Annotated in this window: 57 protein-coding genes, 1 pseudogene and 2 other annotated features (1 of these 60 running past the window's edge); of the genes and pseudogenes, 47 read left to right on the forward strand and 11 right to left on the reverse strand. The window is 34.3% G+C overall.

The genetic code is table 11. From position 1 onward, the window contains the following. The first annotated feature begins 260 nt into the window (after positions 1–260). Complete coding sequence (locus ILS93_RS17670; protein ID WP_098102313.1) at positions 261–1,910, forward strand: copper resistance CopC/CopD family protein; 1,650 nt, start codon at positions 261–263, stop codon at positions 1,908–1,910. Between the two features lie 34 nt (positions 1,911–1,944). Beyond that, positions 1,945–2,565, forward strand: coding sequence for a YcnI family copper-binding membrane protein (locus ILS93_RS17675; RefSeq protein ID WP_064476378.1), 621 nt, complete (start codon positions 1,945–1,947; stop codon positions 2,563–2,565). A gap of 123 nt (positions 2,566–2,688) precedes the next feature. On the opposite strand, the gene ILS93_RS17680 is transcribed toward ILS93_RS17675, so the two are convergent. Together ILS93_RS17680 and ILS93_RS17685 are read right to left on the reverse strand one after the other, a co-directional pair. Beyond that, complete coding sequence (locus ILS93_RS17680; RefSeq protein WP_222661015.1) at positions 2,689–3,465, reverse strand: alpha/beta fold hydrolase; 777 nt, start codon at positions 3,463–3,465, stop codon at positions 2,689–2,691. Positions 3,466–3,587: 122 nt separating this feature from the next. Next, positions 3,588–4,493 (reverse strand): DMT family transporter, encoded by a 906-nt coding sequence (locus ILS93_RS17685; protein ID WP_064476376.1) that lies wholly within the window; start codon positions 4,491–4,493, stop codon positions 3,588–3,590. A gap of 97 nt (positions 4,494–4,590) precedes the next feature. Here ILS93_RS17685 and ILS93_RS17690 point away from each other — a divergent pair, with 97 nt between their 5' ends. The 4 genes from ILS93_RS17690 to ILS93_RS17705 all read left to right on the forward strand — a co-directional run bounded on the left by ILS93_RS17690 (position 4,591) and on the right by ILS93_RS17705 (position 7,393). Continuing rightward, on the forward strand, positions 4,591–5,460 hold the full coding sequence (locus ILS93_RS17690; RefSeq protein WP_222661017.1) for a LysR family transcriptional regulator: 870 nt from the start codon (positions 4,591–4,593) through the stop codon (positions 5,458–5,460). Positions 5,461–5,580: 120 nt separating this feature from the next. Further along, on the forward strand, positions 5,581–6,012 hold the full coding sequence (locus ILS93_RS17695) for an Rrf2 family transcriptional regulator (RefSeq protein WP_064476374.1): 432 nt from the start codon (positions 5,581–5,583) through the stop codon (positions 6,010–6,012). Between the two features lie 70 nt (positions 6,013–6,082). After that, positions 6,083–6,733 carry a DsbA family oxidoreductase gene (locus ILS93_RS17700; RefSeq protein WP_000216675.1) on the forward strand — a complete coding sequence of 217 codons (651 nt, stop codon included), beginning with the start codon at positions 6,083–6,085 and terminating at the stop codon, positions 6,731–6,733. Between the two features lie 57 nt (positions 6,734–6,790). Continuing rightward, the gene (locus ILS93_RS17705; protein WP_064476373.1) at positions 6,791–7,393 is read left to right on the forward strand and encodes a nitroreductase family protein; all 603 of its coding nucleotides are present in this window, start codon (positions 6,791–6,793) and stop codon (positions 7,391–7,393) included. 151 nt (positions 7,394–7,544) lie between these two features. On the opposite strand, the gene ILS93_RS17710 is transcribed toward ILS93_RS17705, so the two are convergent. Then, positions 7,545–7,964: a GNAT family N-acetyltransferase gene (locus ILS93_RS17710; RefSeq protein WP_064476372.1), complete on the reverse strand. Its 420-nt coding sequence runs from the start codon at positions 7,962–7,964 to the stop codon at positions 7,545–7,547. A 184-nt stretch (positions 7,965–8,148) separates the two neighbouring features. On the opposite strand from ILS93_RS17710, the gene ILS93_RS28730 reads away from it, so the two are divergent. The 3 genes from ILS93_RS28730 to ILS93_RS17720 all read left to right on the forward strand — a co-directional run bounded on the left by ILS93_RS28730 (position 8,149) and on the right by ILS93_RS17720 (position 11,191). After that, the gene (locus ILS93_RS28730) at positions 8,149–8,283 is read left to right on the forward strand and encodes a hypothetical protein (RefSeq protein WP_064476371.1); all 135 of its coding nucleotides are present in this window, start codon (positions 8,149–8,151) and stop codon (positions 8,281–8,283) included. Positions 8,284–8,388: 105 nt separating this feature from the next. Beyond that, on the forward strand, positions 8,389–9,999 hold the full coding sequence (locus ILS93_RS17715) for an amidase family protein (RefSeq protein WP_098102317.1): 1,611 nt from the start codon (positions 8,389–8,391) through the stop codon (positions 9,997–9,999). Positions 10,000–10,177: 178 nt separating this feature from the next. Further along, the gene (locus ILS93_RS17720; protein ID WP_222661019.1) at positions 10,178–11,191 is read left to right on the forward strand and encodes an AI-2E family transporter; all 1,014 of its coding nucleotides are present in this window, start codon (positions 10,178–10,180) and stop codon (positions 11,189–11,191) included. A gap of 86 nt (positions 11,192–11,277) precedes the next feature. On the opposite strand, the gene ILS93_RS17725 is transcribed toward ILS93_RS17720, so the two are convergent. Continuing rightward, positions 11,278–12,222, reverse strand: a complete 945-nt coding sequence (locus ILS93_RS17725; protein ID WP_064476369.1) for an L-lactate dehydrogenase — start codon at positions 12,220–12,222, stop codon at positions 11,278–11,280. A gap of 201 nt (positions 12,223–12,423) precedes the next feature. Between ILS93_RS17725 and ILS93_RS17730 the strand changes: the two genes are divergently transcribed. Further along, on the forward strand, positions 12,424–13,860 hold the full coding sequence (locus ILS93_RS17730; protein WP_222661021.1) for a flavin monoamine oxidase family protein: 1,437 nt from the start codon (positions 12,424–12,426) through the stop codon (positions 13,858–13,860). 103 nt (positions 13,861–13,963) lie between these two features. Further along, positions 13,964–14,887, forward strand: coding sequence for a CobW family GTP-binding protein (locus ILS93_RS17735; RefSeq protein WP_064476367.1), 924 nt, complete (start codon positions 13,964–13,966; stop codon positions 14,885–14,887). A gap of 100 nt (positions 14,888–14,987) precedes the next feature. Here the strand turns inward: ILS93_RS17735 and ILS93_RS17740 are convergent, their stop codons facing one another. Then, the gene (locus tag ILS93_RS17740) at positions 14,988–15,983 is read right to left on the reverse strand and encodes an S-layer homology domain-containing protein (protein WP_222661023.1); all 996 of its coding nucleotides are present in this window, start codon (positions 15,981–15,983) and stop codon (positions 14,988–14,990) included. A 233-nt stretch (positions 15,984–16,216) separates the two neighbouring features. On the opposite strand from ILS93_RS17740, the pseudogene ILS93_RS17745 reads away from it, so the two are divergent. From ILS93_RS17745 to ILS93_RS17770, 6 genes and pseudogenes are all read left to right on the forward strand, one after another. Beyond that, a pseudogene (locus tag ILS93_RS17745) lies at positions 16,217–16,666 on the forward strand (3-oxoacyl-[acyl-carrier-protein] synthase III C-terminal domain-containing protein); the annotation flags it as partial. Positions 16,667–16,847: 181 nt separating this feature from the next. After that, positions 16,848–18,065 carry a substrate-binding domain-containing protein gene (locus ILS93_RS17750; protein ID WP_222661025.1) on the forward strand — a complete coding sequence of 406 codons (1,218 nt, stop codon included), beginning with the start codon at positions 16,848–16,850 and terminating at the stop codon, positions 18,063–18,065. Between the two features lie 90 nt (positions 18,066–18,155). After that, on the forward strand, positions 18,156–18,929 hold the full coding sequence (locus ILS93_RS17755; protein ID WP_222661028.1) for an ABC transporter ATP-binding protein: 774 nt from the start codon (positions 18,156–18,158) through the stop codon (positions 18,927–18,929). Next, positions 18,907–19,608 (forward strand): branched-chain amino acid ABC transporter ATP-binding protein, encoded by a 702-nt coding sequence (locus ILS93_RS17760; RefSeq protein WP_064476363.1) that lies wholly within the window; start codon positions 18,907–18,909, stop codon positions 19,606–19,608. Before ILS93_RS17755 ends, ILS93_RS17760 begins: the two co-directional genes overlap by 23 nt. A gap of 21 nt (positions 19,609–19,629) precedes the next feature. Further along, on the forward strand, positions 19,630–20,490 hold the full coding sequence (locus tag ILS93_RS17765) for a branched-chain amino acid ABC transporter permease (protein ID WP_149174105.1): 861 nt from the start codon (positions 19,630–19,632) through the stop codon (positions 20,488–20,490). A gap of 49 nt (positions 20,491–20,539) precedes the next feature. Continuing rightward, positions 20,540–21,493 (forward strand): branched-chain amino acid ABC transporter permease, encoded by a 954-nt coding sequence (locus tag ILS93_RS17770; protein ID WP_064476679.1) that lies wholly within the window; start codon positions 20,540–20,542, stop codon positions 21,491–21,493. Positions 21,494–21,585: 92 nt separating this feature from the next. On the opposite strand, the gene ILS93_RS17775 is transcribed toward ILS93_RS17770, so the two are convergent. Then, a complete protein-coding gene (locus ILS93_RS17775) occupies positions 21,586–22,374 on the reverse strand; it encodes a LysR family transcriptional regulator (protein ID WP_222661030.1) in 789 nt (262 codons plus the stop codon). Positions 22,375–22,494: 120 nt separating this feature from the next. On the opposite strand from ILS93_RS17775, the gene ILS93_RS17780 reads away from it, so the two are divergent. The 13 genes from ILS93_RS17780 (at position 22,495) to ILS93_RS17840 (ending at position 35,986) form a co-directional block, all read left to right on the forward strand. Further along, on the forward strand, positions 22,495–23,043 hold the full coding sequence (locus tag ILS93_RS17780; RefSeq protein ID WP_064476360.1) for a DUF4865 family protein: 549 nt from the start codon (positions 22,495–22,497) through the stop codon (positions 23,041–23,043). Positions 23,044–23,084: 41 nt separating this feature from the next. Beyond that, entirely contained in the window at positions 23,085–23,492 is a 408-nt protein-coding gene (locus tag ILS93_RS17785; protein ID WP_064476359.1) for a tautomerase family protein, read from the forward strand. Positions 23,493–23,500: 8 nt separating this feature from the next. Continuing rightward, positions 23,501–23,830: a carboxymuconolactone decarboxylase family protein gene (locus ILS93_RS17790; RefSeq protein WP_222661032.1), complete on the forward strand. Its 330-nt coding sequence runs from the start codon at positions 23,501–23,503 to the stop codon at positions 23,828–23,830. Positions 23,831–23,984: 154 nt separating this feature from the next. Next, a complete protein-coding gene (locus ILS93_RS17795; RefSeq protein ID WP_001205523.1) occupies positions 23,985–24,428 on the forward strand; it encodes a MarR family winged helix-turn-helix transcriptional regulator in 444 nt (147 codons plus the stop codon). 83 nt (positions 24,429–24,511) lie between these two features. After that, a complete protein-coding gene (locus tag ILS93_RS17800; protein WP_064476357.1) occupies positions 24,512–25,567 on the forward strand; it encodes an LLM class flavin-dependent oxidoreductase in 1,056 nt (351 codons plus the stop codon). 616 nt (positions 25,568–26,183) lie between these two features. After that, positions 26,184–27,587: a cytochrome ubiquinol oxidase subunit I gene (gene cydA, locus ILS93_RS17805; RefSeq protein WP_064476356.1), complete on the forward strand. Its 1,404-nt coding sequence runs from the start codon at positions 26,184–26,186 to the stop codon at positions 27,585–27,587. After that, positions 27,574–28,590, forward strand: coding sequence for a cytochrome d ubiquinol oxidase subunit II (gene cydB / locus ILS93_RS17810; protein ID WP_222661035.1), 1,017 nt, complete (start codon positions 27,574–27,576; stop codon positions 28,588–28,590). The genes cydA and cydB overlap by 14 nt, the downstream gene beginning before the upstream one ends. After that, positions 28,590–30,305, forward strand: coding sequence for a thiol reductant ABC exporter subunit CydD (gene cydD / locus ILS93_RS17815; protein WP_064476354.1), 1,716 nt, complete (start codon positions 28,590–28,592; stop codon positions 30,303–30,305). Before cydB ends, cydD begins: the two co-directional genes overlap by 1 nt. A gap of 2 nt (positions 30,306–30,307) precedes the next feature. Further along, positions 30,308–32,032, forward strand: coding sequence for a thiol reductant ABC exporter subunit CydC (cydC, locus tag ILS93_RS17820; RefSeq protein WP_064476353.1), 1,725 nt, complete (start codon positions 30,308–30,310; stop codon positions 32,030–32,032). Positions 32,033–32,085: 53 nt separating this feature from the next. Then, on the forward strand, positions 32,086–32,244 hold the full coding sequence (locus ILS93_RS17825) for a hypothetical protein (RefSeq protein ID WP_179958496.1): 159 nt from the start codon (positions 32,086–32,088) through the stop codon (positions 32,242–32,244). A 217-nt stretch (positions 32,245–32,461) separates the two neighbouring features. Continuing rightward, entirely contained in the window at positions 32,462–35,023 is a 2,562-nt protein-coding gene (locus tag ILS93_RS17830) for a glycosyltransferase (protein WP_222661037.1), read from the forward strand. A 205-nt stretch (positions 35,024–35,228) separates the two neighbouring features. Continuing rightward, on the forward strand, positions 35,229–35,450 hold the full coding sequence (locus tag ILS93_RS17835; RefSeq protein WP_048543215.1) for a hypothetical protein: 222 nt from the start codon (positions 35,229–35,231) through the stop codon (positions 35,448–35,450). An 89-nt stretch (positions 35,451–35,539) separates the two neighbouring features. Further along, a complete protein-coding gene (locus tag ILS93_RS17840) occupies positions 35,540–35,986 on the forward strand; it encodes a DUF6376 family protein (RefSeq protein ID WP_048543214.1) in 447 nt (148 codons plus the stop codon). 89 nt (positions 35,987–36,075) lie between these two features. Here ILS93_RS17840 and ILS93_RS17845 read toward each other — a convergent pair whose 3' ends face one another. Then, positions 36,076–37,077 (reverse strand): S66 family peptidase, encoded by a 1,002-nt coding sequence (locus ILS93_RS17845; protein WP_064476351.1) that lies wholly within the window; start codon positions 37,075–37,077, stop codon positions 36,076–36,078. A 188-nt stretch (positions 37,078–37,265) separates the two neighbouring features. On the opposite strand from ILS93_RS17845, the gene ILS93_RS17850 reads away from it, so the two are divergent. Together ILS93_RS17850 and ILS93_RS17855 are read left to right on the forward strand one after the other, a co-directional pair. Continuing rightward, positions 37,266–38,219: a D-alanyl-D-alanine carboxypeptidase family protein gene (locus ILS93_RS17850; RefSeq protein WP_064476350.1), complete on the forward strand. Its 954-nt coding sequence runs from the start codon at positions 37,266–37,268 to the stop codon at positions 38,217–38,219. A 236-nt stretch (positions 38,220–38,455) separates the two neighbouring features. Then, complete coding sequence (locus ILS93_RS17855; RefSeq protein WP_176713072.1) at positions 38,456–39,058, forward strand: nitroreductase family protein; 603 nt, start codon at positions 38,456–38,458, stop codon at positions 39,056–39,058. A 45-nt stretch (positions 39,059–39,103) separates the two neighbouring features. Here the strand turns inward: ILS93_RS17855 and ILS93_RS17860 are convergent, their stop codons facing one another. Continuing rightward, entirely contained in the window at positions 39,104–39,325 is a 222-nt protein-coding gene (locus ILS93_RS17860; protein ID WP_088048544.1) for a hypothetical protein, read from the reverse strand. 648 nt (positions 39,326–39,973) lie between these two features. On the opposite strand from ILS93_RS17860, the gene entFM reads away from it, so the two are divergent. Further along, positions 39,974–41,272, forward strand: a complete 1,299-nt coding sequence (entFM, locus tag ILS93_RS17865; protein WP_098155255.1) for an enterotoxin EntFM — start codon at positions 39,974–39,976, stop codon at positions 41,270–41,272. A gap of 99 nt (positions 41,273–41,371) precedes the next feature. Here entFM and ILS93_RS17870 read toward each other — a convergent pair whose 3' ends face one another. Further along, positions 41,372–42,136, reverse strand: coding sequence for an alpha/beta fold hydrolase (locus ILS93_RS17870; protein ID WP_064476347.1), 765 nt, complete (start codon positions 42,134–42,136; stop codon positions 41,372–41,374). Positions 42,137–42,376: 240 nt separating this feature from the next. On the opposite strand from ILS93_RS17870, the gene ILS93_RS17875 reads away from it, so the two are divergent. From ILS93_RS17875 to hitS, 3 genes are all read left to right on the forward strand, one after another. Further along, a complete protein-coding gene (locus ILS93_RS17875) occupies positions 42,377–44,137 on the forward strand; it encodes an ABC transporter ATP-binding protein (protein ID WP_064476346.1) in 1,761 nt (586 codons plus the stop codon). Positions 44,138–44,225: 88 nt separating this feature from the next. Next, a complete protein-coding gene (hitR, locus tag ILS93_RS17880; RefSeq protein WP_064476345.1) occupies positions 44,226–44,903 on the forward strand; it encodes an envelope stress response regulator transcription factor HitR in 678 nt (225 codons plus the stop codon). Then, the gene (gene hitS / locus ILS93_RS17885) at positions 44,900–45,973 is read left to right on the forward strand and encodes an envelope stress sensor histidine kinase HitS (protein WP_222661038.1); all 1,074 of its coding nucleotides are present in this window, start codon (positions 44,900–44,902) and stop codon (positions 45,971–45,973) included. The genes hitR and hitS overlap by 4 nt, the downstream gene beginning before the upstream one ends. 23 nt (positions 45,974–45,996) lie before the next feature. On the opposite strand, the gene ILS93_RS17890 is transcribed toward hitS, so the two are convergent. Further along, positions 45,997–46,590, reverse strand: coding sequence for a DUF3139 domain-containing protein (locus ILS93_RS17890; protein ID WP_098275056.1), 594 nt, complete (start codon positions 46,588–46,590; stop codon positions 45,997–45,999). A 190-nt stretch (positions 46,591–46,780) separates the two neighbouring features. Between ILS93_RS17890 and ILS93_RS17895 the strand changes: the two genes are divergently transcribed. From ILS93_RS17895 to ILS93_RS17915, 5 genes are all read left to right on the forward strand, one after another. Continuing rightward, a complete protein-coding gene (locus ILS93_RS17895; RefSeq protein WP_000818985.1) occupies positions 46,781–47,500 on the forward strand; it encodes a 3-ketoacyl-ACP reductase in 720 nt (239 codons plus the stop codon). Between the two features lie 140 nt (positions 47,501–47,640). After that, entirely contained in the window at positions 47,641–48,312 is a 672-nt protein-coding gene (locus tag ILS93_RS17900; protein WP_064476343.1) for an O-methyltransferase, read from the forward strand. A gap of 53 nt (positions 48,313–48,365) precedes the next feature. Continuing rightward, positions 48,366–48,806: an ASCH domain-containing protein gene (locus ILS93_RS17905; RefSeq protein WP_064476342.1), complete on the forward strand. Its 441-nt coding sequence runs from the start codon at positions 48,366–48,368 to the stop codon at positions 48,804–48,806. A 125-nt stretch (positions 48,807–48,931) separates the two neighbouring features. Beyond that, entirely contained in the window at positions 48,932–49,804 is an 873-nt protein-coding gene (locus ILS93_RS17910; RefSeq protein ID WP_222661040.1) for an aminoglycoside 6-adenylyltransferase, read from the forward strand. Positions 49,805–49,921: 117 nt separating this feature from the next. Then, complete coding sequence (locus ILS93_RS17915) at positions 49,922–50,749, forward strand: peptidoglycan-N-acetylglucosamine deacetylase (protein WP_098102684.1); 828 nt, start codon at positions 49,922–49,924, stop codon at positions 50,747–50,749. A gap of 184 nt (positions 50,750–50,933) precedes the next feature. Here ILS93_RS17915 and ILS93_RS17920 read toward each other — a convergent pair whose 3' ends face one another. After that, positions 50,934–51,542 (reverse strand): NUDIX hydrolase, encoded by a 609-nt coding sequence (locus ILS93_RS17920; RefSeq protein ID WP_064476339.1) that lies wholly within the window; start codon positions 51,540–51,542, stop codon positions 50,934–50,936. A gap of 81 nt (positions 51,543–51,623) precedes the next feature. Between ILS93_RS17920 and ILS93_RS17925 the strand changes: the two genes are divergently transcribed. From ILS93_RS17925 to ILS93_RS17950, 6 genes are all read left to right on the forward strand, one after another. Then, positions 51,624–52,262 carry a pyridoxamine 5'-phosphate oxidase family protein gene (locus tag ILS93_RS17925; protein WP_222661042.1) on the forward strand — a complete coding sequence of 213 codons (639 nt, stop codon included), beginning with the start codon at positions 51,624–51,626 and terminating at the stop codon, positions 52,260–52,262. A gap of 234 nt (positions 52,263–52,496) precedes the next feature. Further along, positions 52,497–52,728: a binding site (T-box leader), on the forward strand. 115 nt (positions 52,729–52,843) lie between these two features. Continuing rightward, positions 52,844–53,075 (forward strand) — a binding site (T-box leader). Between the two features lie 154 nt (positions 53,076–53,229). Next, the gene (locus tag ILS93_RS17930; protein WP_222661044.1) at positions 53,230–54,525 is read left to right on the forward strand and encodes a homoserine dehydrogenase; all 1,296 of its coding nucleotides are present in this window, start codon (positions 53,230–53,232) and stop codon (positions 54,523–54,525) included. Further along, positions 54,518–55,576: a threonine synthase gene (gene thrC / locus ILS93_RS17935; RefSeq protein WP_222661046.1), complete on the forward strand. Its 1,059-nt coding sequence runs from the start codon at positions 54,518–54,520 to the stop codon at positions 55,574–55,576. Before ILS93_RS17930 ends, thrC begins: the two co-directional genes overlap by 8 nt. Further along, positions 55,573–56,466: a homoserine kinase gene (gene thrB, locus ILS93_RS17940; protein ID WP_222661048.1), complete on the forward strand. Its 894-nt coding sequence runs from the start codon at positions 55,573–55,575 to the stop codon at positions 56,464–56,466. The genes thrC and thrB overlap by 4 nt, the downstream gene beginning before the upstream one ends. A gap of 112 nt (positions 56,467–56,578) precedes the next feature. Then, positions 56,579–56,788, forward strand: a complete 210-nt coding sequence (locus ILS93_RS17945; protein ID WP_064474235.1) for a DUF6366 family protein — start codon at positions 56,579–56,581, stop codon at positions 56,786–56,788. Between the two features lie 213 nt (positions 56,789–57,001). Next, positions 57,002–57,671 carry the 5' portion of a glycoside hydrolase gene (locus tag ILS93_RS17950; protein WP_064474234.1) on the forward strand. It continues 1,637 nt past the right edge of the window, so 670 of the gene's 2,307 nt are visible here — the first part of the coding sequence; the start codon lies at positions 57,002–57,004; its stop codon lies off the right edge, out of view.

Here is a 57,671-nt window from a genome sequence, read left to right on the forward strand (position 1 = left end):
TCTTCACAAATGATTCACGATAACTTTTCTTCTTCAGGAACTTACATAAATATATTTTATGATATAATAACAATCGACTTTAAAAATGTAAGTTGTATCTATGAAGATAGTTACTATTTTATTAGAAGTTTAGAGGTGAGAGAGAAATAAAGAGTTCTACTGTATAGAAGTTTATATTTAATCAGGTTAATATTTCTTCAAGTAATCGACTTGGGAAGTAGATGTAATGAAAATAGAGCGATGAGGAAGAAAGAAGTGAAATGATTGTGAAAGTAATGAGAAGGTTAGGGGCATGGTTATTAATTGCATGCGTGCTTATCATAGCAATACCGAAAAGTGCATCTGCTCATGCGTACATTGTGAAATCAAACCCTGCTGAAAATGAAACGTTGAAGAAAGCACCAGCTGTTGTGAAAATTGAATTCGATGAGGATATACAAGTTTCACATTTTAATACATTGTTTGTAAGAGATACCTCAGGTACAAGAGTAGATCTAAAAGATGCTTATATCGATAAGAAAAATAAAAAAATATTAGAAGCAGGGTTAAAAGAAAATTTGAAAAACGGACTCTACTCTATTCAGTGGAAAGTGATTTCTGCTGACGGGCATCCTATTCAAGGGGTTATTCCGTTCCGAATTGGATCAGCAGAAGCGGGAGCAGACGATATACAAGTAGAAGAGATGGGGTATGTCCCGCAAATAGATATGATTATGGAACGTGGAATTCTATATACAAGTTTCTCACTATTTATAGGCGTGCTATTCTTTAATCTTATTATGTATAAAGGGAATGCAACCTCGGTTCGGTCAAGAAGTAAAAAAATAATATGGATCTCATTAATTGGCATATTCATTAGCTTACTATTCACTCTACCACTGCAAGCGAAAATAAATGCTGATGTTTCATGGTTAGAAGCATTCCATCCTTTACTATTAAAAGAAACGTTACAACTTTCTGTTTTTAGTTACGTATGGCTCACTCAAATGGCTCTTATTAGTTTGCTTATAATCGTTACGTATTTTGCGATGAAGCGCGAGAAGCTGTCATCGTTTAAAGTATGGAGCATTCCAATAGTATTGTTTATCGGGATACTTGTTATGAAAGCCTTTAATAGCCATGCATATGGTTTGAGGTTTAAAGATATTGCTGTCGTTATGGATTTTTTACATTTATTCGCAGCTTCATTATGGATTGGTGGTCTATCATCCATTATTCTTCTTTTACGTAAAGAGGATGATAAGTGGAATATGTATTGGGATATGATTAAGCGTTTTTCACCGTGGGCAACAGGTGCTGTCATCGTGATTTTAATAACAGGTCTTTTTAACAGTACATTCTTTATTCCAACAATCCATTCGTTATTTGATACGAAGTATGGATTAGCTTTATTAGCAAAGATACTTTTATTCATTTTCATGGGGATATTGGGAATTGTTCATTATGTGAAAGGGAAAATGAGAGCGGAGCAACGATTAGGCGCTACGGTGAAAGTAGAGTTTATCATTGGAATTATCATTTTCGTCATCGTAGCTTTTATGACAAACGTACAAACACCACCGATGCCTCCTACGGGACCTTTTACAGAGAGTAAGCAATTAGATAATGGGTATGAACTTACTTTACATGTAAGTCCTAATAAAGTAGGACAAAATACATTCCATATTACTTTAAAGGATGAGAACGGACAACCTGTTACCGATATGGAGCAACTTATTTTAACTACGCAATCATTGGATATGAACATGGGAAAAGGTTCATTTAAAGTTTCGGCCGTTTCACCAGGAGAATATGAAGCGGAAGGTATGTATATTAATATGATAGGAAACTGGAATATAAAAGTGCACGGATTAACAAAATCTCTTGATAGCTTTGATGCGGATTATAAATTTATAGTAGGCGGCAGGTAAAGAGAAGGTATAGATAAAAAGGAGCGAATAGAAAATGAAACGTATAAAAAAATTTGGCACAACAATGATCGCAACAATAATTGCAATGGGGATTTTTTCGTTACCTGTTAGTGCGCACGTCACTGTGAAACCAGAAGCTTCGGACGTTAATTCTTGGGAGACTTACACGATAAAAGTACCAGTTGAGAAGAATGTAGCAACGACAAAAGTTACATTAAAAATACCGTCTGGAGTAGAGTTCCAACAGTATGAACCAGTGCCAGGATGGAAAGTGGAAGAGCAGAAAGATAATGCCGGAAAAGTTAAAACTGTAGTATGGGAAGCAACAGGAGAAGGGATTTTACCTGGTCAGTTCCAGCGATTTACTTTCGTCGCTAAAAACCCTGATAAAGAACAAAAAATAGCTTGGGATGCATATCAACAATATAAAGATGGAGAAATTGTTGAATGGACAGGCGATGAAAAAGCTGAAAAACCACATTCACTTACTACAATTGCAAAAGGTACGTCATTAACAGGAGAACATGGTGAAGTGTCTAGTGTAGAAAAGAATGAAGGCACTAGTAATATGCAAGTAATAGCGATTGTCTTATCTATTTTGGCGATTGTATCGTCGGTTGGTGCGTGTGTTTTTGTAGTACGTCGTAAAAGGTAAGTAAGATTGAAAGGTCTCATCGTAAATAATGAGACCTTTTTTATTAGGTCTATGGATTAGAAGGAATGAGGATATCGGCACTATTATAGCCACTCTATAATGAAGTTTATCGATGTCTGGAATTTAATTGACGATTATGAAGTCTTCCGGCAGGATATCATGTTCGAGCCAGTTTTCAATTATAGTATTAAATAGTATGGGATTTGCTAAAGAGATTACATGACCAATTTCAGGAATGATAATACCTGTGCAATTCGTATTATTTTCAAGGATTTCAGTCATTGAGTCCTTCATAATTCTTTTTTCTTTGTCTCCAACAGTTACTAATATATTACTATTAGCATCTTTGAAACTTTTTTGTATTGTAAACGACATATTTTCTTCTAATATCCTTACAAATGTATTTTTGTTTATTTGACAACTGTCATGATAATAGTTATCAAGCTGTGTTTCATCTATGTACATTGATTTTGCTTGTATTTTGGAAAATCTCTTACTCTTTATTAAGAAGTAGGTTAAGCTAAGAGAGCTTATTAATGTTTTAGCGAAAGGAATTGGTTTAACTAATGCGCTATTGACCATAGCATATTGAATTAAGTTTGGTTTCATGCTTAGCATAGCAATTAATACTTGAGCGCCTAATGAAAACCCAATTACTATAACAGTCTTCCCTTGTCCTTTTTCTTCAATTAGTTCTATGATTTTTTCAGCACTAAAGTTTATTGAGAAATGATCTTTACTTCTGTTTTTTCCTTGCTCAGGTAAATCAGGAACAAGGCAGTGAAAGTTAGTAAAATGTTTAATTTGCTTGTCCCACATCCATCCACTGACTCCGCCCCCATGAATAAAAACCATAAGTGAAGAGCTTGAATCTCCAAATTCTTTATACTGTAAAACCATATAATTCCCCCTTATGATTAGAATTGTTAGTTCATCCATGTATAGTAGAAGTAATATTTTTATTACTTAAGTATTATCATACAATAAGAAAGAGCCTACAAATAGTAGGCTCTTTCTTATATTTATTTCACTTCAACTTGCTGCCCTACAGTAAGCGTTTTTGGCTTTATATTTACGAAACAAATACTTACCACAATAAATAATAGTCCGATGAATAAGCTAATAGTAATGGCCTCATGTAAGAAAATTGAACTTACAATAATAGCGATTAATGGAATAAGAAATGTATAAGCCCCAACTTTACTTGCTTCACCAGCTCCAACAAGAGTAAAGTATGCAAGCCATCCCATTGCAATAACAAAGAATGAAATAAAGAGTAGTACGCTAACAAATGGTATACTCCAAGCGATACTAGACCAGCTTTCAAACTCTGAACCAAATCCAATTAAGCAAAGCCCGCCAATAATGAGCTGAAGTGTTACCATCCAAATGGAATTAACGCGGTGCCCAGTCTTCTTAATAAATACTGTTCCAAGTGCCCAGCCAATCGCGCATCCTATCGCGAGAAGGATTCCGATAATAGAAATATGTCCAGTTAAACTACTAGAGCTAATGACACCCACGCCAATAAATCCAAGAACAAGCCCAAAAATTTTTAAGCCGTACATAGATTCTTCAAGCCAAATCCATGAGAAAATGCCGAGTAAAACAGGTTGTAGAAATACAATGGCGGAAAATAACCCAGCGGGCATATATTGAAGGCCTACAGTTTGTAATCCGTAAAATATAATGATGTTAAGTAAAGAAGAAATAACGTATAAATGCCAAGTTTCTTTTAAGTGTAACTCTTTGTATTTCGGTAATGCGAAAAGGAGTAAAATGAATCCTCCAATTAAAGTTCGAACGCCTGCAAATAAAACGGGTGGTGTATAATGCAGGGCAAACTTAGATAAAGGCCAATTGATTCCCCACATGAAAACGAGAAAGGTAAGGATTATGGCCGTCTTAGTTCGAGAAAGCTGTGTCACGGTAAGACCTCCTTGTTGTTATTCATTTCACTATGATATGATATCGACTGTAATAAATAAAATGAATCTTTTTTATGGGGAGTATAAGTGAATAGTTATGACCATTACACAACTGCAAGTATTAATAAAAACTGTTGAGTTAGGTAGTTTTACGAAGGCTGCTCGGGTGTTAAATATGACGCAGCCAGCTGTAAGTCATGCAATTTCAAGTATTGAGTCAGAGTTAGGAGTTATGATTCTTATACGTGATAAACGAAAAGGGCTAATCGTGACGGATGTAGGAAACAGAATTCTTGTGCATATTAGAGAGATTTTGAACGGTGTAGAGAAAATTGAGCAAGAAGTTGCGATGGAGAAAGGACACGAAGTTGGGACGATTCGAATTGGGAGTTTTCCGAGTGCCTCTGCACATTTCTTACCCAAAATGATAAACCTTTTTAAGGAGAAGTATCCGAACTTAGAAGTCGTTCTTTGTGAAGGAACGATTAAAGAAGTTGAAGATTGGTTAGTATCGAGGGTTGTTGATATAGGAATTGTTATTTTGCCTAATAAAGAGATGGAGATTGTCCCATTAACGAAGGGGAAAATGGTTGCTATCTTAAGAGATGATCATCCTCTTTGTAAGAAGGACTCTATTACAATTAGTGATTTAGAGAATGAACCGATCATATTATGTAAGGGTGGATACGAACCACCCATTATTGATATGTTTAAACAAGCAAACGTACCACTTCGGGCTGAGTATGTAATATCAACCGTTACTACAGCTTTAAACATGATTCAAGAAGGGCTAGGTATTGCAATATTAGCCGAATTATCTTTAACGAATTTACCACAGAATGTGCAAACGAGAGAATTGGAACCACAAGTATGGAGAGAAATTGCTTTAGCTGTTCCTTTATTAAAGGATTCCTCAATCGCTGTGCAGCTATTTATTGAAGAATTTCAAGCGCTATTTGCAGAATAAAAAGAGGTGTCTCAAATATCATAATGGGACACTTTTTTATTTGCTTATAAAAAATCTATGAAAAGGATTGACTTATCTTTTCGTTGTAACTATAATGATTACATCAGGGTGGTGATCACGATGAAAATTAGTAGCCGCTTTTCTATAGCTGTTCATATTTTATCTATTTTGAAAAACAATCCATCTTCACTTTGTACTTCAGACTATATAGCTGAAAGTGTAAACACAAATCCAGTAGTCATTCGTAAAATTATGTCGTACTTGAAACAAGCTGGTTTTGTATATGTAAATCGCGGTCCAGGTGGTGCGGGATTATTAAAGGATTTACATGAAATCACATTGTTAGATGTATACTATGCAGTAAATGTAGTCGAAGAAGACAAACTATTTCATATTCACGAGCAACCAAATCCAGATTGTCCAATTGGAGCAAATATTCAAGCGGTGTTAGAAGTTATATTAATACAAGCGCAATCCGCGATGGAAGAAGTTTTGAGAAATATTACGATGGGGCATTTGTTTGAAATTTTGCAAGAAAAAATGAATGCTTAAATCATATTTATATTTTTTTGTTATCAATGTAACTGATTTGATTACAACTATAAAGGTAAGGTGTAAAAGTATGACTGTAAAAATGAAAGTATACTCAGATTTTATATGTCCATTTTGTTTTTTAGCAAAAGGTCCATTAGATGAAGTAGCGAAAGAGAAAGATGTAGAAATTGAATGGATGCCATTTGAATTACGTCCAAGTCCATATTCAAAAATAGATCCATGGAATGAGCCAGAAAAATTAGGCTCATGGGATGCTTTTATTCTTCCAACTGCGAAGAAGTTAGGAATCGATATGCGTTTGCCACGTGTTTCTCCGCATCCATATACACATTTAGCTTTCGAAGGGTGTCAATTTGCGAAAGAACGTGGACTAGGAAATGAGTATCATCACCGCGTATTCACAGCATTTTTCCAAGAAGAGCAAAACATTGAAGATATTGATGTTTTAACAAAATTAGCGGTAGAAGTAGGTCTTCCTGAAGCTGAATTTAAAGATGCGTTAGTAACTCGTAAATATAAAGAAAAGCATCAAGAAGCAATTCAGCATGCATATGATGAAGCGAATATTATGGCTGTTCCAACTGTCATGATTGGAGATGAAGTCATTCAAGGGCTAGCTAGTAAAGAAACGCTACAAAGAGTCATTGATAAAGAAATTGAAAAGGATAAAACAAATTCATTTGAAGGTATGCAATGTAATACAGATGGATATTGCTAATTCGCTTGTTATGAAATAACAAAATAAATTATAAAACAAATATTTGGAGGAATTAAAATGTCAGCAACTACAACAAACTTAAAAGAAGCAATTGTGAACCGTCGTTCTATTCGTAAAGTAACAAAAAACGATGCAATTACGAAAGAAAGAATTGAAGAAGTTTTAAAAACAGCGTTACACGCACCAACATCTTTCAATATGCAAAGTGGTCGTATGGTTGTATTAATGGATGGAGAGCATGAAAAGTTTTGGGATATTGTTAAAGAAACACTAAGAGCTCGCGTACCAGCAGAAAACTTTGAAGCGACTGTAGAAAGATTAAAAGGTTTCCATACAGGTGTTGGGACTGTGTTATTCTTTGAAAATCAAGCAACAGTAGAAAAAATGCAAGAAAATGCACCATTATATAAAGATCAGTTCCCATTCTGGTCTCATCAAGGAAATGCAATGTTACAACATACTGTATGGATGTTATTATCGGCTGAAGGAATTGGTGCATCATTACAACATTACAATCCAATCGTAGATGCTGAAGTGAAAGAAACTTGGAACATTCCAGCAGAGTGGAGTTTAGTAGGACAAATGCCATTTGGTGAGCCAAATGAACAACCAGGAGAAAGAACTTTCTTACCTACTGAAGATGTAGTGAAATTTTATTAAGAAATTTAATGTATAAAAAGTTAAATAAAAGGAGAGTACATATTAGCCATATATGTACTCTCCTTTCGTATGCAATGTTAAACTCTTACTGCAAGAACGATTTCCTTCATATGAATTGAAGTTTTTCCGTACAATTAAAAATCTGTTATGTTTATTGTTTTGTAATGACAGTAAACATCCCCGTCATGTTTGGTGAGTAATCCTTAAAATCAAATTTTTCATAGAACGATTCTTTACCTTGTGATGCAAATAAACCGACAAACGCCTTATCAGGGGCATTCTCATGTAAGTATGCAGCTAAACGATACATGATTTCTTTCCCGATACCATGTTTCTGATAATCTGGATGAACTACTATATCTTGAATATAGAAATAGATAGATCCATCGCCGACAATTCTTCCCATGCCGATAATTTGTTCATTATCTTTGACTGTGATGCAGTGAATAGAATGCTTCAGTGAAGTTTCCGCCACTTCAAAATTCATATAATTAGACCAACCAACAGAATCACACAAATATTTATACTCTTGTAGAGTTGGAATGTTATGTTTAAACTCATATGTATTCAAAATATATCCTCCAAGTCCTTAAATTCAACAAGTATATAAATTCGACATTTTTTTGTCTTTTCCTCTTACGTAATTGCCTTCACCTATTGAGTTTCGTACAGTTTCCTTATTTATATTTGTGTTAATTTATAAGAGTTTAGGGGAAAAATATAAGAAATAATACAGTAGAAAGGGAAGTGGAAAAATGAATGATGAGAAAAAATATACAGTGGTAGGTACTAATGTTGAGGAAGTAAAACGTTTAAATAAAGATTCAGGATTAACGTATAATCAAGTGAAGGAATTATTAGCGAAGCAAATGCAAAAAAGAATGAATTAAATTGAAATTCTTCATTTTTTCATTTAGCATTTTAATAAGAGAGGGTTATAAGGATAACTCTCTTTTTCAATACAATTTAGCAACTTTTAGAGCGGAGGAAACAGCATGAAAAAGTGGGTAAAGATAACGCTGTCAATTGCTGGGGGTATTGTCCTATTGGCATGTGCCGGAGGATATTACGTGTATAAAAATTATTTTCCAAAGGAACCTGAGCGTATCGTATATGATAAAGATAGAGTGTTAAAACCGATACATAATCAGCTGAAAGGAATCAACATAGATAAAGTAAAGATAAAAGAAAAAGAGGTTGTAAATGCGACTGTGAACGAGCTTCAAAAAATGATTGATGATGGAAAATTATCATATGAAGAATTAACGAGTATTTATCTTTTTAGAATACAAGAACATGACCAAAATGGAATATCATTAAATGCTGTTACAGAGATTAATCCAAATGCAATGGAAGAAGCGCGAAAGTTAGATAAAGAAAGGTCTTCAAATAAGAAATCGAACTTATACGGTATGCCGGTTATCGTAAAAGATAATGTACAAACAGAAAAGGTGATGCCGACAAGTGCGGGCACGTATGTGTTAAAAGATTGGATTGCAGATAAAGATGCGACAATCGTGAAGAAGTTGAAAGAAGAAGGTGCTTTTGTTTTAGGGAAAGCGAATATGTCTGAGTGGGCAAATTATTTATCCTTTACAATGCCTAGCGGATATAGCGGGAAAAAAGGACAAAATTTGAATCCATACGGTCCGATTACGTTTGATACATCGGGATCAAGTTCTGGATCTGCTACAGTAGTTGCGGCAGATTTTGCACCACTTGCAATCGGGACGGAAACGACTGGGTCAATTGTAGCACCCGCGACGCAACAATCAGTAGTTGGGTTACGTCCATCACTAGGTATGGTGAGTAGATCTGGCATTATTCCGTTAGCTGAAACACTTGATACAGCAGGGCCGATGGCAAGAACACTGAGGGATGCGGCAACGTTATTTAGCATAATGGTAAGTTATGATGAAAAAGATGCTATGACAGAAAAAATGAAAGATAAAGAAAGAGTTGATTATGCGAAGGATTTATCGATAGATGGATTGAAAGGGAAAAAAATAGGAGTTCTTTTTTCAATAGATCGACAAGATGAAAATAGAAAAGAAGTAGCAGAAAAAATTAGAAAAGACCTTCAAGATGCAGGTGCAATATTGACTGATGATATTCAGTTAAACGCTGAGGGTGTAGATAATCTACAAACATTAGAATATGAGTTCAAACATAATGTTAAGGATTATCTTTCACAGCAAAAAAATGTGCCGGTAAAATCGCTAGAAGAGATTATAGCGTTTAATAAAAAGGATAGTAATAGACGAATAAAATACGGACAAACATTAATTGAGGGATCTGAAAAATCTGCTATAACGAAAGATGAGTTTGAAAAAATAGTGCGATCGAGTCAAGAAAATGCAAGAAAAGAGCTAGATAGATATTTAGTAGAAAAAGGTTTGGATGCTTTAGTTATGATTAACAACGAAGAAGTTCTTCTATCAGCTGTAGCTGGCTATCCAGAATTAGCGGTGCCAGCAGGATATGATAACAATGGAGAGCCGGTAGGTGCAGTGTTTGTCGGGAAGCAATTTGGTGAAAAGGAACTGTTCAATATGGGATATGCGTATGAGCAGCAGTCTAAAAATAGAAAATCACCAAAACTGTAAAAGGATAAACGAAAAATAGAGCTCCACTGAAATATGTTGGTGGGCTAATATGAAAAGAATCTAACAATATAAAAAGAAAAAAAGGATTCTTCTCAATTAGTAAGAAAGATTGTCTATAGAAGTTCATAAAATGTAATATATTCAATTTCCATCCATTGAAGGGGGAGGTTAAATTTTAATGAATGAAGTGAAAAATTTCTTTCGAAGTAGAGGGTTCCAACGGTGTCTCGTTTTAATAATAGTAGCGCTTGTATTATATGGATTAAAAAGTATGATCAATTTAATATTAATTACGTTCATACTGACATTTTTAATGGATCGGTTTCAACGTTTTATTTCAAAGAAATTGAAAGTGAATCGGAAAATTGTTATCGCATGTTTGTATATAATATTAGTTACTTTTATCGGCACAACATTATATAAATATTTACCTGTGCTAACGATACAAATTTCCCAATTGATTTATCAGTTTAGGTTGTTTTTTCAAAATCCACCTGATAATGAAATCATTAAATATGCACTTTCAACAATTAATGGGATGGAAGTATCAAAATATGTAGAACAAGGTGTAGATGTCATATATCAATCGATTGCAAATATAGGAAAAGTCAGTTTGCAAATACTACTTTCTCTTATTTTAAGTTTATTTTTCTTATTAGAAAAAGAACGCATAATATCATTTACTTCGAAATTTAAAGATAGTAGTCTGAAGGTTTTTTATGAGGAGATTGCATATTTTGGTGAAAGGTTTGCAAGATCGTTCGGTAAAGTAATTGAAGCACAGTTTTTAATTGCGGTTGTCAATTGTGTACTCACTGTAATTGCACTTGTGATTTTAGGATTTCCGCAGCTTCTTGTATTGGCCGTCATGGTCTTTCTACTCGGTTTGATTCCAGTTGCTGGTGTTATCATTTCCTTGTTTCCACTTTGTATTATTGCTTATAACGTAGGCGGAGTAATGTACGTTGTATACATACTTGTGTTCATTACAGTAATCCATGCTCTTGAAAGTTATTTTTTAAACCCAAAATTCATGTCTGCGAAAACGAATTTACCAATCTTTTATACATTTATGATTCTCATCTTCTCAGAACATTTCCTTGGAATATGGGGGCTTATTATAGGGATACCAATCTTTATCTTTTTATTAGATGTACTTGATGTAAACAATGAGGAACAGTTTAAAAAATAGGAAAAGATAGAAAATAACTGATGTTTTTAAGGAGCAATCAAAAAAAGCAATCCAAAATAAATTGGATTGCTTTTTTGCATACACGATTACAGAACAGGAGCCATTGTTTCTTTCAAAACTTGAACAGAGTGATCGAATTTTAATTCTTCTTCTTCACTTAATTCCACTTCTAAAATTTCACGAACACCGCCGCGATTTAATACAGCAGGTACACCGATATAAACATCTTTTTGACCATATTGACCTTCTAAGTAAGCTGATACTGTTAATACGCTATTTTCGTCGTTTAAAATCGCCTTTGTAACACGTAGAAGTGACATACCAATACCATAGTAAGTTGCACCTTTTCGCTCAATAATATGGTAAGCTGCGTCACGAACGTTTATGAAGATTTTGTCTAAATCTTCTTGCGTGTATGTGTTGTCTTTATCAAGAAGCGTTTGTAGTTTTTGAATACCAATTGATACGTGACTCCAAACAGGAAGTTCCGTATCACCATGTTCTCCGATAATATAAGCATGAATGTTGTGTGGACCAATATCGAAATACTCACCTAACATATAGCGGAAACGAGCAGAATCAAGAGTTGTACCAGAACCGATTACGCGTTCTTTTGGTAAACCAGATTCTTTCCAAGTTACGTAAGTTAAAATATCGACAGGGTTAGTTGCGATTAAGAAGATACCATCAAATCCGCTATCCATAATACTACGAACGATTTGTTTAAAGATTTTCGCGTTTTTCTCAACTAAATCTAAACGTGTTTCGCCTGGTTTTTGTGGTAATCCAGCCGTAATGACTACAAGGTCAGCATCTTTACAATCTTCGTAGCTACCTTTCCATACTCTAGTTGGAGCTGGTGCAAAAGGAACAGCATGACTTAAATCCATTGCTTCTCCTTCAGCTTTTGCCTCGTTTACATCAACTAAAACAAATTCTTCAGCTACAGCTTGGTTAATCATACAGTAAGCATAACTACATCCAACTGCTCCTGTTCCTACTAATACTACACGGTTAATACCCTTTTTCATTTCAAAATTCCTCGCAATTTCATTGATTTTATTATGTAAGATAATACGTCTTACTTCTATAGATTCATATCTAGTTTATTACATTTTATAAAAGATATTCAAGTTTTTGAAAATGTATCCGTGCAATTTCGTGCACGAAACATAGGAAGTAAGTGAACCGAATATAATGCAATAAAATCCTTTATCGAAGGGGAAAAGGGCATGATGCAGCCATTAACGATGGAAAGAATGCTTCATATTATTAATGTGGGACTCGTAAAAACGAAGAATCCAAAGCAAATTATTATTGCTGGTGCAGGAATTTCAGGATTAGTTGCAGCCTCGTTATTGAAAGAATCAGGGCATAGCATAACAATTTTAGAAGCGAATAACCGAATAGGCGGAAGAATATATACGATCCGTGAACCGTTTAGCAGAGGCTTATATTTTAATGCAGGGCCAATGCGAATTCCTGAAACGCACGAGTTAACTTTAGCTTACATTCGTAAATTTAAATTACCGTTAAATCTTTTTATAAATAAAACCGCTTCAGATATTATTTATACGAATAATATTAAAACGAGATTGAATGTGTTTGAAAAAAATCCAAGTATACTTGGATATCCAATTTTAGAGAACGAAAATGGAAAAACGGCAGAAGAGTTAATGTTAGTAGTATTAGAACCAATACTTAATTTTATAAAAAAAGATCCTAATAAAAACTGGATCATCGTTGAAAAAAAGTATAAAACATATTCACTCGGATCATTTTTAAGTGAGTATTATTCAGATGGAGCAATAGATATGATTGGGGTACTTCTAGATATGGAAGCATATATGGGAATGTCTTTAATTGAAGCATTACGTGAAATGATCTTTTTTACTTCAACGACAAAATATTATGAGATAACGGGCGGAATGGATACATTACCAAATTCATTTTTACCGAAGTTAAAAGATAATATTTTTATGTCTTATAAAGTAGAAAAAATTATACAGGAAGATAATAAAGTGATGATGCAAGTAACAAATGAACAAACGTCACATCCATTTATGGTAACAGGCGACATTGCTATTATCACAATTCCATTTTCAGCGTTACGATTTATAGAAGTTCAGCCATATCATTTATTCTCTTATTTTAAAAGACGAGCAATTCGTGAATTAAATTATATTGCTGCAACTAAAATTGCGATAGAATTTAAAAGTAGATTTTGGGAGAAAGCGAGACAATGTGGTGGAAAATCTATTACAGATTTACCTATACGATTTACATATTATCCGAGTTATGGTATTCATACACAAGGTGCAGCTATCGTTTTAGCGAGTTATACGTGGGCAGATGAGGCGTTAACATGGGATAGTCTCCCGCAAAGAGATCGTATTCGTTACGCATTGAAAAATTTAGCGGAAATATACGGTGACATCGTCTATAGTGAGTTTGTTACTGGAACATCTTTTAGCTGGAGTCAAAATTCATATTCTTGCGGCGCATTTACAGCTTTCGAACCAGGCCAAGAGTTAGAGTTATTTCCGTATATTACGCCGCCAGCTGGCAAAGTACACTTTGCAGGAGAGCATACGACATTAACGCATGGATGGATGCAAGGAGCAATAGAGTCTGGAATTAGAGTTGCTTATGAAGTAAACGAACAGTGAAGATATATTTACAAATCACAATTCTTTTAATAAAATAATAAATATAAATCGTAATTATTACGCTTTGAATACGTTTGAAATAAAGAAATGGATGGTCGATCAAATGAAAAAAGTAGAAATTCATATATTAGGTGGCTTTTTAGGTAGCGGAAAATCAACATTATTACAAAATTTATTGTTAGCGGAGAAAAAGAAGAATAGAAAAGTTGCAGTATTAATGAATGAAATTGGTGAATACTCGGTAGATACGGATATTATTGGAAAAGAGAATGTGTTAAGAGAACTTCTGAAAGGATGTATTTGTTGTACGCTAAAAGAAGAGCTTGAAATACAATTACACTCGTTATATCAGCAAGAAAGACCAGATGTCATTTATATAGAAACGACAGGTGTTGCACATCCAATTGAAGTGTTAGATGCATGTGTATCACCCATTTTAGCACCTTTCTTAGAAGTGAAATCAATTGTAGTCGTTTTAGATGCAGTAAGATGGTTAAATCGAAGAGTATTAAGTGCAAACGTTCAGCAATTACTGCATGAGCAACTGAAGTTTGGTAGCCACATTTTAATTAATAAATCAGATTTACTAACAGATGCGGATAAGAACAAAGTAATTGAAGAAGTGAAAGCAATAAACAATCATGCGAAATTGTTTGAAACAAAATATTGTAATATATCTTTAGAAGACATAGAAGAAGCTGAATTTACGAATGATGGGGAACATGAGACACTACATGTCAAACAGCATTTACATATACAAACGATGACGTATCAATTTACGAAATCGATTGATCAAGATAAATTATACGAATGGCTTTCGAATGTACCAGATAGTATTTATCGCGTAAAAGGATTTGTGAAATTCCATGGAGATAAATACCCGCACCTATTCCAATATTCGTTCGGGGTACCGACTTTATTGGAACAAGACTTCGGTTTCCCAACGAACTTGGTAGTAATAGGAGAAGGGCTAGATAAGAAACAATTGGCTAAAGGATTAGAGAAAGTGGAACTTAATTCTAATTAAGATTAAAGGAGCTGCCCCACAAGTCGTTGAAACCGACTTGTGGGGCAGCCTTTTTATTTCTTATGAGAGCTACTTGTATTCATGTTAAATAGTCACTCTTTTAGTATTTTTGTTTTCCAAGATAAACATTTACACTAGTACTAGAGTCTCTACTAAATTCAATTTTGCGACCATCTAATTTTATTGTTCGAGAGCTTGTAGTAGGATTTTTAATTAGACTATACAGATAATCTGCTTTAGTTGGTAGTAGTGTATTTAGGATTTTTTTCACCGGCTCATTTAATGCAGGATCATCACTATGAATAGACATTCTATATGCGCTGTCATCATAGGGAGAAAAATTAAAATACATAATGCCATCATATGTTCGACCAGTTTTAGTATATACATAGTTATAATCTGTTTTTAAAAATCCAGAATCAATCAGTATATTCTCAATTTCTTTATACTTATCCTCATCTTTCGCAGGAATAGAATCAGGAACAAAATAAGGGTTTACATTAATTGCGTTATACATAAACGTTGCAAATTGTTCTCTTGTTACATTCATTTCTCCGCCGTATCGATAGTTTCCAATTCCTTTTGTAATTCCATTACTATACAATGAACGAACAGAGTCTGTTGCCCAAAATTTATTTGGAACATCATAGAAAAGGTCGTTTGTTTTTACAGGTAGATGAAACGCTTTTTGTAAGATAACAGCCATTTCGTATCGAGTTAATGTATCGTCTGGTCTAAACTTGTCAGTGCTATTGTCCCCTGTCATGAGTCCTTTTTGAGCAACTGCTTTAATATTGTTTTCAAACATATGCCCATGAATATCAGAGAAATGTTTAATTGTAGATCCAGTATTTTCTAATTTTAAGTATCTTGAAATAATCGCAGCTACTTGCCCACGAGTTACATTGTCCCCAAATCCAAATTTTCCGTTGCCATAGCCACTAATGACCTTTTGTTCAGTTAAGTAGTTAATCGAATCTTTAGACCAATGTTCCTTTGGTACATCAATGAAATGTTCAGTTTGTGCATGAGCATTCGTTGCACCAAATAGTGTGGCGGTAATTAAGCCTGTTGCAAGTACATGTTTAAAATTCATTATGATTCCTCCTAAGTATGTAAAACAATATCTTCTCACTTATATCAGTTCCTTTTAAGTGATAATCACTTATCTATTATATTAGAATATTTTGTTTTTGTAAAATATGGATTTACCTTCGTAATGTTGTTTAAATATATGTGGTGTTATAAGAAGGAGGGGAGTGCAAAAAGGTTAACTGACGGGGGCGTTTATTCATTTTGATTAGGGATATGCTATAAAATTCTGATAAATTAACAGATGGTTCATTCCATGACGATGTTCGTATTCCAGCTGGTGGATCGAAGTAGGTTGCGAGCTATGATACAGTTGAGAATCGACAACATTATATTGATGTAATAGATCCTAATAGTATGAAAGAACGTCTAGACCGGGTTTCAATCCCTAATTTTGACAAGGTTATTAGGGAGGCGTTAAGAAAAAGTGGATGTACTCCTAAAGATATTAAAGTATTGTTACCACTGCATACAAAACGTTCCATGTTAATAGAATTGATACAGGGACTAGGGCTAGAAGAAGAACAAGTTGTATATTTAGATCATTATGGACATATGTCAGCGCTTGATCCTTGCATTGGTCTTCACTTTGCAAATGAACAGGGAAAATTACAGGCCGGAGATATTGCAGTAGTAGTTAGTGTCGGGACTGGGTATACATGGGCAGCGACTGTAATTAGGTGGTGAAAAATACTAGATGAATATATGATAAATGGAGGTATTTGGAAAGAGGCGGCGAATGTAAAGGTACTTCATTAAATTTTTCAAACAGCTGTGTTTGTATGATTCAAAGGAAAAGTCATAATTACGGATGGGTAACTTTGGCGTGTTTGACTCTATCAGAAAGTAAAGTATGGGGAGGATCACAATGTCGATAAAAAAACGTAAATGGCTAAGAATGGTGGCTACTGGTTGTGTGTTAGGTTCGTTATTAATAACGGCAGCTTGTTCAGGAAAGAAAACAAGTACTGAGGATGAAAAGACGATTAAGGTAGGGGTTCTTGCTTCATTAACAGGTCCATTAGAATCATATGGAAAACAAACAGTGAATGGATTTGAATTAGGGTTAGACTATGCGACGGATGGAACGGGGAAAGTGGAAGGGAAGAAGATTAAGTTTGTTGTAGAAGATACGGAAACGAAAGCAGAGGTAGCAGTTAAAAAAGCTACGAAATTATTAGAAGAAGAGAAAGTGGATTTTTTAGTCGGATCGTCTAGTTCAAGTGATACATTAGCGGTTTTACCACTAGCTGAAGAATATGAAAAAATAATGGTTGTAGAACCGGCAGTTGCTGATAGTATTACCGGAAAGAATTGGAATAAATATGTTTTTAGAACAGGAAGAAGCTCTTCGCAAGATGCGATTGCAGGAGCAGCTGCAATTGCAAAAAAAGATATAAAGATTGCGACGTTTGCCCCGGATAATGCATTTGGCCGTGAAGGGATTGCAGCGTTTAAAGCTGGAGCGAAGAAATTAGGTGCGAATATTGTAAACGAGCAATATGCAGATACAAATTCGACTGACTTCACTGCAAATATTCAAAATATCATTAGCTCAAAACCAGATTATTTATTTATCGTTTGGGCGGGGGCAAACTCACCTTGGAAACAGTTAAAAGATATGAATGTGGAAGCACAAGGTATTAAAATTTCTACAGGTGCACCAGATATACCGGCATTAAAAACGATGGATGCGTTAGTAGGAATGCAAGGTTTTTCTGTTTATTATCATACACTCCCGAAAAATAAGGTGAATGATTGGTTAGTTGAAGAACATAAAAAACGATTTAATGGTGCGATGCCAGATTTATTTACAGCGGGTGGAATGTCAGCGGCAATTTCTATTGTAGAAGCTTTAAAGAAAACAAAAGGTGATACAGATGTAGATACATTGATTAAGAAAATGGAAGGAATGGAATTTGATACACCGAAAGGAAAGATGAAGTTTAGAGAAAAGGATCACCAAGCGATGCAGACACTGTATTCTATCACATTGAAAAAGCAAGATGGTGTTGACTATCCGGTGCCAGTATTAGAGCGAGAATTAACGATGAAAGAGACAGAACCACCAGTTCAAAATAAATAAACTGAATTTTCCGTTGATTTTGTATAAAGAGGGGGACACCCTCTTTATACGTATTTCTTTTGTACTTAAAGCTTTAAAAGGAGGGATTTCGTGACACATTTGCTAGAAACGAAAAATCTTTGCGTATCTTTTGGCGAGCATCATGTTATTAAAGATGTGAATGTAACAGTACAAAAAGGAAAGCTCATTTCCATTATTGGACCTAATGGTGCAGGAAAGACAACGTTATTTAATTTACTAAGTGGACAAATTTCTCCAACAAAGGGGGAAGTATATTTTAAAGGACGAGAGATTACAAAATTATCAATTTCGGATCGAACTCGATTAGGAATTGGTCGTTCTTTTCAACTTACAAATATATTCCCAGAGTTAACGGTACTTGAAAATGTTCGTTTAAGTGTTCAATCATTTGTGCAAGATTACTATAGTTTTTTTCCGAGTTCGGCAAAATTTAAGCAACAAGTGGGAGAGGCGAGACGTGTCTTAAAAACTGTATTACTTCAGGAAAAAGAACATGTATTAGCGAAAGATTTAGCGCATGGAGAAAAACGAAAGTTAGAGTTTGCAATGTTATTAGCTTTAAAAACAGATGTGTTACTACTTGATGAGCCGACGGCAGGTATATCAGTTGAGGAAGTACCGGCTATTTTACAAGTGATTGAAAATATTAAGAAACATCCAGAGAGTACAATTGTACTAATTGAACACAAAATGGATATGGTACTAGATTTGTCAGACCATCTTATCGTTTTATTCCATGGAGAGCTATTGGCTGAAGGTTTGCCCGAAGAGATTATGAAAGATGAGCGTGTACAAAGTGCTTATTTAGGGGGATTATATAGTGGCACTATTACAAGTGAATAATATAGAGACGTATTTAGATCAGTTTCATATTTTACAAGGCGTATCTCTTGCTGTTGAGAAAGGAACGATTACTGTACTGTTTGGAAGAAATGGGGCAGGGAAGACGACGACATTACGTTCGGTTATGGGATTTCACCATATCGCACATGGTGAAATTTATTATGATAGTACACAAGTAAATGGATTATCTACACATTTAATTTCAAGAAAAGGAATAGGGTATGTACCAGAAAATCAAGGTATTTTTCACGATTTGACAGTAGAAGAAACATTCGCTCTTGCTAGGGGTAAGGGAGAAGAAGCGGAAGAGAAAATTGAGTGGATGCTTGAACTATTTCCAGATTTAAAGCAGTTTTGGCACAAAAAAAGCGGACTATTAAGCGGAGGACAAAAGCAAATGCTAGCAATTTCAAGAGCATTTATTAATAGTGATGGTTTATTACTTATCGATGAGCCGAGTAAAGGCTTGTCCCCTATTATGATAGAAAAATTAATGATAGCCATTTTGAAAATGAAGAAGAAAACAACCGTTTTACTCGTTGAACAAAACTTTATGATGGCTAGTCAAATTGGTGATTACTTTTATATTATGGATAACGGAAAAATTGTTCATAACGGTTTTATGCATGAATTAAAAGAGGATAAGGAAATGTGTCACAAATATTTAGGAATCTCTTAACATGAATCCGAGGTGAGAAGGATGGATGTGTTAATCAATTTATTTGTAAATGGGATTTCAACAGGGATGCTCATTTTTTTATTAGCATCAGGTCTTTCACTGATTTTCGGTTTAATGAGCGTTCTAAACTTCGCACATGGTGGTTTATTTGCCTGGGGAGCGTTTACAGGTGTTTGGCTATTTAATATGACAGGTAGTTATGTATTAGCGTTAATTGGAGCAATTGCTATGGGAATGTTTCTTGGATTCATTTTAGAAAGATTCCTTATTAGACCGGTATATGGAAATCATGTTCGCCAGCTTCTTGTGACGCTTGGAGGAATGCTTGTACTTAGTGAATGTATTAAAGTATTTTGGGGGCCAAATCCAATTGGTGCTAAATTACCGTTATGGTTACAAGGTAGTTATACATTTGAAGGTATTATATTAATTAAATATCGTCTATTCGTAATTTTAATTGGGATCATCATTTATATTGCCTTACTATTATTGCTTAAAAAAACAAAGATAGGTCTAATGATCCGCGCAGGTGTAATGGATAAAGAAATGGTTCAAGCGCTCGGTATTAACGTAAAAGCGATATTTTCTTTCGTCTTTTTATTAGGAGCAGGGATGGCAGCGTTGGGAGGCTTCTTATTAGCGCCGTATTCAGGAGTTATTTTCGCCGAGATGGGTATGCAGTATGCGATTTTAGCTTTCATAGTAGTAATAATTGGAGGATTAGGAAGCGTACAAGGTTCAGCAATCGCATCTTTAATTGTCGGATTAGCTGGTGCTTTTACAGCGTATTTTATGCCGGATTTCTCACTTGCAATCAATATGTTAATGTTACTATTTTTCTTAATCGTGAAGCCAAATGGACTTGTTAGTGAAAAGGGGTGAAATGGTGAACAGCACTTCAAATCGAATTAAAGTATACTTCGGAGTATGTATGCTCATTTGTTTAAGTGTATTTCCATTCGTAAATGATTCACGGAGCTTGTTAATTTTGTTCACTCAAATCTTCATCTTTGCTATTTTTGCAATGAGTTTTGATGTATTGCTTGGATATACAGGAATTGTATCATTCGGTCATTGTATGTTCTTTGGAATAGGGGCATATGGCGTAGCACTTTTATTTGATCGGCAAGGAGTATCCATAACGAACTTTTTAATAGGGCTAGTAGCTGCAATTATCATTTCAGCAATTGTTAGTTATATAATCGGTTTGCTTTCGTTACGACTGAAAAGTCATTTTTATGCAATGTTAACACTTGCTATTTCACAGTTGTTTTTCGTACTTGCTGAAAAATGGCGTGGGCTCACTCACGGAGGGGACGGTTTTACATTTGGTGTACCAGACTTATTCCGTGATCGTTTTACGTTTTATTATGTAACACTTATATGTTTAATTGTCATTTTTATTCTGTTACGTCTTTTCACAAAATCTTCTATCGGAAAAGTATTAAAGGCAATTTCACAAAATGAACAACGTGTTGAAGCATTAGGATATAAAGTTCTTCATTATAAAATTATTGCTAGTATTGTTGCAGGAGTAGTTGCTACGATTAGCGGTGGTTTATTTGTTATCACACTACGCTTTGTTAATACAACTGTATTTTCAATTGAAATGACATTAAATGCATTATTGATGACAATGATTGGAGGCGTTGGAACGTTAATTGGAGCAATTGCTGGAGCTGGAATTATTGAATCACTGAAATATTATTTATCAGAACTAGCTACAGCGTATCCGATTTTTGAACGATGGACGATTATTCTTGGTTTATTGTACATTATCGTCTTGCTAGTTTTCCCGAAAGGATTAGTTGGAACGGTAAAGAGTTTGAAGAATATGAAACGGAATAAGAAGGAGAAAAGTGCAGAAGTGGAGCAAAATGTGTGAAAAATCAATTGTATAGAATATGAAAATCCCTCTTTTAGATTCGTAAAGGAGGGATTTTTATTGGTGTATGTAATTAGTTTATAGCTATTCTATTAATTAAATAGTTCATCAGGGATTTGTTTTAAAGAGTGTTGATTCGTAAAAAAATGAACAGCTAATTTCTCAATTGGAAAATCTTCAATTGGTACCAATGTATCATTTCTAATCGGCAAAAAGGCTATTCCTTTTCCATCCTGAATAAACTCTTCCATAAGCGAATAAGAATCTAATTGTTGAAGTTGACGCTGAGATAAATTATTTTCTTTTAAAAATTGTATTGTCTTATTTCTAAAAGGGCACCTTTTGTCATTACTAACGAAGAAGAGTTCCTTTGAATAGTCAATGGTAGGCGTTTCTTTCGCTTTTAATAAGCCTACAGAAATTGAAGCAGTAAATACTTTTTTAAAAGCTGCGTCGGGATCATCCTCGTAAGTAATGATCATATCAACTTTTTGTTGTTGCAGTAATTTTTGCAAATGACTACTATTTTCTACATATATTTGATAATTCCTGAAATTTTCTTTAATGCGCTTACTTACATAATTAGTCAAAATAGATTGTGACGTCGCGATTATATAAGAAGAACTACTCGTTTTAATTTTATCTTTCGCTTCTTCTACTAGAGTTAATATTTGATTCGTGTAGTCTAATAAAATATCACCAGAAGGTAACAAGGATACTCCTTTGTTATCTCTATGTAGTAAAGGCGTTTCTAATTCTTGTTCTAATTTTTTGATTCGCTCAGTTACGTTCGGTTGAACATATCCTAACTCTTTCGCAGCTTTACTAATAGAACCTTCGCTGGCTACAGTTTTGAATATAATAAGATCATTTATGTCCATATATCACAGCCCCTTATTTGATATCATTATAAATGATATCAAATATAATTTATACCTATTTTACGTTAGTCAATCATCGGTTTATCATTGTGTATATAAGATTGAAAGTGAGTGATAAACATGATTGGAATGCAATATAAGGTCATTTTGCCAAAGGATTATGACATAGAGATTATTAAAAAAAGGGTAAAGGATAATGGATATAAAACGGATGGTTTTCAAGAATTGAATTTCAAAGCATATTTAATTACTGAGACAGGTAAGGATGGGAATTTCTATAACTGTTATGCACCTTTATATATTTGGAATGGCCATGAAGGAATGAACAAATTTATCTTTGAAGGGTATTACGATAATATTTTACAATCTTTTGGGTGGCAACAAATAAATATAGGTGTTCCATTAGTTGTTAATCTAAGTGATGATTTTAAGAAAAGTAAATATGCTGTTGAATATGTAGGGAGTATTTCTCAAAGTAATTCACTGAGGGAGACTCAATTAAAAACTATGAATGAATGTGTACAAAATATAGAAAAGTGTTTAGGAAATGTAATGATTTATAATTCAGATAAATGGAGGTATAGTCAGTTAAGTTTTTATGAAGAAAAGCCTGAAATGGTAACAAATAAAGGTGTTACAGTATATGAGATTTTGCACATTTCACGATGAAAACTTGTTGAAGTTAAATTAGGAAAAAGGAATGAAAATGTATGCCTTTTGTGAACGTTTATTATCATGAAAATATATTAAATAAAGAAGAGTTGAAAAAGATAGGTGAATGTATTCATCTGTCATTAATTGAACATTTTAACATCCTTGAAAATGATTTTTTTCAAATGTTTTTACCTTATCAACAAAATCACTTTTTATATAATCCATATTATTTATTAGAAAGAGGAGAAAAGAGAACAGAGAAGATGATTTATGTTTCTATTACATGCGGACCGGGAAGAACGATAAAACAGAAAATGAATCTATATCAGTCGATATCCTTGAAGATTTCTGAATGTTCTAGTATAAAAAGTGCAGATATTTTTATTACGCTAAATGAGACATCTGCTGAAAATTGGTCATTTGGTCAAGGATTGACACAATTGGTAAAAGTGAAGGGAGAGTGAAATGATGAATGAATCAATCAATTAAATATTGTATTCAAGAGAGAATGAAAGAAATGGCACCTGCATTTGCTCATTATAGTGAAGAGATATTGTTCGAGGAAGTGTGGCGGGATGACACTTTAACATTAAGAGAAAGAAGTTTATGTACAGTGTCGGTATTAATCAGTCTTGGTCATACAGAACAATTACCATTTCATTTGCGACTGGCCAAACAAAATGGAATTGGAGAAAATGAAATGATCGCATTAATAACACATATGGCTTTTTATGTTGGTTGGCCCAAAGCAGTGGGAGCTTTAAATATAGCAATGAATGAAATGAATGAAATGGAAAGTTAAGAATAACGATAAGAAAGAATTCATTTAAATATGAATTCTTTCTTATCGTTATTTATGCAATACTCTAATGAGATTATTTTTCACTTTTTCTCTTGCTTTTTTATCACTTGCGTAGTAAAGTGATAGTAAGATTCACGATAGGAAGTGATCAAACATGCGTGATAATACGATAGGGTCATTAATATGGTTACGCTTAATACGATTTACGAACCAAAGTAATCAGATGTCAAATGAGTTTTTAAAACGGTTTGATTTAACGACAGCTCAATTTGATGTGCTTTTGCAAATACGTACGTATCAGCCACTCACACAAATGGAGTTAGCTGAAAAGGTAACTGTTACACAAGGCGGTATTTCTCGAATGTTAACTCGTCTTGAAAAAGAAGGATATATTGTACGAAAACAAGATTGGAAAACGAAAACAATTAGTCTTACAGAGCAAGGGGAAGCAGCTTTAGAGAGAGCATTGCCAGAGCAACTTGCATTTCAATCATCGTTTTTTGATGATGTATTAAATGAAGAAGAGCAGAAAATATTATACGAGCTAATGACGAAAGTTCATAAGCATAGCGAAAAAAAAGAATTGCCGCAAGAGTAATTTTTTTTACACTATCAATTGACTAATCAAGTGAAAAATAATTGAAGAATATGAATACGACTGAATTAAAGGAGAGAGCAACTATGGAAAAATACCGTATGGATACAAGTAAAGGAATAGAGTTTGGATTATATTCAATTGGGGATCATGTTTTAAATCCGCATAATGGAGAGAAAATTAGTGCAGAACAAAGAATTCATGAATTAATTGAAACAGCTAAGTTAGCGGATGAAGCTGGACTTGATGTATTTGCTGTCGGTGAAAGTCATCAAACTCATTTTACAACGCAAGCTCATACAGTTATTTTAGGAGCTATTGCACAAGCTACGAAAAATATAAAAATTGCAAGTTCAGCAACGATAGTAAGCACATCTGATCCGGTACGAGTATATGAGGATTTTGCTACAATTGACTTGATTTCTAATGGACGTGCAGAAATCGTGGCTGGTCGTGGATCTCGTATTGGGGGATATAGTTTACTTGGTTATGACGTGAATGATTATGAAGAGTTATTTGAAGAGAAGATGGATCTTTTATTAAAAATTAATAACGAGGAACATGTAACATGGAACGGACAGTTCAGAGCGCCGCTTGCACATGCATCGGTGATTCCGAGAGCGAAGAATAATAACTTACCAATTTGGCGTGCAGTTGGTGGCCCGCCAGCTAGTGCGATTAAAGCAGGACGTGCGGGTGTACCTATGATGATAACAACACTAGGTGGTCCAGCTATTAACTTTAAAGGGTCAGTAGATGCTTACCGTGAGGCTGCGGCGCAAAGTGGATTTAATCCAGCAAGTTTGCCAGTTGCAACGACGAGTTTATTTTATACAGCAAAAAATTCACAAGATGCATTTAGTGAATACTATCCTCATATTAATGCTGGTATGCTTACACTGCGTGGTGGTGGGTATCCGAAGCAACAATTTACAAATGCAGTAGATTACCGTGACGCATTAATGGTTGGTAGCCCGCAACAAATTATTGAAAAAATGCTTTACCAATATGAATTGTTTGGACAACAACGTTTTATGGCACAAATTGATTTTGGTGGTGTACCACTTAATAAAATTGAGAAAAATATTGAATTAATTGCTACTGAAATTTTACCGGCTGTTAGAAAACATACAGCGAAATAATTTAAAAAATACCGAGAGTCTAATCGATTCTCGGTATTTTTTATGTATGAATTCAGTTTGAAAAAATGATAAAAAAATGAATTTTCAGTCTAGAAAGAGGGAGGGGATTTTCTATTTTCGAATAACAATATTTTGTGTTTGAATTTTAAAAATACATTTTCTTCTTGACAAAAAACTAACTGATTTCTCCTTTAGTTTAGAGGACATTTTTCTGCGTGAAAGTCAAGTGTATGAAGAGGGAAATGATTATTTTATTGATATGGAAGTAAGTCTTATATTAAAAAAATACATTTTATTAATGAGAAAAATATAATTCAAAAAAATGACAAAAGACATATTTCAGACAAAATGATGTCAATAATACGTCAAAAATCAGTTGAATTTACTATGCAGGTATATTATACAATTCGATTAACGGATAAAACACTACTGAAATAGTGAAAAGGTAAATTTTATGAGAAAGTTCTTTTGTAATGATCTTGAAAACTGAAAATTTATATTTTCTAAAAGTACATAAACAAATTTATCTTTCTATATTTCTAAGATTTGAGTTGTTTTATTCATACAACTCAATCGAAAATACGATATAAAAAATTATGAAGGAAGTGATTGTAGTATGGAAACGCTCGAATTGGCACGAATACAATTCGCATCAACAACGATTTTCCATTACTTTTTTGTTCCGCTGTCTATTGGTTTAGCTTTTATCATTGCATTAATGCAAACGTTATATGTGGTAAAGGGACAAGAAATTTATAAGAAGATGACGAAGTTTTGGACACAAATATTCCTTGTAAACTTTGCGGTAGGTGTAGTAACTGGTATTCTACAAGAATTCCAGTTTGGTATGAACTGGTCAACCTATTCACGTTTCGTAGGTGATGTGTTTGGTCCATCACTTGCGATTGAAGGTTTATTAGCATTTTTCATTGAGTCTACATTCCTAGGTTTATGGGTATTCGGTGAGGATAAATTGCCGAAGCGTGTTCACCTTTTATGTATTTGGCTCCTTTCAATTGGAACAATGTTATCAGCATTTTGGATTTTAACTGCAAGTGCATTTATGCAATCGCCAGTAGGGTATGAAATGGCAGCAGATGGACGTGCACAAATGAATGATTTCTTAGCGATTATTCAAAACCCACAATTATGGGTACAATTCCCGCATACAATTACAGCGGCAATTGCAACTGGTGCATTCTTTATTGCAGGTGTGAGTGCATGGAAAATAACAAAAGCTCAAGAAACTGAAGTGTTTAAAAAATCGTTCCGCATTTCTATCATTGTTGGAACACTTACAACTGCGCTAGTATTATTCTTCGGTCATGCGCAAGCACAACAATTAATTAAGACACATCCAATGAAAATGGCAGCAGCTGAAGCGTTATGGAATACGAGTGAGGATCCAGCGCCATTTACAGTATTTGCGAAAATTGATGCAGAGAAGCAAGAAAATTCGTTTGAAATTCAAATCCCTTATATGCTAAGTCTATTATCATTTGATAAATTTAGTGGTCAAGTAGAAGGAATGAATCAAATTCAAAAACAATATGAAGAAAAATATGGGCCTGGAGATTATATACCGCCAGTACACACTATGTTCTGGAGTTTTAGAGCGATGGTAATGAGTGGAACATTTATGCTTCTTCTAGGAGCATACGGATGGTTCTTATCAAGAAAAGATCGTTTAGCTGAAAAAACTTGGTATTTAAAATTAATGGTGTATGCAATTGCACTACCGTTTATCGGTAATACAGTAGGATGGATTATGACTGAAATGGGACGTCAGCCTTGGGTAGTTTTCGGTGTTATGAAAACGGAAGATGCTGTATCTCCAAATGTTACGTTCGGAGAAGTATTATTCTCTTTAGTTTCGTTCACATCACTATATTTAATTATAGGTGGAATTACTATTTACTTATTCGTTCGTGTCATTAAAGGACATGAGAATAAGAAAACGAAACAGGATTCTCAAAGCCATGATCCATTTGATAAGGAGGATGAGTATGTTATCTCTTAATGAGTTGTGGTTTATCATTATTGCAATTTTATTCGTAGGCTTCTTTGTACTTGAAGGTTTCGATTTCGGTGTAGGTATAGTTTCAAGGTTTTTAGGGGAAAACGATTTAGAGAAAAGAATATATTTAAATACAATTGGTCCATTTTGGCACGCGAATGAAGTATGGCTTGTTTGTGCTGGTGGAGCTATGTTCGCAGCATTCCCGCACTGGTATGCAACTTTATTTAGCGGGTTTTACATTCCGTTTGTATTTATGCTTCTTGCTTTAATTATAAGAGGGGTTTCCTTTAAATTCCGTGCGAAAATAGATAATCATAAATGGAAAGGTTTTTGGGATTGGGGTATGTTTTTAGGAAGTTTACTACCACCTATCCTTTGGGGGGGTGCAATTGCTAACTTTATGGTAGGTATTCCAATTGATGAAACGAAAAATGCTGTAGGTGGATTCTTACCATTACTACATCCATTTGCATTACTTGGAGGAGTTATGTTCCTTCTGCTATGTATTGTTCACGGATTGCAATTCCTTACTATACGTACAACTGGTAAGTTAAGAGAACGTGCACGTATTGCTGCGTTGAAAATTGCACCGCTTGCAATTATAGCACTCCTTATTTTTGCCGGATTGGGATTATGGAAAACAGATATTTTCACTGCCCATGGTACAGAGTGGATTATGGTTCCGATTGGAGCTTTTGTAGCATTATGTGCGTCAACATTATTAAATAAAAGAAGAAGAGATGGTTGGGCTTTCGTTATGACGAGTTTAACAATCATTTTACTAAGTGCGAGTGTGTTCGCCGGCATGTTCCCACGTGTCTTAATTAGCTCGTTAGGGTCAATATACGATTTAACAATTTATAATGCAGCATCAGGAGATTATGCACTAAAACTGATGACGTATTTTTCAATTGCTATATTGCCATTTGTTTTGGGAAGTCAAATATGGAGTTTCTATGTGTTTAGACAACCTGTTAAGTCAGATAAAGATTTGGAGTACTAATGAAAAGAAAAAGAGGACTTCCGTCGTATCCTGGTAGCCGGGTTTTATATGTAGTGTTAACAATCATTAGCATTTTAGAAGCTGTAAGTATTATTGCGCAAACAGTGTTTTTAGCGCGGGCTATTACGTTTTTATTTCAAGGAGAAACTGTGCAATCTTTGTTAAATGAAACGGTTTATTTTGGGATCACGTTTGCAGTACGTCATATGCTAGTGCGAATATCGCAAATATTAGTGGAACGTTTCGCTGAAAAAACAGGATCACTACTGAGAAAACAATTAATAGAGGCGTATTTCACATTAGGTCCACGTTATGTTCAAACTGCTGGAACTGGTCATCTGGTTACCTTATCGATAGAAGGTATTGAGAAGTTTAAAACATATATAGAATTAACAATTCCTAAAATGATTAGAAGTAGTATCATACCGGGGCTAATTGTACTATATGTTTTTACGCTAGATATTGAGTCTGGAATCATTTTAGTTGTAACGATTCCTATCGTGATTATATTTATGATCCTACTAGGATTAGCAGCGCAAAAGATGGCGGATAGTCAGTATGAGTCGTATCGTGTACTTTCTAATCATTTTGTAGATACGTTAAAAGGATTAGAAACATTAAAGTATTTAGGTAAAAGTAAACAGCACGAAGGAAAGATTGAAAAAGTAAGTAAAAGATATAGAAAAGCAACGATGCGTACTTTGCGAGTTGCTTTTCTTTCTTCTTTTGCATTAGATTTCTTTACGAGTTTATCAATCGCATTTGTGGCGGTCGGATTAGGGATACGTTTAATAGATGGGACAATTGTACTATTGCCAGCCCTTACGATTTTAATTTTAGCTCCGGAATATTTTCTGCCGATTAAACAAGTTGGAGCGAATTATCATGCTACGTTAGATGGACAACTTGCAATGGAGCAAATAGAAGAGATTTTACAGCAACAAAAAGAAATAGGAACGAAAGAATCAAATGTAGGTCTAATATGGAATTCCTCTAGTAACTTGAAATTACAAGATGTAAAAGTAAAGAATGATGAATCGGAAAAATCTATATTAGAGGGAATTGATTTTACTTGGAAAGGTACCGGTGCTATAGGTGTAATTGGTGAAAGTGGGGCAGGGAAATCGACGTTAATTGACGTATTAGCAGGATTTTTAACTCCTTCGGGTGGAAAGCTGATAGTAAATGGTGTGGAAATTGACGGGGCTACTCGAGAAGATTGGCAAAAGAATATTGCATATATTCCACAGCAACCTTATATTTTCCCGCTTTCATTAAAAGATAACATTTGTTTCTATGAAACAAATACAACTGATGCAGAAGTGGAAAGAGTTATTAATGAAGTTGGTCTTCGTTCACTCGTTACATCGCTTCCGAACGGGATGTATGAAAGAATTGGAGAAGGTGGACGTATGCTTAGTGGCGGGCAAGAACAACGTGTCGCTATGGCGCGTGCTCTTTTAAGTAAAAAGCCAATTATTCTATTAGACGAGCCTACAGCACATCTTGATATTGAAACTGAATTTGAAATAAAGCAAGCGATGTTACGTCTGTTTGAAGGTAAGTTAGTATTTCTTGCAACACATCGTCTTCACTGGATGAAACAGATGGATCATATTCTTATTTTAAATAAAGGGGAAATGATAGAAAGAGGAACGTATGAAGAACTTTTAAAGAATGAGGCATTACATTTTCACAGGAAAGAGAGGGGATAGAGATGAGTAACTGGATTAAACCTTATATACAGCAAAATAAAGGTAGAATGACTTTAACTATTTTCCTTGGTCTTCTTGGAGTTAGTTCAGGTGCGATGTTACTTTTCATTTCAGGTTATTTAATCTCTAAATCTGCTCTTAGACCAGAAAATGTAATGGCTGTATATGTTCCTATCGTTGCAACACGTGCGTTTAGTATAGGACAAGCGGTATTTCATTATTTAGAGCGTTTAGTTGGACACGATGTCGTACTACGCATATTAGAAAAGATGAGAACGAAACTATACAGAATAGTAGAACCGCAAGCGTTATTTTTCCGTTCACGATTTCAAACGGGCGATATGTTAGGTATATTATCCGAAGATATAGAGCATTTGCAAAACCTATATTTACGTACAATATTTCCTAGTCTATTAGCATTAGTTGTATATAGCATATTCGTACTTGTTATCGGTGCATTTGACGTAGTATTTGCACTTATTGCAGCATGTATGTTGGCTATTATCGTTTTTCTGCTTCCGTTTGTATCATTACTTTTAATGAAGCAACATCATGTTACTTTAAAACAAGGAAGAAGCCGTTTGTATCAACAATTAACAGACGCTGTTTTTGGATTATCAGATTGGCAAGCAAGTGGTAGAAAAGATGAATTCATCGATAAGTATGTAGAGCAAAATAATGAGTTGTTAAAAACGGAAAAAAGAATGAAACGCTGGAATCATATTCGGGACAGTATCATTCAATTAGTAGTGGGGATTGTAGTTATTTCAATGATCATATGGACTGGAAATGAGGCGGCAAGTGAACAGATTGCACCTACCGTTATTGCGGCTTTCGTCTTAATGACGTTATCAGTCACAAACGCGCTTATCCCTCTTTCAGATGCTATCGATCGAATTCCATCATATGTAGAATCTGCTCATCGTCTAAATAAAGTAGAAGCTAATGATGTTTTACAGGATGAAAAGGAATTACATGAGGATAAAGATTATGTTGCATCAAAACATATAGACATTGAATTAAATAATGTATCGTATCGTTACCCAGATAGTAATGAATTTGTATTGAAAGAAGTATCACTGCAAATAAAGGCAGGAAAGAAAATCGCCATTTTAGGAAGAAGTGGAACAGGAAAATCTACTTTGTTAAAATTGTTAGCAGGTGCGCTAAGCCCGTTACATGGTGAAGTTTTATTGAATAGTGAACATGCTCATACGAATCTTTTATCAAAATATATCTCTGTATTGAATCAAAAGCCGCATTTATTCGATACGACAATTGGAAATAATGTGCGAATCGGTAAACCAGAGGCTACGGATGAAGAGATATGGACAGCTTTAGAGAAAGCACAATTAGCTTCGCATATAGCTTCTCTTCCAGATGGATTGCAAACAAAAATGCATGAAATGGGAAAAAGGTTTTCTGGTGGAGAAAGACAACGGGTTGCTTTTGCTAGAACGCTAATGCAAGAGGCTCCAATTATTGTACTTGATGAACCTACGATCGGCTTAGATCCAAAGACAGAACTATCTTTAATAGAAACAATGTTTTCTGCAACAGAAGAAAAGACTGTTATTTGGATTACACACCACCTTGTAGGAATTGAACATGTAGATGAAGTTATATTCCTTGATCGTGGCCAAATTGTGATGCAAGGCAGTCATGAACAACTTCTGAAAGAAAACGAGAAGTATCGTAAGCTGTATGAGTTAGATAAAGGAATATAGTTTGAATAAGTAATAATTGTAAAATAGCTACGCCTAATGGTGCAGCTATTTTTTTGTTAAGAAATATATTCTTTTTAAGGTATAGATTTATCTCGCTATTTGCAGGGCAAGATCCGGCTGATGTGAGGAAGTTAGGCGGGAGATTAACTGTACGTAAAAGTCCGATTGGTGAGGGGGATAATCAGAAGGGATGGAGAAGCCCCCCTGATTAAAGTTTCGTTTTATTTGTCTTACATTATTTTATGATAGAAATCAAATGTATAAAAAACAGCTAATCAAATACTTAAATTATTGAATATGTATATTTTGGAGTGAAAAGTAGGATATTTTGTTATGGGCTTGCATAAAAGTATAAAGGTTTCATACGGTTTAAGTAATGTGATATTATGTCGCGTATATAAATAATATGCGAAAAGGTGGAGGGAAAAGATGGGGAAACGTTTTGAAAAAAGTGAAGAGGCGATAGAGCGAATTCCGTTGGTAAGTGTATTAATTCCTACTTATAATCGTCCTGGCTACTTTGAAAAAGCATTGTGTAGTGTATTACAACAAACATATTCTAATATAGAAATTATTGTTGGAGATGATAGCACGAATGACGAAACGGAAAATGTGTTACAAAAATACTTATGTGATCATTCAAATATTATTTATATAAAAAACAGGTCAACTCTCGGACAATTTGAAAATGCGCTAATGTTATTTAATGAAGCGAACGGTGAGTATATAAATTTTTTAATGGATGATGATATATTTCATATGAATAAAATTGAAAAAATGATGAAGTATTTTTTCAATGATTTAGATAATGAAATCAAGCTTGTAACATCTCATCGTCAAGTAATTGATGATAAAGGGAAAGAACTACGACATATTTATTCAACTGTCCGTTTATTTGAAGAGGATACGATTATAGAGGGAACAGAATTAGGAAATAGGGTAATTGTGGATCAAAAAAATTATATTGGAGAACCGACAACAGTTTTATTTCGTAAAAATGATTTACAAGAACCGTATGGGATTTTTGATAAGAGGAGGTATCTATGTAATGTAGATATAGCCTCATGGTTATCTTTATTAAGTAAAGGAAAAGCAGTATATATAGCAGAGACACTTAGTTACTTCCGATTACATTCAGGTCAACAGTTGAATGAATCTAATAAACTTATGGATGGAGTAGAGGATTTTTCACATAGTATTATAGTTGGAGAAAAGTATGGTTTTTTATCTACTGAAAAAGAGTTATATAAAGCGATAACTAATTTCCTAGACTATGCAAAAAAATTAGTTCCATCATCAATATTATATACATTAGACTACTACCGACAAATTAAGCGAAAGGAAATAAATATAGAAAAGAAAAAACAGTATCGGAATAACAACTCTCATTTACCGAAAGTCAGTATACTTATTCCTGCCTATAATAAACCTCATTACTTGGAATTAGCTCTCAAAAGTGCTTTGAATCAAACATATGAAAATATTGAAATAATAATTTCTGACGATAGTACAAACGGTGAAATTCAAGCGATGATCCAACCATATTTAAGTGAATATGAATGTATTACATATGTTAAAAATAAACCTCGATTAGAAGCAGAGAACTTTAATAAGTGTATAGAACTTGCAAATGGAGATTATATAAACTTTTTATTAGATGATGACTTATTTCATCCTGAAAAGATTAAAAGAATGATGAACTGTTTTTTTAGACTAGAAAACATTTCATTTGTGACGTCATATCGGGAATTAATTGATGAGAATGGAAAAGTATTACCACCATCAACATTGAATATGAAAATTGCAAAAGAAACTACACTTTTTAAAGGGAAAGAATTAGGTAATTATATGTTAAAAAACTTAAAAAATGTAGTTGGTGAGCCTACAACAGTTCTGTTTAATCGGAAATTTTTTGAAGGGGCTTTTGGGTGTTTTAAGGGAAAGGGTTATTCAGCTATTAATGACATTGCAACATGGCTAGATATGATGAAGAAAGGAAATGTAGTTTATATAGAGGAACCTCTTAGTTATTTTAGACAACATGGTGGGAAAAATCAAAAACAAATGCAATTTACATTAAGGGCAATTGAAGAATGGACTGAATTAATAATAGATGCATATAATAGTGGGTTTTTAAATCGTGAGCAAGATTATAAAACGTGTTTAACTCATTGTTTGGAAAATGTGGTGTCAATAATTAAGGATGCGGTAAAAAATGGACAATTAAATCAAATTGATAATGAAAAGATGGAGAGGGAATTAAATAAGTTAGTTAATCGTATATTTGAGGAAGAAGTATGCTATTGTCAATTTTGCAATCAACAATTTGAAAAATTTTCTCCTTGGCCAGAACATTATGATTTTCCAAAATATAAATTTGAGATGTGGAATAAAGATACGGGAATTTGTTCGGTATGTGATTCGATGGATCGTGAAAGGTTATATCGTGTATATATTGAAATGGAAACGGAGTTATTAAGTGGAAATGATACTATGCTTCATATTGCACCTGAAGCGAAGTTAAGAAGTTGGTTTGCCCAGTATAAAAACATTACATATGTATGTGGAGATATTGAACCAAAGGATCCATTAATGCAGGAAATTGATGTTACTAGAATTCCATATGAAAATGATACATTTGATGTAATTTTATGTGGTCATGTATTACAGCACGTTCAAGATGATGAAAAAGCGATGAGAGAGTTATATAGAGTATTAAAGACAAATGGATGGGGAATTATTCAAGCGCCAATCGTAATGAATGTAGATAGTATTATAGAGAATGAATTAATTTTAACGCCAAAATTGAGAAGATTAGCTTTTGGTCATGAAGAACATGTAAGGATTTATAATCGATCAGGATTTATACAACGATTAATGAATGTAGGATTTAAGGTGGAATTGTATAACATAGCTGAAAAACAAGGAATGAGAAGTGCTAGGAAATTTGGTTTATCTGAAACTGATGTACTCTATATTGTCCGGAAATGAAGAATTGAGGGGAATTGAAATAATTCGCATAATACGGATTATGGGCAGTTAAATCGAAGTTTTGAAGAAGCATTAACCTTAAAAAAAGAATTAATGCTTCTTATTTTAATTATAGAGCGATGTGCATCTTATTTTTAGGTTTTAAATTTAGCTGACAAAGGCAATACTGAGCCATAGTGAATGTAAAGTTGGAGGGCGAGCGTATATGTTTGATGAGGATGGGATTGTTTTAATTATGGAACCAGCTGATGAAAGAAACTTGAGGAGATTTATTTTTTCGGTGCCAAAGTCAGTGTATGAAAAAAAGGGGCTTACATTACACTATGGAGCAGCTATAGGACAAGGATATATGGATATAATTGAAGATATTATTAGCGTACACATAGAAGTAGATGTGGTAACGATTATAGGACATGTAAGAGTCTAGATAGTTATTTAAAAAAGGGTATAGGCAATTTGGCTAGAAGTTATGATAGAGAAAATTGTAGACAATTATAAAGACGAAGGGAGTCTAAAATGAAAATCAAATCAATTTTATTAGTATTTATAGTTTCAATTGGTTTAATGGGATGTTCACTAGTAGAGCAAGGAAAGAACTCTTTAGATTATGCTCAGAAAGCGACAGACTACGTAAATGAAATAAGTGCATTTGCAAATGATGCACCAGCATTAGCTGAAAAAGCCGTTAATGATAGCGAAGCTCGAAAAGAATTAGAAACGAAGCTTAGTGAAATTAAAAAAGATATACCCGCTTTCAATGAATTAACGCCACCTGATGTAGCAAAGGATCTTCATCAGCAAATCGTCGGATATAACGAAAAGTTAAACACATTAATTGATACGGCGATGGCAAAGATAGAAGAAGGTAAAGTGGATGTAGAGCAATTTAAAAACTCTGAGCTTATGCAGACGATAGATCAAGTTCGTGATTTGAAAGACAAGGTTCAAAATTTAGGACAATAATAAAAAGGCTCCGTTTGTGATGAACGGAGCTTTTTTCTGTTTTCTAATGGAAAGTTTATAATATTTTCTTCCTATAATATAAGCTTTTTTTAATTCTTCCATTTCTCTAAAATATGTATTGTTTTATTGGTTGCATCCATGTTCACTTGAACACCTATCGGCATAGTGATCATCGGATGGGTATGACAACAATCAAAGTCAGCTAGTAAAGGGATTCTTTGATTTTGCAGTACTTCCAATAATATTTCGTAAGGTTTGCGATTTGTACCACAATCATCAAACTGCTCATGTTTTCCAAGAATAATACCTGAAACTTTATCAAATACGCCGTTAACCTTAAGTAATGAAAAGCTTCTTTCAATAGTAGCTGCATCTTTTGAGCTATCCTCAATAAATAAAATATCGCCTTCTTGAATGCTTGGCATATAAGAGCTACCCCAAATTCCTTCTATTGTATTTAAGTTCCCACCAATAATACGTCCAGTAGCTTGTCCGTTTGTTACAGAAATCCAATTGTTTGGTCTAAGTTCTTTTTCTTTCGTCTTCTCTTCCCAATTAATAAATTCATCTGACCAAAATAAAGGTTGTTTTATGTTGTAAGGAAGCAATTGATCATGTAGTAATGTTTCTACAAAATATTTGTATGTATTATCTACAAAAGGCTCAAATTCTCCAAAGGAGGGAATGAGTGCTGGACCGTAAAATGTAGGGATTCCTGTTTTTGCATAAATCCCTAATAATAAAGCTGTTGCATCTGAATAGCCAATCATTATTTTAGGGTTATTTTGAAAAGCATCATAATCAATATAAGGTAATAAGGAATTAGAATTCATACCGCCAATTGTTGACATAATACAAGATACATTAGGATTCCTTATTAAAGCATTCAGTTCCTCGGCACGCTCTTGTATACTGCCAGAGCGATAATAATCATATCGACCTGTTAGGGAACCTTCTAATATGTGAAATCCTTTCTGTTGTAAATAAGATTTCGCTCGTTCAAATCTTTTTGGAGAAGTGTATGTTGCTGGTGAAGAGGGCGAATAAATGCCGATTGTGTCTCCGTATTTTAATGTTTTTGGAAGTAGCATCGTAAGAATCCTTTCTATTAAGTAGTTAAATTAAGATAATATAACATTGAATATTCTTATATTTCGGTATTTTAATTGTAACATAAATGTATTAGATGAATAAATATGCCTTTTGCCTTGACGATATAAAGTAATTATTGTTATGGTTAAACGTGAGTGTATAAAAGGTTTGCTAAAGGAGTTTTGAAATGAAGCGGTTAAAATGGGGAAGGCTGACGATCCTAGTAGTCATTATTTTAGGGATATGTTGGTTCTTATTCCAAGGAACTCAAAAGAGTGCAACAAATATAGAGGGACAACCTTTACAAGTGGCAGAACTACCTCAAACAGGATTAGCTGAAAAAGTAGTGCCACCAAAGTACATACCACCTGAAATTGATGCAAAAGCAGCTATGATTATCGATGCGAGTAATGGAGATATTATTTATCAACATAATGAAAATGAAGCTTTTGCGCCAGCAAGTATGTCTAAGATGATGACAGCGTACCTTCTATTAGAAAATGTACATAATGGGAAAGTTCGCTGGGAAGATCCGGTGAAAATGAGTGCGAAAGCGGCACAAACAGAGGGTGCGAGAATCCCAGTCCAAGTGAATGACACATTAACTGTTAAAGATTTGTACCATGCATTAATGATTGAATCAGCAAATAATTCGGCTGTAGCTCTAGCAGAACATATGGCTAAGACGGAGAAAGATTTCGTGCAGCTTATGAATGAAAAAGCAAAGCAGTTAAAAATGTCGGATTATGCTAAATTCGCAAATGCATCAGGACTACAAGAACCTGATGGAAGTGAGACGAAGATGACAGCTGCTGATGTAGCAAACTTGGCGTATCATCTAATAAAAGACTATCCAGAAATATTAGAAGTGACTCACTTACGTCAAAGTCAGTTAGCATTTAATAATATTAATGTTGTAAGTACAAATGATATGTTAAACAAAAATAATAAAGCTTTATATATAGAAGGAATAGACGGATTAAAAACAGGATTCACAGATAGCGCAGGGTATTGTTTTACGGGTACAGCAAAACAAGGTGATACTCGTATTATTACAGTTGTAATGGGAACGAAAGGTAAAACGAAGCGTTTTACAGAGACGAACAAGCTAATGTCTTATGCATTTGGCTTAGTTAATTAAGTGAAATACTGAGTTGGATCATCATATAAGAAAGGCAATTTGTTGTTACTTATTATCGGTAACAATAAATTGCCTTTTTATTTTTAGCATTAGGAAGTAAAAATGTGAGTGTAATTATTTGAGTTTATTATTGTTTGTTGATAGTCTAAAGTTAGAAACTTATTAATGATAAGTTTTAAGAGGCGAAACATGATGTATACATATGAAAAAGCCTCAAATGAAAATTGGAGGGAATTATGATGGCAAAAGATTTTTACACAGCAATTGAAGACAGAAGATCTATTTACGCGATTAGTAAAGAGCAAGTAGTTTCTGATGAAAAAATTCAAGAAGTGATTTATCATGCTGTAAAACATACACCTTCAGCTTTTAACTCTCAGAGCGCTCGCGTTGTCGTCTTGCTAGGAGAACAACATGATAAGTTATGGGATATTACGAAAGAAACGTTACGAAAAATTGTACCTGAAAATAACTTTGCATCTACCGAAGAAAAAATGAATGCATTTAAAAGTGGTTATGGAACGGTTTTATACTTTGAAGACAGTCAAGTAGTGGAAAAACTGCAAGAAAACTTTGCATTATACAAAGAGAATTTCCCAACGTGGTCACAGCAATCCTCAGGAATGTTACAATTTGCAATTTGGACAGCTTTAGAAATTGAAGGATTTGGTGCTACATTGCAGCATTACAATCCATTAATTGATGAAGAAGTGAGAAAAGAATGGGAAGTTCCAGAAAGCTGGAAACTTACTGCGCAAATGCCGTTTGGTAAACCGGTGGTACCTGCAGGTGAAAAAGAATACCAACCTTTAGAAAATCGTGTAAAAATTTATAAATAATGTAGGAACTATAAAAGGTGAACAGGGATACAACCTGTTCACCTTTTATAAGTAATAAGGATTTTTTTGATAGGAATTTTTCATCTGATTTTTTAATTCGTTTTTACGTGTTTCAATAGTTGATACTTTTTGTAAGGTAATAAATGAAACGAATTGGAAAAAAGCATAGTACAATTCTATATTTTTATTTATAGGATCATCTATTATGTTTTTCATAAATATACCTCCTTTTTTAATCCCAATATTTGCGGGCAATAAGACTTCCATCTTAAAATTCAATGTACCGACCTGTAAAAGTTCGATAGGTTTCAGTGTAGGGTAAATAAAATTTGTATTGGTTAACATACCACTATATATATGATAATATAAATATCCTGGAAATTCCATAGTTAGTGAAAAGTAGGTAGTGAGGTGTGTGTTTTCGCCAAATTAGAACAGGATTCTTGAAGTTAAATCTTACAAATCGTCAAATCTTTTAAAAGCGATAGATAGTATCAAAAATAGTTTTCTAAAAATATTATACTATTGATAAAAAAAGTATTTTTTGTCATGATAAGAGTATGCTTCATGGAAGGAACTTTACTAGGAAATACATTCATTGCATTGGATTAGATAAATAGAGTTTTTCAAATTGGATAGAAAATGTATATTAAGATAATGAATGAAATGTCGAATTTTCAATAAAATACATAAGAGAATTGAAAAAAACATTGCAAAAACAATAAGTTTAATGGTAAAGTTCACATGAAGTTCACACGGAATTCACTTCATTCGTTTAAAATGAACTCTGTGTGAAAAATAAAACTCTTGTTAAAAAATGGAACTTAATGAATATTTTACTTTGATAATATTGTAATGTATTAAGTTTATAAGTTTTTTTAAGAGGATAGTAGGGAAAGGAAGTAAAGACAACTTATGAAAAAAGTAATTGCAGGTTTAGCAGCAGCTTCTGTAGTGGGTGTTGCAGTTCCAGGTATGGATTCTGCTCAGGCACAAGTTTCAAATGAGGCGCTAAAAGAAATTAATGGACAAACTCAAACTCAAACGACTGTAACTGAAACAAAAAAGGTAGAAACAACTTCTGAATTAAAATACACGGTAACAGCTGATGTATTAAATGTACGTTCAGGTGCTGGTACAGGACATAACGTTATTTCTAAAGTGAAATCAGGTCAAGTACTACAAGTAATTGGACAAGAAAACGGTTGGTTCAAAGTAACTGTAAACGGTCAAACTGGTTATGTAAGTGGTGACTTCGTAACGACTGGTGGTAAAACAGGAACTACTGTTCAACAAGGAACTGGTACTTACACAGTAAACGTTTCTTCACTTAACGTACGTACAGGCCCAAGTACATCTCATACAGTATTAGGCTCTGTAAATAAAGGTAAAACAGTACAAGTTGTAGGTGAAGTACAAGATTGGTTTAAAATCAACTTCAATGGTGGAACTGGATACGTAAGCAAAGACTTCGTAACAAAAGGTGGTTCTGCTGTATCTAACGAAACAAAACAACCAACTACAAACAACAATACTACTACAGTTCAAACTGGTGGTTCTTATGTTGTTAACACTGGTGCTTTAAAAGTACGTACAGGCCCAGCTACATACAACGCTGTAATCGGTGGCGTAACAAACGGTACAGTATTAAACGTTACTGGTGCTGAAAATGGTTGGTACAAAATTAACCATAACGGCCGTACAGGTTACGTAAGCGCAGACTTCGTTAAGTTTGTAAAAGGCGGAGTAAACAACGTTACGAATAACAATAACAATAACAATAACAATAACGTTACAAATAACGTTCAACAACCAGGTAAAGACGTACAAAAACCAACAACAGGTGGAGATACATCTTCAATCGCTGGATTCGCTAGATCTTTAAATGGTTCACCATACAGAACTGCTGGTACAACACCTGCTGGTTTTGACTGCAGTGGATTCATTCACTACGTATTAAATCAAACTGGTCATAAAGGCGCTCGTCAAACAGTTGCTGGATACTGGAGCTCTAAAACAAAAACTAGCAATCCACAACCAGGTGATTTAGTATACTTCCAAAATACTTATAAATCAGGTCCTTCTCACATGGGCGTTTACTTAGGAAACGGTCAGTTCATTAGTGCAGAAACTGATGCAACTGGTGTACGAATTAGTTCTGTAAGTAACTCTTACTGGAGCAAGCACATGTTAGGTTACACAAAAGCATACTAAGAAAAAGTAGTTTTATATACTTTTCGTATAGAGAAAAGGCTTTCCAGGGAAACTTGGGAAGCCTTTTTATAGTTGAATAAATTGGGAGTGTAGTAGTTTTTACTGTAACTTCCCATTTAAAAATCGAGCGTATAGGTCATGAAAGTAGTTCGGACGAAATAAGTTTGCTGCATGTCCTGCAAGCGGTATTTCTTTATATAAAACGTTAGGAAGAATGGATTTTAAATCAAAAAGACAAGATTTATAGAGATGATCATGTTCACCCATTACCCATAGAATAGGATGGGGAAGTGATTTTAATTTAGATTTCAAATCAAATTCTAACCGGTGTCGTAATGATTGGGCAATAATTGATGAATGTAATTGCAATCCGAAACGGTAATAAATATTTCTTGAAATGACTGCGAACGGATTTGCCTTTAATATGCCACTTGGAAAAATAGTATTTGCGTATTGAGAGAGCCATTTAGAGTAATCGTCTCCTCGCTTCTCCCAAAACTTTTGAAATACGTTATATAAAAGGGAAGGGTTATTATAATGTCCACCAATATGACAAATGCTCAAAACTTTTTCTGGGTGCATTTGTGCAAAAATTGTAGAGATATAACAGCCGTAGCTTAAAGCGCAAATATGGGCCTTTTTAATGCCTTCTTTTTCGTATAAATTCAATAATTGATCTACGAGACGCTGTAATGAAAATTCGATAGCTTCTCCTTTATCGTCGCCGTGACCTAATAAGTCATAGGTAATAATGTTGTAAGAGGTGGAAAATCGTTTATGCTCTTTTTTGAAGGCACGACGATTGCCAACTAATCCATGAATAAAAATGATTGTTTCTTTTTCGGAATGTATACTTGTTTGCAAAAAGGATACTCCTTTCAATAACGGGAGATTTATATAGTATCGTAAATTGGTTATTTATAATTCACATAGAATAATATTTAGTACTAGGTAATAATATCAGATGTTTATATCTGTTGTAAAGATGCGTTTTTATGTATATTTTGTAAAAATAGAAAAAGTGTGTTTACATTCAGTTTACATTCGTATTGTATTCTATTTTTAGAAAGAACAGTTTGGTTTAACACGAGGAGATGAACAGGAATGGAAGTTAGAAATGAGATGAAGAAAAAAGGGAGCTGGAGGCAGTTTTTACGCCTTATTCAAGATACAAATCCTCCGAAAGGGATTCTTGCTTTTGCATTATTAATGAGTTTGCTTTCTACGGGAGCGAGTTTATTTATTCCGATGTTAACGAAGGGGTTAGTAGATAATTTTTCACTTTCTTCAATTAGTACAGGGCAAATTGTTGGGCTAGTTGCATTCTTTATTATGCAAACTATAGCTGCAGGATTGTCTATATATTTATTAAATTATATTGGACAGAAGATTGTAGCTGGACTGAGAGAACGTTTGTGGAAAAAGGTGCTTATTTTACCGGTAACTTATTATGATCAAAATAGAACAGGCGATACAATTAGTCGTATGACAAATGATACAGGAGTTGTGAAAACGTTAATTTCTGAGCATTTGTCAAATTTATTAACAGGCGGTATTTCAATTGTTGGATCATTAATTGTATTATTTGTTTTAGATTGGAAAATGACACTTTTACTTTTAACGGTTATTCCATTATCAGTACTCATTTTAGTTCCGCTTGGACGAAAAATGTATAAAATTTCAAAAGCACTTCAAGATGAAACAGCATCTTTTACTAGTGTATTAACACAAGTGTTATCAGAAATTCGTTTAGTGAAATCTTCGAACACAGAAAAAAAGGAATATGAAACTGGAAATAAAGGTATTGAAAAGCTATTACAATTTGGTTTGAAAGAGGGAAAAGTGCAAGCGTTAATTTCACCAGTTATGTCGTTTGTTTTAATGGCATTGCTTGTTATTATCGTAGGGTATGGTGGAATGCGAGTTTCTAGCGGTGCATTAACAACAGGAGAACTAGTAGCGTTTATTTTATATTTAGTTCAAATTATAATGCCAATGAGTCAATTATCTATGTTCTTTACACAATTTCAAAAGGCGATTGGTGCAACGGAAAGAATTAATACAATTTTAGAATATGAAGTAGAAGATCATGAAACTGGTGTGAAGGTCACAAATGCTAAGCAGCCGATCGTTCTTGAAAATGTGCATTTCGAGTATAACGAAGAAGAGCAAGTTTTAAAGAATATTGATTTCACAATTGAATCAGGAAAAGTAACAGCAATCGTAGGACCAAGTGGTAGCGGGAAAACGACGTTATTCTCACTATTAGAACGTTTTTACGAGCCAACTAGCGGTGCTATTAAATTAGGAAAAGACTCAATTACGAGTTATTCATTGCAATCATGGCGACGTCAAATTGGTTACGTTTCACAAGATAGTCCGTTAATCGATGGGACAATTCGTGATAATATTTGCTACGGTGTTGAGGGTGAAGTGACAGATGCAGAAATTGAAAAAGTAGCAGCGATGGCATATGTTGATGCATTTATTCATGATTTGCCAAACGGATACGCAACAGAAGTTGGAGAACGTGGTGTGAAGCTTTCAGGAGGGCAAAGACAACGAATTGCGATTGCTCGAGCGTTACTTCGAAATCCACAAATTCTTATGTTAGATGAAGCAACTTCAAGTCTAGATAGTAAATCAGAGTCTGTCGTTCAGAAAGCGTTAAATAACTTAATGAAAGGCAGAACAACGTTAGTTATTGCACATAGACTTTCTACTGTTGTGGATGCAGATAAAATTATCTTTATAGAAAAAGGGAATCTTACAGGAAGTGGTACACATGATGAATTATTACAGACACATGATATGTATCGTGAATTTGCAACGCAACAATTGAAAATTAAAGAGGGCGTATTATAAAATGAATCATCAGTGGGGTTTTTACTCCACTAATGATTCATTTTTAAAAGTTTTATAAAGGATGCGAATTAGAAAGGAAATGGTTTCTTTGATACCTAACATTTTAATAGTAGACGATGATCCACATATTAGAGAACTTGTTTCTGTATTTTTAGAACGAGAAGGTTTTCAAACATATGAGGCAATTGATGGACTAGATGCACTTCAGAAAATAGACGAAGTAAAAGTTGATATGGTTATTCTTGATATTATGATGCCAAATATGGATGGATTTGATGTATGTTTTGAATTAAGGAAGTACTATGATATTCCGATTTTGATGCTAACTGCTAAAGGGGAAACGTCTCAAAAAGTAAAAGGATTTCACCTTGGCACCGATGATTATCTTGTAAAACCATTTGATCCTATAGAACTAGTAGTGAGAGTTAAGGCGTTATTGAAACGTTACCAAATTACAGTGTCGCAATCGATTCAAATTGGGAATGTACTGTTAAATCGTAAAACATTTGAAGTTACAGCCGGAGAACAAACAGTCACATTACCGCTAAAAGAATTCGAATTGCTCTTTACTTTAGGTTCTAAAGCAGGAAGAACATGTTCGAGAGAGCAGTTAATTGAAGATGTATGGGGATATGATTTTGAAGGGAATGAACGTACACTGGATGTTCATATTAATCGTCTACGTGAGAAGTTTCAAGAAGAGAAATCGAAATTTAGTATTAAAACGATAAGAGGATTAGGGTATCGCTTAGAGGTAAGTAAATGAGGAAAAGAAAACGAATGAGTAAGGTGAAGATGTTGAAAGTAACGGGAGCGGTATTAGCGCTTTTTTCTTTTCTCACTATAATTTGGTCTATCGCATTTTATGTAGCAACTAGTATATTGAATGCTTTTGAAGTAAACGTATCGTCGTTTGTTGCCTTTCTAATTAGTGATATGGTCGGTTTTATATTTATTGTTCTTATCTGGACATTGATTGGGATATTAATGAGACCAAAACGAGAGGCAATGATTTGGACTATTATTGAACCGATACAAAAAATTGCAAAAGGAGACTTCTCCGTAAAAATACGAAATGAAGAAAAGTATGATGGAGAAATTGGTGTACTCGTAAAAAGTATAAATGATATGACAGATGAACTGAATGCGATGGAGAAAATGCGCCAAGAATTTGTATCGAATGTTTCTCATGAAATACAGTCACCTTTAACTTCTATAAAAGGATTTGCTAGAGCACTACAAGATAACAATCTTTCGAAGGAAAAAAGAAAGCATTATCTTACCATTATTGAAACGGAAACGACGAGATTATCTAAACTAAGCCAAAATTTACTGAAACTAACTCTTTTAGAGTCAGAGGAGTATACACCAGAAAAAGCGACTTATCGATTAGATCAACAGTTAAAGCAAATTGTGTTAAATAGTGAACCGCTCTGGGCTGAAAAAGAAATTGAATTAGACCTTGATTTAGAAAAAGTGCATATAACTGCCGATCAAGAAAGTATGAGTCAAGTTTGGATTAATTTAATTCATAATAGTATTAAATTTACTCCAAGTCGTGGCACAATTACAATTCAGTTACAAGAACATGAGAAATTCGTAGAAATACGTATTCGTGACACTGGAATTGGTATATCTGAAGAACAGAAACAACATATTTTTGAGCGTTTTTATAAAGCGGACTCTTCACGAAATCGTACTTATGGAGGAAGTGGATTAGGTTTAGCTATCGTAAAAAAGGTACTCGACCTTCATCAAGGAAAAATAAAAGTCGAGAGTGAAGAGGGGAATGGGACAGAATTTATTGTTTGTATTCCAAATTCTGAAGAGAAATAGTGTTAGGAGGATATCTTCTAACACTATTTCTCTTTAAAAATACATTTTCCATTACTGCAACTATATTGATAAGCTTTTCCTTCGTTATTCATACGGTATGAATAATCTGATTTTTTATCTTTCTTAAAGTCAACATATGCTTCTGCACCGTTTTTATCATTATCGATATCAATGAATTGAACGTAGCGTATAGAATAATCTTTCTTTTCACTTAAACCTCTTTTTTGCAGGTTTGTATGAATACCGTCTACTAACTCGTCAAACAATGACCAGTTTAAATTAAGACTTTCAAATGACTCAGTATGTCTTCCTAAAATGCCGTTGTCTTGTATTATTTTCTTATTCTTATCGTATGTATAAGAGTATGTAAAATAAGGTTCGTCTTTATATACGACCTCTGCATAATAGCCGATATTATAAATGAGAGTATATTTTCCGGTTATGCTTTGTATTTCTTTTTGCTTATAGCCTTTTATAGTATAGAGGTAGTCGCTAGTATCTTTTTCTATTACTTTATAATGTAATGGATTACCAAATATAAAGTACATAGCCAAAAATATGATACATAGCCCGACTGCAGTGAGTGATAAGAACCATTTTTTTCTTTTCATACACATGCACTCTCCTATGCAGGATTTATTTTTATTTTACATGAATTATGGCAAAAACATGAGACTTATCAATAAAAACTTTCCATAGTTACCTATAAGTAACCTACGCACATGAAAGTGCATCATTGCCTTTTTACATAAACACAGATACAATTTTAATATAATACATAACTGAGATGATTAAGGAGTGTTATACTTGGCAGAATTATTACAAGGTAAAAATGCTTTAATTACAGGAGCAGGTAGAGGGATTGGTCGTGCTGTAGCGATCGCATTAGCGAAAGAGGGCGTAAATGTAGGTCTTTTAGCTCGTTCAGAAGAAAACTTAAAAGCTGTAGCGAAAGAAGTAGAAGCAGAAGGCGTAAAAGCTGTTATTGCGACTGCTGATGTATCTTCATATGAAGAGGTAACGACTGCAATTGAAACGTTAAAAAATGGTTTAGGATCTATCGATATTTTAATTAATAACGCTGGTATTTCTAAATTCGGTAAGTTTTTAGAACTAGATGTTGCTGATTGGGAAAAAATCATTCAAGTAAACTTAATGGGTGTATACTATGCAACTCGTGCAGCTTTACCAAGCATGATTGAACAACAATCTGGTGATATTATTAACATTTCATCTACAGCAGGACAAAAAGGTGCACCTGTAACAAGTGCATATAGTGCTTCTAAATTTGGTGTTCTTGGCTTAACGGAATCGTTAGCGATGGAAGTTCGCAAACATAACATTCGTGTAACAGCTTTAACTCCAAGTACTGTAGCAACTGATATGGCTGTAGATTTAGGATTAACTGATGGGAATCCAGATAAAGTAATGCAAGCAGAAGATATTGCAGAGTTTATCGTAGCGCAGCTGAAATTAAATAAACGTACATTTATTAAATCAGCAGGACTTTGGTCTACTAATCCGTAAGGGATAAATGTATAAACAAAAGAAGGGATATTTATTCTGTAATGGAGTAGATGTCCCTTCTTTATTTTTGTTTATGAGACAGAATTTTCGGTATAATCAAATGTGAATAGTAGAAAAGTATTGAAAGGGATGGTATTTACATGAGTACGATTGAGAAATGGACGGCTGTTGATCAATATGTGAGTGATGTATTAATACCGAAAGATTCTACATTAGAAGAAGTACTTCAAGCAAACGCTGCAGCTAATTTACCAGCACATGATGTATCGCCAACGCAAGGGAAGTTTTTGCAACTATTAGTACAAATTCAAGGAGCTCGAAACATTTTGGAAATTGGTACTCTAGGTGGATATAGCACGATATGGCTTGCAAGGGGATTGCCACCTGGAGGCAGAGTTGTTACATTGGAGGCAAGTGAAAAGCATGCTGAAATTGCACGTAGCAATATTGAGCGTGCCAATTTGAATGATATAATTGAAGTGCGAGCAGGATTAGCTTTAGATTCTTTACAGCAAATCGAAAATGAGAATTATAAACCTTTTGATTTTATTTTCATAGACGCTGATAAACAAAATAACCCTACCTATTTTGAATGGGCACTGAAACTATCACGCCCTGGTACTATAATTATTGGTGATAACGTAGTACGTGAAGGAGAAGTTATTGACAATACGAGTAACGATCCTCGCATACAAGGGATACGTCGCTTCTATGAATTAATAGCTGCAGAGCCACGTGTAAGTGCTACTGCGCTTCAAACTGTCGGAAGTAAAGGATACGATGGGTTTGTAATGGCAGTCGTAAAAGAGTGATACGGTTCGAAAGTCTATTACACTTATAGTAGAGTTTAGGGGAGTGAGAGATAATGAATGAAGCAGCGCAACAATACTGGACGGAGTATTGGAAAGATGCTGAGATACCAAAATCGGTGAGTGCATGGAAATTTGGTGATACCCCAAATCGTCTTGCTAAGCAAGTAGTTGACGGAACGAAAACCGCAACTTGTTCTGCATATCTCTTCTATGAATTAAAGAATATACCGTTACCAACTACAGAGGACTACTCTGTTATTTTGGATCACGATGAAAATCCGGTAGCAATTGTAAAGACGATTGAAGTAACAATAGTACCTATGAATGAAATTACAGAAGAATTTGCAATTGCTGAAGGGGATGAAAGCTATAAAAATTGGAAGGAGATCCATGAAAGATATTTCAGAAGTAAATTGAATGAAGTGGGTCATGATTTTTCTGATGATATATTGCTTGTATGTGAACGATTTAGAAGAATAGATATAAAAAAATAGGAGGAGAGAAAATGAAAAAGATGTTTCAAAAATTATAACATGTATCGTGTACAACACAGCTAGCTCGTGGACCTCCAATATACTTGAAAATATAAGCTTATATAAAAATTGGAGGTTAGGAATAGATGAGAACTGAAAAAGACATGCTAGACTTAATTATTAATACAGCAAAAGAGGATGAAAGAATTCGAGCTGTCATCATGAATGGATCACGTGTAAATCCAAATGTGAAAAAAGATTGTTTTCAAGACTATGATATTATGTATGTTGTAAATGATATACAATCTTTTACGTCTAATCATAATTGGATACGTAGATTTGGAGAAATAATGATTGTACAAATGCCAGAAGAAATGTCATTAGTTCCAGCGGACGAAGACGGGAAATTTCCGTATTTAATGCAGTTTATGGATGGAAATCGAATTGATTTAACGCTCGTTCCATTTGATTTGATAAATAAGTTTGTTGGACAAGATAGTTTAAGTGAACTGCTTCTGGAGAAAGATGATTGTATTGATGAATTTCCACCAGCAAGCGATAAAGACTACTTAATAAAAAAGCCTACAGAAAAAGAGTTTTTAGATTGCTGTAATGAATTTTGGTGGTGTAGTACGAATGTGGCAAAAGGACTATGGAGAGAAGAACTTTCTTATGCGAAAGGAATACTTGATGGCCCGGTGCGGGATATGTTTATCGTAATGTTAGAATGGCATATTGGTATGAAAACAGACTTTACAGTTAATGTAGGGAAGTTTGGAAAGCTTTTCGAGCAATATATTGAAAAAGATATGTGGGAGCAATTTAAACGGACCTATTCGGATGCTGAATATGAAAACATATGGGAGTCATTTTTTGTAATGGGCGATTTATTTAGAAAAGTTGCGAACGAAATTGCTAACACATATGGGTATCAATACCCGCAAGGTGATGATGACAGAGTGACAGGCTATTTAAAACATGTAAAAGCTTTGCCGAAAGATAGTGCATCGATTTATTAATTGTATAAAGCAGTAAGACTGTCCTAATTATGGACAGTCTTATTTTTGTTCATGAATAATAATTTCTCTAACAAAGTGCAGATGAATCACATATGAAATTTTAGGGAGGTTTTTATCATGTATTATTTTTATTCGTCAGAAATGTTTGCCCCATATCAATGGGGACTAGAACGAGATGTTTCGTACGCCTATATGCCATATCACTCATTTTATTATGGAGACTATATAAGCTCATTGCCATACGTATATATCCCTCAAAACTATACAGTACAAATGAAAGTATATGAGCGTGGATCGTGGACACCATTTTCTTGGGTCGAAAAATATGCGTATGCATTTTCAGGGTCGTACAATAAAGCGGAAGTGGCTCTTACATTTGATGATGGACCAGATTTAGAATTTACGCCGAAAATTTTAGATAAGTTAAAACAACATAATGTGAAGGCGACTTTCTTCTTGCTTGGTGAAAACGCAGAAAAGTATCCGAATGTAGTAAAACGTATTGCAAATGAAGGGCATGTAATTGGTAATCATACGTACAGCCATCCAAATTTAGCGAAAGTAAATGAGGCGGAGTATCGTAATCAAATTATAAAAACAGAAGAAATATTAAATCGTTTAGCTGGTTATGCACCGAAATTTATTCGTCCGCCATACGGTGAAATACTTGAAAATCAATTGAAGTGGGCAACAGAGCAAAATTTTATGATTGTACAATGGAGTGTTGATACGGTTGATTGGAAAGGAGTAAGCGCTGATACGATTACAAATAATGTGTTAGGGAATTCATTTCCAGGTAGTGTCATACTTCAGCATTCAACTCCAGGCGGGCATTTACAAGGATCTGTAGAGGCGCTAGACAAAATTATTCCGCAGTTAAAAACGAAAGGGGCACGCTTTGTAACGCTGCCAAGTATGTTCCAGACATCGAAAGAGAGAAAATAAAATGGATTTTAAATCACTCGGATTGTGTCTGTTATCTACTGATTATTAGCCCACTCGTACGGGCGCCCGACTTCAAACTCACTCATTGCATTTACAGAAATTTGAGGTGGGATTCTTATTGCACGCAAATAGCAGGATAAAGAATAGGAGTCCCAAGTACTTTAAAATGGGAGTCCTATTTTATTTATAAACTATTATTTTTTAGTAATTCTTTTCCTTGTTCTACAACGAATTCATAGTATGCAAGATCATACGGATAAATATCTTCAAATGTTATCGTTATCGGTGTATTGCTTAAAACAGAAATAGCCGTAAAAGATGAAATCTCTCTTTTTAATAGTTGTAGAAAAGGAGTTGCATGTATTTTCATCACATCGTCTACTTCTTCACCTGGTGCAAATGGAAGTGTATTGATGACATTATGAAAATACATATGACAAAATTCACGATCAGTAAGATTTGAAATTTCATAATCTATTTTAAAGATTCCTTTGTATGCTAAATCGGTAGTTTGAAAGAAAAGCCCTAGTTCTTCTTCAATTTCACGAAGACCGCCAATTTGTACATCTTCATTATGCATAATATGTCCAGCTGAAGTAATATCCCATATACCCGGAGCTTCTTTTTTATTTTTAGAGCGTAATTGGAAATATAAAAACATATCTTCAGCATCTTTTTCTACAAACCAACAATGAAATGTTTCGTGCCAATCACCGTCGCGATGCACTTCATCACGTAATTTCTTCCCAAGTATATTATTTTCAGTATCAAATATTGTTAACCACTCTGTCATTTAAATTCCCCTTTCTGCCAATTATATTATACAATATTTGTATTGGATTTTGGGGAAATAAAGAAAAAGGGGTGGGTATAAGTGGGGATAGAGAATAAGGAAATAAAATCGATTATTTCAACAGAGGAAGAGTTACGAAAAATATTGGGGCGACCAAGTGAGCGAGCTTTGAAAAAAGTTATTTCATCATTAGACCATCATTGCATAGATTTTCTGTCTAAATCTCCTTTTCTAGTATTATCTACTGCAAATAAATTAGGAGAGTGTGATGCTTCGCCGAGAGGAGACGCTCCTGGATTTGTATACGTATTAAATAATAATAAAATTATCATTCCAGAAAGACCAGGCAACCGTCGTATAGACTCCATTTTGAATATTATTTCAAATCCGCACGTAGGGTTACTCTTTTTGATCCCTGGTCTTGGGGAGACACTCCGAATAAACGGCCGAGCATTCATTACAAACGATGAAGAAATTTTGCAAGAAATGCAGGCAAATGGACGCAATCCGTTACTTGGAATTGTTGTTGAAATAGAGGAATGCTATATTCATTGCGCAAAAGCTTTTATTCGTTCTAAGATGTGGGATTCAGAGTCATGGCTAAATAAAAAAGAGTTACCTTCAACAGCAAAAATGTTGTTGGAGCATGCGAAAGTGAATGCTTCAGAAGAAGATATTGCACGTTCTTTAGAAGAAAGTTATACGAAAAGATTGTATTGAAAAAAACTTTAGTAATATATTTTTAAAGGCGGATTTCTAATCGTTTTGGAATGGAATATTTATATATGAACTGTTGATTTACAAACTGGAGAAATAACGAAATAGGTAAATCGAGAGGTAGTTACATAATGTTATTGTGAAATATAATAAAATAGTATCTTGAAAATAGTTAGTAAAAATAGGCTTGCTTTTTAAAAAGTTGATAACTATAATAAGTTAACAAATAGACATGAACGAAAAGTAACGATAAGGACACGGAATCATTTTTACGGTTTACAGAGAGGGGAGCCAAGGGTGTGAGCTTCCTAACACGAGAAATGATTTTACCACCTTTGAACTTCAATAGTGAACGAGTAATCTAGTAATTATTGACGGAATCAGCCGTTATCTGAACTTGAGCAATCTAGAAGGAAATAAGTCTGGATTGGAACAAGGGTGGAACCACGAAAACACATTCGTCCCTTTCCTAGGGATGAGTGTGTTTTTTTATGGAATTAGAGATTGAAAATTAAAAATAATTAAAAAATAGTATTGATTTTGTTGTTTATACGAGTATAATGAGTTAACAAATAAACATGAACGAAAAAGTAACGATAAGGACACGGAATCATTTTTACGGTTTACAGAGAGGGGAGCCAAGGGTGTGAGCTTCCTAACACGAGAAATGATTTTACCACCTTTGAACTTCAATAGTGAACGAGTAATCTAGTAATTATTGACGGAATCAGCCGTTATCTGAACTTGAGCAATCTAGAAGGAAATAAGTCTGGATTGGAACAAGGGTGGAACCACGAAAACACATTCGTCCCTTTCCTAGGGATGAGTGTGTTTTTTTATTACTTTGAAAGGAGGTGCTGTAACATGAAACGATTTGTACGTACGGAAATAACCACCACCTGCATGATTAAAAAACAGAGCAAGGTGATTGATAGAGATAAAAAATAAAATTGTAGGAGGAGATTAGAAGATGAATAACGTTATTAATATTGGAGTGTTAGGCTTAGGTACGGTCGGAAGTGGTGTTGTCCATATTTTGAAAGAACATTATAAAAAAATTGCACTTGATACAGGGTATGAAGTGAAGGTAAAGACAGTCGTTGTACGTGACTTAGAAAAAGAACGTGATGTTTGCATTGATGGGATCGTAGTAACAAGTCATGTTGATGAAGTTCTAAATGATTCAAATATTGATATTGTAGTAGAGGTAATGGGCGGAATTGAAGAAGCAAAGCAACATATTGTTAAGGCTTTACGAAATAAGAAACATGTCGTGACAGCAAATAAAGATTTAATGGCTGTATACGGTGCAGAACTTCTTCAATTAGCGAACGAAAATGATTGTGATCTATGTTATGAAGCAAGTGTAGCGGGCGGTATTCCGGTGTTAAGAGGATTAACAGACGGATTAGCTTCAGATCAAATTGAAAAAATAATGGGAATTGTAAATGGAACAACAAATTACATGTTAACAAAGATGAGTCAAAAGGGATGGTCGTATGAAGAGGCTTTACAGGAAGCGCAAAAATTAGGTTTCGCAGAATCGGATCCAACAGCGGATGTAGATGGGTTAGATGCGGCGAGAAAGGTAGCCATTCTTGCAAACTTAGGTTTTTCGATGAATGTTTCTTTAGATGATGTGCAAGTAAGAGGGATTCGAAAGGTCGAAAAAGAAGATTTACAAATGGCTGAAAAGTTAGGATTTACTATGAAATTAGTTGGTAAAGCAGAGAAACAAGGGTCAGCCATTCATTTAAGTGTAGAACCGACTCTTTTACCAAGTCATCATCCATTATCGAATGTAAATAATGAATTTAATGCAGTATATGTTCACGGTCAAGCAGTAGGAGAAGTAATGTTTTACGGGCCTGGAGCTGGGAAGTTACCAACTGGTTCTGCTGTAGTAAGTGATATTATTTCAATCGTTAAAAATATGAATCAAGTTCCGAAAAGTAAAAGTGCGTTAAAAGAACCAGAGCCATATGAGTTACAACGGGATGAAGAAGTCGTTTCGAAATATTTCTTACGTATTTCATTACGAGATGAACCTGGGATGTTGCAAAAAATAACAGAATGTTTCGTTAATTATTCTGTAAGTTTAAAAGAAGTGATTCAATTACCTTTAAATCGCGAACTTGCAGAAGTCGTTGTTGTGACACATCAAACTTCAAAGTATCAATTTCAACGAGTACTAGGAGCGATAGAAGATGTCGCAAGTGAAATAAACAGTTATTACATTATTGAGGAGGAAAAACAATATGTATAAAGGATTATTAAAACAGTATGCTTCTAATTTACCGGTGAATGAAAATACACCTGATGTTAGCTTAATGGAAGGAAATACACCTCTTATTCCGCTATTAAATATATCAAAACAATTAGGGATTAAGTTATACGGTAAGTACGAAGGAGCGAATCCGACAGGTTCTTTTAAAGATCGTGGTATGGTAATGGCAGTCGCGAAGGCGAAAGAAGAAGGGTCAGAGGCAATCATTTGTGCATCAACAGGTAATACATCAGCATCGGCCGCAGCATACGCGGCACGCCTTGGAATGAAATGTATAATCGTAATCCCGGAAGGAAAGATTGCACATGGAAAATTAGCGCAAGCAGTCGCTTACGGAGCTGAAATCATTTCAATAGAAGGAAATTTTGATGATGCACTTAAGGCTGTAAGAAATATTGCTGCGGAAGAGCCGATTACATTAGTAAACTCAGTGAATCCTTATCGAATTGAAGGGCAAAAGACAGCAGCATTTGAAATTTGTGACCAGTTGCAAAGTGCACCAGATGTTTTAGCGATTCCTGTTGGGAATGCTGGGAATATTACAGCGTACTGGAAAGGTTTCTGTGAATATGAGAAAGAAAAAGGCTATAAGAAGCCAAGAATTCACGGATTTGAAGCGGAGGGAGCAGCTGCTATTGTAAAAGGACATGTCATTGAAGAACCTGAAACAATTGCAACAGCGATTCGTATCGGTAACCCCGCAAGTTGGTCATATGCAGTAGAGGCTGCTGAACAGTCTCACGGTGAAATAGATATGGTATCAGATGAAGAAATTTTACATGCGTATAGATTATTAGCAAAAACGGAAGGGGTTTTCGCTGAGCCGGGATCAAATGCTTCATTAGCAGGTGTAATTAAACATGTTCAATCTGGAAAAATCAAAAAAGGAGAGACAGTTGTTGCAATTTTAACTGGAAACGGCTTGAAAGATCCTGATATCGCAATTTCTTCTAATACATTAGACATTGCAAGTGTTTCAAATAATATAGAACAAATTAAAGAGCATATTAAAGGGGTGATTATGTCGTGATACCATTAAGTATTCGTGTTCCTGCTAGTACAGCGAATGTTGGACCAGGATTTGATTCAGTAGGAATAGCTTTGTCATTATATTTAGATGTGGTGGTAAAAGAAAAAGCTGATAGATGGCAAGTAATCCATTCCTTTGAAGAATCAATTCCGACAGACGATAAAAATTTAATCGTTAGCACGGCATGTAAAGTATGTCCTTCTTTATCACCTCAAATAATAGAAGTTACTGGTAATATCCCGCTTACAAGAGGTCTAGGAAGTAGTGCATCAGCAATTGTAGCAGGGATAGAGCTTGCGAATCAACTTGGTAATTTGAACTTAACGACTGATCAAAAAGTTCAAATTGCAACAAATTTTGAAGGGCATCCAGATAATGTTGCGGCTTCTATATTAGGAGGAACTGTAATCGGAGCACTTGATGGAAAGAATGTTTCGGTTATAAGAATTGAAAGTAAGGAATTAGGTGTAATTTCTCTTATTCCAAATGAAGAGTTAAATACAGAGGAAAGCCGATCTGTATTACCAGATGTGTTTCCTTTTCATGAAGCAGTTAAGGCTAGTGCAATCAGCAACGTATTAGTAGCTGCGTTTTGTCAAAAGAAGTGGGAAGTTGTAGGGGAAATGATGGAAAGAGATCATTTTCACGAGCCGTATCGTTTAGAACTCGTACCGCTATTACCCTCAATTCGTAAATGTGCAAAAGAGTTTGGCGCATACGGCACAGCGCTTAGTGGTGCAGGTCCATCTATTTTTATATTAACGCCATATGATAAACGTCAAGAAATTGCTGAACAGTTAGCGAGAGTATTTACGTCTATGAAAGTGTGTGAGCTAGAAATCGATCATAGAGGAATTACTGTAAATAAAGAAGAACATATAGAACTATAAAAAAGCTAGCATTGCTAGCTTTTTTTGTTGTAAATATCTTTTCAGTTGGCATATATAAGAAAAGTAATAATGTATAATTTAGTAAAGCGTGTATTAATTTGGAGGTGATTATATGAATAAAGAGTCACCAGAAGAAAAAAGAGAACGTGTAAGGCAAAGTGAATTGAAAAATAATCCTACCGGTTCTTTACATGATGGACTCAACAGAGCTGAAACAGGTAGTCCAGTTGATATGGCGGGTGGTATGAATTGGAAAGGTACAGCGCTAGTAATTTTAGTGCTAGTTTTAGGGTATATTATATACACTTATTTTTTTAGTTAAGAAATGCATGTTAAAGCTTCGAATTATTTGCTTTTATATTTAGTGGAGATGAAAAAACACGGTTATTGTACTACATATACTTTAAGCAGATTATAGGTGTTCATACACATTTATTTATAATACTCAAAATAGAGCTAGCATTATGCTGGTTCTATTTTTTTGCCACATTCCTGTAACAAAGCTCCTGTATATTCAGTGGTGGAGGTGCAGAAGATGAAAAAAATGATAGCAATATGTCTTCTTACAACGATGCCATTTTCGACTTTAGTCGGGTGTGATGTAAAAGGTAGCAATACTGTACAAGAGTCTAAGGTAAAGAAAGCGACCTATAAAGAGTTCACTTACGATGTAAATCCAGAGACTTTCACGTTAACTGTAGAACATGATGGTGTAAAGGAACAGGCATCACAGCCGTTACCGAAAATGAAGGTGTCGAATGTAAAAAAAGACAAGGGTCGCACATCTTGGGAATATCCAGATCAAAAAGTAAAAGTGAATCTAGAAAAGAAAAAAGATCACTTAAATATTGAAGTGGAATCGACTGGTGCAGAAAGTTTTACATGGCCGAAAGTACAAGCTGAAAATTATACACTTCCGTTATGGGAAGGAAAGCAAATTCCGAGTAATGATGAAAATTGGAAGAAGTTTTTAAAGGATGATGCATATTCATTTGCTGAATCATTTTCTATGAAGTTTTTTGCGTTAAATGGTTCGAAATATTCCATTGTATATATTGCGAACAATATGTTTAATAATGAATTGAAATTTCATTCCGATCCGAAAATAGGATTTGATTTTATACATGAATTCCCGCGTATAAATAAAAATAAAGCATATGGATTTCAATTATATGTGACAAATAATGATGCAGTCAGTATTGCTA

Source organism: Bacillus sp. 16GRE42 (assembly GCF_019837435.1).
In the GTDB taxonomy this organism is placed as follows: Bacteria; Bacillota; Bacilli; order Bacillales; family Bacillaceae_G; genus Bacillus_A; species Bacillus_A wiedmannii.

Coding starts and splice junctions, on each gene's coding strand:
- ILS93_RS17670 (WP_098102313.1), top strand. CDS start 261: ATGATTGTGAAAGTAATGAGAAGGTTAGGGGCATGGTTATTAATTGCA.
- ILS93_RS17675 (WP_064476378.1), top strand. CDS start 1,945: ATGAAACGTATAAAAAAATTTGGCACAACAATGATCGCAACAATAATT.
- ILS93_RS17680 (WP_222661015.1), bottom strand. CDS start 3,465: ATGGTTTTACAGTATAAAGAATTTGGAGATTCAAGCTCTTCACTTATG.
- ILS93_RS17690 (WP_222661017.1), top strand. CDS start 4,591: ATGACCATTACACAACTGCAAGTATTAATAAAAACTGTTGAGTTAGGT.
- ILS93_RS17695 (WP_064476374.1), top strand. CDS start 5,581: ATGAAAATTAGTAGCCGCTTTTCTATAGCTGTTCATATTTTATCTATT.
- ILS93_RS17700 (WP_000216675.1), top strand. CDS start 6,083: ATGACTGTAAAAATGAAAGTATACTCAGATTTTATATGTCCATTTTGT.
- ILS93_RS17705 (WP_064476373.1), top strand. CDS start 6,791: ATGTCAGCAACTACAACAAACTTAAAAGAAGCAATTGTGAACCGTCGT.
- ILS93_RS28730 (WP_064476371.1), top strand. CDS start 8,149: ATGAATGATGAGAAAAAATATACAGTGGTAGGTACTAATGTTGAGGAA.
- ILS93_RS17715 (WP_098102317.1), top strand. CDS start 8,389: ATGAAAAAGTGGGTAAAGATAACGCTGTCAATTGCTGGGGGTATTGTC.
- ILS93_RS17720 (WP_222661019.1), top strand. CDS start 10,178: ATGAATGAAGTGAAAAATTTCTTTCGAAGTAGAGGGTTCCAACGGTGT.
- ILS93_RS17725 (WP_064476369.1), bottom strand. CDS start 12,222: ATGAAAAAGGGTATTAACCGTGTAGTATTAGTAGGAACAGGAGCAGTT.
- ILS93_RS17730 (WP_222661021.1), top strand. CDS start 12,424: ATGATGCAGCCATTAACGATGGAAAGAATGCTTCATATTATTAATGTG.
- ILS93_RS17735 (WP_064476367.1), top strand. CDS start 13,964: ATGAAAAAAGTAGAAATTCATATATTAGGTGGCTTTTTAGGTAGCGGA.
- ILS93_RS17740 (WP_222661023.1), bottom strand. CDS start 15,983: ATGAATTTTAAACATGTACTTGCAACAGGCTTAATTACCGCCACACTA.
- ILS93_RS17750 (WP_222661025.1), top strand. CDS start 16,848: ATGTCGATAAAAAAACGTAAATGGCTAAGAATGGTGGCTACTGGTTGT.
- ILS93_RS17765 (WP_149174105.1), top strand. CDS start 19,630: ATGGATGTGTTAATCAATTTATTTGTAAATGGGATTTCAACAGGGATG.
- ILS93_RS17770 (WP_064476679.1), top strand. CDS start 20,540: ATGCTCATTTGTTTAAGTGTATTTCCATTCGTAAATGATTCACGGAGC.
- ILS93_RS17775 (WP_222661030.1), bottom strand. CDS start 22,374: ATGGACATAAATGATCTTATTATATTCAAAACTGTAGCCAGCGAAGGT.
- ILS93_RS17780 (WP_064476360.1), top strand. CDS start 22,495: ATGATTGGAATGCAATATAAGGTCATTTTGCCAAAGGATTATGACATA.
- ILS93_RS17785 (WP_064476359.1), top strand. CDS start 23,085: ATGCCTTTTGTGAACGTTTATTATCATGAAAATATATTAAATAAAGAA.
- ILS93_RS17790 (WP_222661032.1), top strand. CDS start 23,501: ATGAATCAATCAATTAAATATTGTATTCAAGAGAGAATGAAAGAAATG.
- ILS93_RS17795 (WP_001205523.1), top strand. CDS start 23,985: ATGCGTGATAATACGATAGGGTCATTAATATGGTTACGCTTAATACGA.
- ILS93_RS17800 (WP_064476357.1), top strand. CDS start 24,512: ATGGAAAAATACCGTATGGATACAAGTAAAGGAATAGAGTTTGGATTA.
- cydA (WP_064476356.1), top strand. CDS start 26,184: ATGGAAACGCTCGAATTGGCACGAATACAATTCGCATCAACAACGATT.
- cydB (WP_222661035.1), top strand. CDS start 27,574: ATGTTATCTCTTAATGAGTTGTGGTTTATCATTATTGCAATTTTATTC.
- cydD (WP_064476354.1), top strand. CDS start 28,590: ATGAAAAGAAAAAGAGGACTTCCGTCGTATCCTGGTAGCCGGGTTTTA.
- cydC (WP_064476353.1), top strand. CDS start 30,308: ATGAGTAACTGGATTAAACCTTATATACAGCAAAATAAAGGTAGAATG.
- ILS93_RS17830 (WP_222661037.1), top strand. CDS start 32,462: ATGGGGAAACGTTTTGAAAAAAGTGAAGAGGCGATAGAGCGAATTCCG.
- ILS93_RS17835 (WP_048543215.1), top strand. CDS start 35,229: ATGTTTGATGAGGATGGGATTGTTTTAATTATGGAACCAGCTGATGAA.
- ILS93_RS17840 (WP_048543214.1), top strand. CDS start 35,540: ATGAAAATCAAATCAATTTTATTAGTATTTATAGTTTCAATTGGTTTA.
- ILS93_RS17845 (WP_064476351.1), bottom strand. CDS start 37,077: ATGCTACTTCCAAAAACATTAAAATACGGAGACACAATCGGCATTTAT.
- ILS93_RS17850 (WP_064476350.1), top strand. CDS start 37,266: ATGAAGCGGTTAAAATGGGGAAGGCTGACGATCCTAGTAGTCATTATT.
- ILS93_RS17855 (WP_176713072.1), top strand. CDS start 38,456: ATGATGGCAAAAGATTTTTACACAGCAATTGAAGACAGAAGATCTATT.
- ILS93_RS17860 (WP_088048544.1), bottom strand. CDS start 39,325: ATGGAAGTCTTATTGCCCGCAAATATTGGGATTAAAAAAGGAGGTATA.
- entFM (WP_098155255.1), top strand. CDS start 39,974: ATGAAAAAAGTAATTGCAGGTTTAGCAGCAGCTTCTGTAGTGGGTGTT.
- ILS93_RS17875 (WP_064476346.1), top strand. CDS start 42,377: ATGGAAGTTAGAAATGAGATGAAGAAAAAAGGGAGCTGGAGGCAGTTT.
- hitS (WP_222661038.1), top strand. CDS start 44,900: ATGAGGAAAAGAAAACGAATGAGTAAGGTGAAGATGTTGAAAGTAACG.
- ILS93_RS17890 (WP_098275056.1), bottom strand. CDS start 46,590: ATGTGTATGAAAAGAAAAAAATGGTTCTTATCACTCACTGCAGTCGGG.
- ILS93_RS17900 (WP_064476343.1), top strand. CDS start 47,641: ATGAGTACGATTGAGAAATGGACGGCTGTTGATCAATATGTGAGTGAT.
- ILS93_RS17905 (WP_064476342.1), top strand. CDS start 48,366: ATGAATGAAGCAGCGCAACAATACTGGACGGAGTATTGGAAAGATGCT.
- ILS93_RS17910 (WP_222661040.1), top strand. CDS start 48,932: ATGAGAACTGAAAAAGACATGCTAGACTTAATTATTAATACAGCAAAA.
- ILS93_RS17915 (WP_098102684.1), top strand. CDS start 49,922: ATGTATTATTTTTATTCGTCAGAAATGTTTGCCCCATATCAATGGGGA.
- ILS93_RS17920 (WP_064476339.1), bottom strand. CDS start 51,542: ATGACAGAGTGGTTAACAATATTTGATACTGAAAATAATATACTTGGG.
- ILS93_RS17930 (WP_222661044.1), top strand. CDS start 53,230: ATGAATAACGTTATTAATATTGGAGTGTTAGGCTTAGGTACGGTCGGA.
- thrC (WP_222661046.1), top strand. CDS start 54,518: ATGTATAAAGGATTATTAAAACAGTATGCTTCTAATTTACCGGTGAAT.
- ILS93_RS17945 (WP_064474235.1), top strand. CDS start 56,579: ATGAATAAAGAGTCACCAGAAGAAAAAAGAGAACGTGTAAGGCAAAGT.